This is a genomic window from Okeania sp., from assembly GCF_035285525.1.
Lineage (GTDB): Bacteria > Cyanobacteriota > Cyanobacteriia > Cyanobacteriales > Microcoleaceae > Trichodesmium.
Map to the genome: position 1 here is coordinate 1 of NZ_JAYKGW010000179.1, position 45,425 is coordinate 45,425.

The window sequence follows — 45,425 nt, forward strand, 5'->3', positions numbered from 1 at the left end:
ATGGAACTGAACCTGTTTACGAACCTATTGAATTTGAGAGCAATGTCTTACGGTTAGAAAATGAGGCGGAATATGTATTTACGGCTTGAGCAGGAGCGGATAGTCTATCGGTAGTGGATGCTAGCAACCCTGAAGTTGTGGTTAACAATACTAGCAGCGAAGATTTAGCCTTGGCTAAGATTCCTGTGGGGTTTGATGGAGTAACGGATCGCCCAGAGTCGTTGGCGATAACTAGGGATAATAGTCGAGTTTATGTACCGTTGAAGTTTAGTGGTGGGGTCGCTGTGGTAGACACGATGGTGTTGTCACAGGTGGTACCGGATACCCCCGATGTTACCGACCCCATTCCTTGGCATGGTGGGGCGCGACCAATAGATATTGCTCTGGGGTTGAGGGATGAATATGCTTATAGATGAAAATCAACCCCTAGTTTATGTGTTGGATATCGACTCGTTTTCGAGTACATATCATCAGGTGGTGCAGACTATAGAGTTAGAGAGTTTGAGTGGGTTGAACAGATTAGCTATTAGTAGCGATGGTCGGCATTCCTTAAGGTTTGAAGAGGTAAAATCTCGCGATTTGAGGGAAGATCGAACTTTGCCTGAAGATTTTTATCAGGTGTTAAACGATGATTATATAAGATTTGAGGGCGATGAATATGATCGAAAACAGAAAACAGGGCGAATCATTAAAGAAGTTGTTAATGGAAAAACCAGCAATTCTACCTATATTAGGGGTCATCTAGTTCCTCAAGAAGACCGAAACAGGAATCCTGGAAATTACGATCCTAGTCATAATACTAAGCGCGAAAATTCTCCTTTTAGGTTTGCCCCTTCAAAATGAGCATTTTCCCAATCTGTCTCTGTCAAATCAGCGCCAATTAAGATTGCATTCATTAGGGAAGCAATGTACAGACCAGCTTCATTAAGAGCTGATTTATAAAGGAAATATTAAGTTAGCTAGTCGCCTCACCATAAGGTGGATTAAAGAGCCATAAATCATGGCTTCACTTACATCTGAATACACCTCATAATATGACCTTAAACGTCAAAATCTATTCAAACAACCAAAAGTCCGCTCAACAATCCATCTCTTAGGTAACTGCTTATGCATTTTGGGTAGTTCTCTTGATTACTTCTACCCTCACGCGATACTGCTGACGCAACGCTCCGCAAACGCCACAAACTGCCTGAACTGCACTCGCACTCATTCTTACCAGAATAACCCTGATCTACCCAAAGCACTTCTAATTTCGACAGTTTATCCCTGGCTTCATTGAGTGCTACCACTGCTCCTAATCGTTCTGAGGCATTCGCTTCCGTTACGAAAACACCAATTAATAATCCTTGGGAATTTACGACAATGTGACGCTTACGGTCTTTAACTTTCTTGCCACCATCGCGCGCCGTATACCTCCCCCTTTTTTCTGTTGTCTTCACTGACTGGGAATCAGCAATGGCAACCGTTGAATCTTTATCCCTATCTAATTCTGTTTCTGTTCTTAATTTTTGGCGTATTTCCTATGCGCATCTGCTGCCAAAAACCACTTTTGTGCCATTTTTTGAAATATCTGTATACAGTGCTGTAAGTTGGTAGATCATGAGGCATCATTTCCCACTGACATCCAGTCCGTTAGACATAGAATATGGCGTTGAAAATTTCTCGGAAATCTACCTCTATCCAATGACCAAACCCCTTGGGTAAGGGTACTAGGGGCTTGACTATTTCTCATTCATAAGTCACTCATATCATTTGGGTATGGTTGACGGTGAGGATTAGCGATCGCAGGTAGATGACTCATTAGTTATAGAATGGATTAACTATAGCAAAGAATAACACCATATTCACTTGTTACCCAACTTTCTTTAGATTTTCTTTATAAATCAGCTCTTAACATATTGTTCAATATAAAATTGATATTGGTCAATCAAAATATACTCTTTAAAATCAGGAATTGAGCGATCAAATTTAAACTTTTCACCACGGTCATAATTTGTTGTTGATTTTGATAATACTTCCGCAATTATTGAGGGATTAGTAACTGTATCCTTGCGATTTTGATAATAAGATGGTTCACTTTCAATTATCATTAAATCGGGGTAAGTATATAAATTATGATCGGGTATCCACAAACGTACATCACCGATAAATACACGATAACTTTTGCCTTTTAAAGCTAACTTTAAATAAGCATAAAAATTAGCTCCTATTTCGTTATAATGAGTAGTTGCATCTGTCATTAAAATAATTTATCCATTTCTATATTCATGCTTATATTCAGGAGTTTCCTCTAATAAAAAATATTCTTAAGGAGTATATATTTTATTTTTTGTTTGAACTTGCATATTTTTCTACCTTTTTCCCTATTCTATATTCTCAACTTCCCCTCATCAGAGGGGTTAGGGGTGGGTTGACTCCTGTGCCCTTTGCCAAAAACCTGTATTTCGCCCTATTCCCTGTTCCCTAAAAGCAATAAGATTTTGTAGAGGAATCAAATAGAATTGCTATAGCAATTTATTCATTCAAACTACCATCTGGCATAATTGCACCTTCTAAATTAGCGCCTTCCAAATTAGCTTTTGTCAGTTTTGCTCCCAGTAAATTAGCTCCCTGCAAATTAGCTCCCTGCAAATTAGCTTTTTCAAGATCTACATGCAGTAACCTAGCACCCGCTAAATTTGCTCCTACTAAATCTACTCTCCTAAGACTAGCATCTTTTAAGATTGCCTCCCTAAGATCAGCACCCCGCAGACTAACATTATTCATATTTGCAGCACTTAAATTAGCTTTTCTTAAATCAGCTCCCTTCAACTTAGCTCCAGTAAGTTTAGCATCACGAAAATTAGCATTATAAAAATTAGTGCCAACCAAATTTGCCTGAGACAAATTTGCACCAGATAAATTAGCTTCCTGTAGGTTAGCACTTTCTAAGACAGCTCTAAATAAACTTGCTCCACTCAGAGAAGCTTTTTGCAGTTGAGCATTTGCTAAATTAGAATTAGTCAAATTTGTACCTTGTAATTTAGCGTTGTTTAAATTTGCTTCCTGCAGTTTAGCATTGCTCAAATTTGCTCCTGGTAATTCTGCGTGAGCGAGGTTAGCATTTTGTAATCTTGCTCCTTTCAGTTCAGCACCCCTTAAATTAGCTCTGAATAAATTTGCATCTCGCAAATAAGCATCTTCAAGTTTAATTCCTGCTAAATTTGCCCCACGGAGATGACAACCTTGACATTCTGAAGTTTCTTGCAATTTGGCAATTGAGTTTTTGCTAGAAGTTCTTTGAATAGTTTTTTCTGGGTGAAATCTTGGTGTTCTCTGGAAATTTGTTTGATATCGTTGCTGCCGGACAATTGTTAAACTTGTCGCCAACAGAGCAAGAGCAGCAATACTAGCAACTCCAACTATAGCAGATGCTTTAACAGGTTGCATTGCCATTGCTACATTTTTAAAGTTAGGAGCATCACTAAAAACTGGTATTGGTTTGAGTGCAGCTAAAGCTGCTGCTGCACTTGCAAAGCGATCTTTAGAATTGGGAGATATCATTTTCTCTAACCACATGGTAAATAGGGTACTCAGTTGTGGCATTATTTTTTTGAGGTTCAAGCGGTGGTTGCGGTCAAATAATTTTCTGACATTTGTACTGGGAGTACCTGTAAGTAAGCAAATTATGGTTACACCTAAACTGTATAAATCAGAATTAATAGTGACAGAACCATTCAATTCTTGTTCTGGTGGCATAAATCCAGATGTACCACTGAAACCATCACTTAAATTTTCTTCTATTCCTATACGCGCACAACCAAAATTTATTAAATATGCAGTCGGAAATTTATCAGTGTGGGAGTAAGTATTAACTAATATATTTTCTGGTTTAATATTGCCATGAATAATTGGCGGTTTATTTTTCTGTAAATAAACTAAAATCTCTAAAATTGAAATAGTAATTTGTTTAATTTGTTCTGGGGTAAAATTTCTTTTTTCTGCTAAAGATTTTCCCTCTTTATATTCTGTAATTAAACAAAATCCTTCAGGAGTTTCTAAAGCATCAATATAATTAGGAATACGGGGATGTTGTAGTTGTTTGAGAATTTCTACTTCCCTTTCATAAGCTTCAAACCCTGCCCAATTTGCTTCACCATCTGCAAAACTAAATTCTTTGATGAAAACTTCTTGGTCTTGTTTGAGAGCTAATCCCTGATATGTAACTTCTCCCTGCTGTTGATGAGGTTCCATTTCTCTAATAATTTCATAGCCGTAATTAGAAAGTTCTCGTTTCATATTAATAGTACCGCCGTATTTTTTATACTTGTTAATGGGGTGTTTGTGCCAAAATTATATTGTTGTGATTATATCATATTTTTTATTGAGTAGCAATTACAAATTTTTAGCTTGATTTTTAATAATTATAAAAGTAAGTATTATGGTTTTTCATGGATTCATAATTTGATATTTATGAAGTAAATATATAGCAATCCTAAATCGGTTGTAATAAGCACCTACACAAAATTGATTACACATTATGTTAATTTTCTGTGATACCAATTTCCATGTATTATTGCTATACTTGAGGAATACTTCAGTTATCAAATAATTAGCACAAACAAAATCATTTTTTACCAATTTCAGCTAAGTTAATGTTAATTTTTATTATGTTTACTTCTCCCTCACTCCCTTACTCTTCTACGGACGTTGCATAACAAAAATGCTAACGTCCCTACCCTGCTCAAGCAAATGTAGAAAAGTTTTTGAGAAATGGTATTATTCCTTACCTCTTGCCTGTTTCCTGTTCCCTCTCTCAAATAGGAAATTAATTTTGCACGACTACTTATTCGAGCATAGGGGTTTGGTTTCCAAATCCTTTAGCGCTTGGATTTAGAGACCAAATTTCTACAGTTTTTTTTCTCACCAATAATTTTTTATGGCTATAGACTTCTTTTAATATTAAATTTTTATTTAGAAAATACGCTGTAGGGACTTTATATGCAACTTCCCTACACAGTAGAAAATATGGTAAATAATTAACGATTTATATGGCATAATTTATCTGACTTTTTATTATCGGAAATGTTTAGTATTTTCTGCTATTATAAGAGAATAAAACTTCTCAAAAATGAGGTTAATTATGACTGAGCCAAATGCTCGTGATTTATTTAAAGCTGCCTACGAACATCGCTACACTTGGGACTCTAATTTTCCTGGTTGTAGTGCTAATATCGAACTAAAACAAGGGTCAGAAATCTATAATGGCCAAATTTCCATTAAGCCAGATTTAACTGTGGAAGTTACAGGTATTCCAAACGAAGAAGTACAACAAAGTGTTTATACTCAACTACGAGATGTAGTTACTCACCGCAAGCGTTCATCATTTGAAGCATCCCATGGTAAAAATAGCTTTAGCCTTGGTAATAGCGATGACACAGGTGCAGTTGAAATTCTGGTTGCAGGAGATGCCATGGGTTCAAATTACAAAATTAGAGGCAAAGAAATTTGTCTAGTTAGTCGAGTTATGGGTCGGATGGCTTTCGTGATTAATACCCATAAAACCTTGGAGACACCAGAAGGCTGTATTGCTACTCACTATAATGCTATTTTCCGCAATCCTCAAACTAATGAAGTAATTAGGGAACTGGAATTTGAGGACTCTTATGAAAAAATTGGCAATTACTATATAATGACTAAGCAGGTTGTTAATTCTACAGAAAAAGGTGAAAAAACAACAACTGAATTTAATTTTTCTAATATTAAACTATTAGAACCAGCAGTTGTCTAGAAATCAGAAATTTTGGTTTATTTTTCTGTTTAATTAGTTAGGATAAACCAGATTTCAATTATCTATAATAAATCCGACAAAATCAGGAGAAAAAAATGAGTAAAGCACTAGCACTTACAAGTGAAAATGTTGAAACTGTATTAGATGAATTACGTCCCTATCTGCAAGCAGATGGTGGTAACGTTGAATTAGTAGACATTGACGGTCCAATAGTTAATCTCAGATTACAGGGAGCTTGTAGTTCTTGTCCTAGTTCTACCATGACTCTAAAAATGGGTATTGAGCGCAAACTCCGGGAAGAAATTCCTGAAATTGCTGAAGTTAATGCTGTGTAATGTAAGCATATTTTTTTCGACTCACATTATCAGGACTTACGCAAGTGCAACGTATTTTCGTCCGATACGACAACAGGAAGCAATCTCAAACCCCTGTTTTTCGTCCCTCATTGCTTTAGTCCTAATTATTTTCAAATGTGGGTCGAAAATTCTTATTCGTGTAGATGTTGTAGATGTATAACAATCCTAAATAACTTGTAAGATTTGAGCGTAGGGTTTTGGTTTCCAAACCCTACAGTTTTTTATCACGAATGATTTCATAGATTATCAGAAAATTTGGCCGTATGTAGATACAGCAGTTTCCGAAGCTATTAGGACTTACAGAAAGGCACTATATATATATATATAGCGTATCTGTCCGTGACGATGACGGTAAAGCACCCTACTAATAGCGTTCATGGGTAAGTCCTGGCTAGAAACAAACTATGAAAAAAGTAGCCGAATTTTGATAAAGCAATTATAATCTTTCTAATCTGTACTTAAATGAGCAATCTTCTTTTTTGTCCCCTCTTGATTCTAAGGTCGGTCGATGGGTTTGCTTGTCATTTTAGTTATAAATATCTCTGGACTAAAGCCATGAACGCTATTAGTAGGGTCCGTTACGCTGACACTAACGCACCGATACGCTATATATAGTACCTTTGCGTAAGTCCTGTATCTATTAAAAACCCCTTAAATCAACCCGACAAAAGACCTGTTCAAAAAATAATGTTGTACAAAAAATTATTCTATATCAAAATACACTTTTTCAAATGCCAAGATTAAAATCTCCAAATATTTCTCCCCATTTTGACGTTATCGTAGTAGGTTCCGGAGCAGCAGGACTTTATGCTGCTCTTTGTTTACCTACTCATCTCCAAATTGCCTTAGTTACTAAAAATACCATAAACATGGGTTCAAGTAACTATGCTCAGGGAGGTATTGCTGCTGCCATTGACCCATCAGATAACCCTACATTACACCTAGAAGATACTCTCAAAGCTGGAGTAGGTTTGTGTGACCATGAAGCAGTAAAATTTATGGTGGAGAATGCTCCAGAAGCGATCGCTCACCTAGTAGAAATGGGAGTTGCCTTCGACCGCAAAGGAGAAAAACTAGCAATGACTCTGGAAGCTGCTCACTCTCGTTCCCGCGTACTTCACTCCGCAGATACCACAGGTCGAGCTATTATTGATACACTTGTTAGTAAAGTTTTAGAACGTTCCAATATTCTCATAATTTCTCAAGCAGTAGCATTAAATTTGTGGTTAGCTCCCCAAAAAAATCGAGTTCAAGGAATTAGTCTTCTCCATAGAAATAAAATTGAGTGGTTAAAATGCTCCGCAGTAGTTATGGCAACAGGTGGAGGCGGTCAAATATTTGCCCAAACTACTAACCCAGAAGTTAGCACTGGGGATGGGGTTGCCATTGCTTGGCGTGCAGGAGCTGTTGTCAGAGATTTAGAATTTTTCCAATTTCATCCCACTGCTTTAACCAAACCAGGAGCGCCTCGTTTTCTCATTAGTGAAGCAGTTCGTGGAGAAGGAGCGCACCTAATAGACGAAAAGGGAAACCGTTTTGCCTTTGAGTATCATCCTGCTGGAGAATTAGCTCCCAGAGATGTTGTCAGTCGAGCTATTTTCTATCACTTGCACAAAACTACTAGCGATCCTACTCATGCTCATGTTTATCTGGATTTGCGAATACTGGCTCCAGAACGTATTCGTTACCGCTTTCCTAATATTATCAATGTCTGTCAAAAATGGGGTATTGATGTTTTTCAAGAACCTATTCCGGTTGCTCCTGCTGCTCATTATTGGATGGGGGGAATAGCTTGTGACTTAATGAGTCAAACCTCAATTCGCGGACTTTATGCGATTGGGGAAACTGCAAGTACCGGGGTTCACGGAGCCAACCGTTTAGCTAGTAATTCTTTGTTAGAATGTTTAGTATTTGCGGCTCAACTATCTCAGATTGAAATTGAACCAAATTTGGTTGCTCCTGATTCTGATGTTTTTCAGGTAGACTATGACTGGGATGGAGAGATGGAAGAGATACAGGCAATTAGGAAAATGTTGCCAAGTTTAATGTGGGAAAGTGCAGGCATTTCTCGTCATGGAGATATGTTAAATCAAGCGCTATATCAAGTTAATCGGTGGCGAGATAATTTGGCAAGTTTTGAGATAGTCAAATTTTTAGCTAATGTTTTACCTAACCAGAGGATTGAATTAAATTCTGCTAATGCAGAAGAGCAGTTGCGGATAACAGCGGAAACAATGAATCTTTTAGATTTGGGTTATTTAATTCTCAAAAGTGCTGGATGGCGAACTGAAAGTAGAGGTGGTCATCATCGTAATGATTATCCCAAAACTTCTAATGATTGGGATGTACATACTTTGGTACAAGGCGATCGCTTGTGGAAGTCACCAACCAATATTAAATCTGAAGTCTCAAAAAAGATATTTTGATCGGGACTTACGCAAAGAAACCGGGTTTCTAGGACAAATCCTTGTTTTGAACAATAAACGTCTACCCTCGTACCGGCTTTCTGGGTTCAAGCTTCTGCATTTGTCTGATATCATATCCGTTAGTATCGTTTGTGTAAAAATAAGGAAAATATCTACCGCTATGTAGGGTTTTTCCTTCTTTTGTAGGGGGAAACGGCCGTTGCGCGCTCCGCGACATGAAACGCCCCTACTTCTTCCTTACCTTCTTTTATAATACTGATGCCACCGAACATAATATGAAATATGCTGTAATATCAAATCCGCTGACTACGGTTCCCGATAAATTGGAGAATAAAATCATACCATCACAAAAGAGCTAAAAGCCTAATCTGCACAGGGTTTAGAGACTAAACCCCTACGGCCTTTAATTCTACCGATACTATCGGATTTGATATAACTGATAACTGATAACTAATAGACATCTCCAAAAATAAAAAGTAAAATCAATTATTATCTATAAATTATCAATTCTTCTTCCCAGTTAAGTGTTCCCAGTTAAGCGTTCCCTGTTCCCTCTTTTCTGGAGATGTCTAATAATTGAAATGACTATTTACTTTTACCATCAAACAGAACAACCTTATGGTTGTTTCTCCAACTTTTCTCCCCACGGTTTTGAACTTGATAGACTCTGGTAGTCAACTTCAGAGCATTATTTTCAAGCCCAAAAATTTGTGGGAACTCAGCATCTCGAAGAAATTAGATTGGCAAAAACACCCGCAGATGCTGCTAAAATGGGACGACAGCGTATTCGTCCCCTCCGCCCAGACTGGGAGGAAATTAAAGAGGATGTGATGGAGCGAGGTTTACTTCGTAAATTCCAAACCCATAAAGATATTGGCGAAATTCTTCTAAGTACAGGGGATGAAATGATAGTAGAAAATGCTCTTCAAGATTATTATTGGGGACGTGGTAAAGATGGAAGTGGGAAAAATCGTTTGGGGCAGATTTTAATGAAAGTACGAAATACGTTAAGGAATAATTAATAATTCAGCTTGAAAGCCTCTGGCGCTACTTTTTACCAAAAAAAAAGAGGTATAAAGCCTCCCCTGGTTCGGGGATGAAAAAATTTTAACACGGTTCCCGATAAATCAGTATTTCAAGCCTCCGAATTTAGTCGGAGGTTCACTCTCTACTGATAACTGATAACTGATAACTGATCACTGATCACTGAAATGACTATCTAGCTATCAAGTCAGGTCTCAGATTTTTCGCTCCTCGCAAATAGATATGCGCAATTTTTTGGCTGTGAGTTTCCGGCATATTTACATGAATCAAAAATCTGATACAACGTTCTAAACTACCCTCAACGTGCATTTGCTGCACATCTAATAAAGGTACATGATCCCAGTGAGGACGTTGGCGGGCGATCGCTGCTGGAAAAATCGCATCTAAGTCACGAGTCACAGAGAAAGTTGTACTAATAATTTGCTCTGGTTCGATTTGATTCTTAGCTTCTAGCTCATCTAGCAGTTCCGTGACTGCCTCTCGAATTGCCTCTACTGAATTTTCTGAGACTGTAATTGCTCCACGAATTGCTTGAACTCGCCACGCCACGTCAAAATCCTCCCAATAACAGTTTTGTACTATAAGTTTGACTAACTATCAGCTTTTAACCATCAGCTATCAGGTATTAGTGGTTCTAGATTGAAATCTTTTCCTCAATGTCCCCAAAAAATTCTGTTGATTGCTGATTGCTAACCACTGATCGCTTTATTAAGGTTTATACAGCCACAAAGGTAAACCACTGGTAGAAATTTCAAATTCTACCCAGTTCTGGGCCGCCGATAATTTTGATGATACCTGATTATTACCCAAAACTTTATTTATTAAAGATTTTGGTTTTTCTAAAGTACAACTCTCAGTTTTCTCTGGATCTAAATTTACCAGTTCACAAGCCCATTTTCTTGCATCTTCCTCAGTACCTAAACGGTCTACCACACCTAAGTGTAATGCTTGTTCTCCTGTAAAGATACGACCATCTGCAAAACTTTTGACAGTTTCTACTGCTAAATTTCGGGCATCGGCCACTGTTTGGACAAACTGCTGATAACTAACATCTATTAAACTCTGGAGAATTTCTCTTTCTGGCTCAGTAATTTCTCGGTCAAAGGCCAATATATCCTTGTATGGTCCAGATTTTACTACTTTAAAGGAAACTCCTACTTTTTCCAAAAGACGCTCTATATTGTTGCCTCGCAAAATTACGCCAATACTACCAGTAATCGTCCCTGGGTTGGACACAATATTTTGGGCACCCATACCAATATAAACGCCACCAGAAGCAGAAATATTACCGAAACTAGCGACAATTTTGACTTTCTCTTGCAGTTTTTTCAAGGCACTGTATATTTCTTGAGAGTCAGCTACAGTACCCCCAGGACTATCTATCCTCAGTAATAAAGCTGGAAATTTTCTTTCTTCTACCGTTTTGAGTGCTTCTAATACTCGTTTTCGGGTATCGCTGGCAATGACACCATTAATTTCTATTCGGGCAATTTGTTTACGATATCGGGGCTTAAATGGCCAAATCATGCTGTTTTATTTCAGTTATCAGTTAACAGTTATCAGTTATCAGTATCAAGCGCTGAAACCAGAGGCTGGAAATACTGAATTTTATTTTTTTTCGTACCCCTTACAAAAAGCAGGGTTGAGACCTTCTTTTTTGGTCAAAATACGAAAGACAAAAGTAATAGACTTTTTTAGGGGTTAACATATTCAAGTTAAATTGTCAATCAAAATAATACTAATGAATATTTTTATATTTTACTATATGATTTAGCAAATTAATAATTATAGACATTTTTTTTTAAATTATTATAATTATTAATAATATTTTAACTAATTGACTAAATACCAATCTGTAAATTCATGGAACTAAAACTAACTAATTCAAAACTTCCTTTTGCACCACTTTTACTCATTGCTCCCTTTTTTTTCTGGGGAACTGCAATGGTAGCAATGAAAGGTGTGATTCCTCAGACGACACCATTATTTATGGCAGCAATGCGTATCTTACCCGCAGGAATACTATTGATACTGGTAGGAATAATTTTGGGAAGACCTCAACCGAAAAGTAAATTAGCTTGGTTGTGGATTTTATTATTTGCTTTAGTAGATGGTACTTTGTTTCAAGGTTTTTTGGCTGAAGGGTTAGTCAGAACAGGTGCTGGTTTGGGTTCGGTGATGATTGATTCCCAACCTCTAGCAGTGGCTATTTTATCATTGTGGCTATTTCAAGAGAGAATTAGATTTTGGGGCTGGTTAGGGTTAGGTATTGGTATTATTGGTATTAGTTTAATAGGTTTACCTGACGAATGGCTCGGAAATTTACTGCACCCAGAAACAATAGAAGTATCTTTGGGAATAGATGTACTGTTTCACAATGGAGAATGGTTAATGTTATTAGCAGCTCTATCTATGGCAGTAGGAACAGTATTAGTGCGTTGGGTTTGCAAATATAATGACCCAGTGATGGCAACTGGTTGGCACATGATTTTAGGTGGAGTGCCATTACTTATTATGTCTGCAGAGTTCGAGTCTCAGCAGTGGGTTAATATCGATCAGTATGGTTGGGTAGCTATGGGTTATGCTGCTGTTTTTGGCAGCGCGATCGCTTACGGTTTATTCTTTTATTTTGCTTCTTCGGGTAATCTTACGAGTTTAAGTGCTTTAACTTTTCTAACTCCAATTTTTGCTTTATTGTTTGGCAACTTCTTTTTAGGAGAAGTTTTGAGTTCACTACAGTCAGTGGGAGTAGGTTTAACTTTAGTGAGTATTTATTTGATTAATCAACGAGATGTATTAGCTGAGAAGTTTAAATTTAGTATTTTTAAACAAGAAGAAGAAAACTTAGACAAACCAACCCAAAAACCTAGTTTATTACCCTGATATCAAATCTGGTAGTATTCGCAGAAAAACCCAGAAACCCGGTTTCTTCGAGAAACCGGGTTTCTTTGCGTAAATCCCGATAATACTCCGAAGCAAGGAGATTAGATAGAATCAGGTTCTATTCCTAATTCTTTAAGTTTAGCAGCTAGACGTTCAGCACGTTGCTTTTCTTGTTCAGCTACTTCTCCTGGCAATAATACCAAATTTCCTTCCTCGTCATAAAATCGTAACCATACTGCCGATTCTCGCATAATAGTTCCTTCCCAAGTACCTAACCATAACTCTAAATCCTGGCACCACAACCATCCCTTATCATTCTTCTGCAACTTCTGATATTTCTTATTTTGCAGTTCCCATCCCTGTAATGACTTCGAGTCAAATGGATCGAAAATAAAATAATATGGAGTACGGAAGGTTTGCTCGTAAATATCCTTTTTCTTGCCAATATCTACATTAGCAGTTGAAGGAGATGTGAGTTCAACTATCACATCAGGATAACGACCATTTTCTTCCCAAACTACCCATCCTTGACGAGCTGTATCATCTTGTACATTCAAGACCACAAAGAAATCAGGACCTTTGAAATCGCGATTTTTAGCTTGAATACTACTGTAATAAATAAACATATTACCACCAACAAAAAAGTCCTTGCGAGCTGACCAACGTTGATACAAAGAATCTATCAGAAGATTCATGGCAATACGGTGACGTTTGCTTTCCAAGAGTTCTCCATCATCAAAGATTAAGTCTGTAGGTGGCATCGGTGGTTCCCAGTCGGGAATCACTTTGGTTAGTAACTCGGTTTTGGGAGAAATTTCTGTAGTAATCATTTTTAGCCCCCTCCAATTGTGTTTTCATTATTTATAATAGCATGGATTTAATAATATTAGGTAACATTCATTAATGGATAATTGATAATTAATAATTACCTCTCTCTTTTAGGGAAATGATTGACTAAAATGAAAAATAAAAATTCCCCCTTTATGGGATATTTTGAAACTGAATTATTTAATTATTCATTATTCAGCAAACAGGAAAGAAAAAGAATATTTAGGATAATAGAAAACAGGACTTATTTTTTTCTATTACAATAGAAATTGTTGATTTTATAAATAGTATTTTTTGTAGAGATTATGGATGGCAAAATCTTTTATTCTTGGCAATCAGATTTACCAAATAAGACAAATCGTGGATTTATTGGGGATGCTCTTAAGAAAGCTGTCAAGTCTATTATTAATGATAATTCTATTATAGTGGAACCAGTTATAGACCGGGATACTCAAAATGTACCTGGTTCGCCAGATATTGTTCAGACTATTTTTGATAAAATTGACCAGGCTCAGATTTTCGTGTGTGATGTTTCGATTATTAATTCCAATTTATCAAATGCTGGAAACCGTAGATTTATTCAGAAAATACCGGAGAGTTTTCTTGATTTTTTCTATAAAAATGCAAACTCTCGTCCTATTCCAAATCCTAATGTATTAATTGAGCTTGGATATGCAATGAAAACTTTAGGAGAAGAAAAGATTATTATGGTTATGAATACTGCTTTTGGTAATCCCGAACAATTACCATTTGACCTGCGAATGAGACGAGTTATTTGTTACAATATGCCGGAAGATAATCAAGAACAACCTACAGAACGCAACAAGTTAACAAAATCTCTTGAAAGAGCTATTATTCCTATTTTGCAAGAATTGGAATAAGAAATAATAAAGAAACTTTTGATCAAACAATTAGAAGAAGAAAGAACAAGAAAACTTTGAATTACTGAAAGGGTAATAATAAGTATCAAACAAGGCGATCAGTGGAGTGAATTCCAAGTTGATGAGTTTATGGAATCATTAGATAATCAAATAAAAAAACTTGCACCTGAATTTTCAAAAAAAGTGTAGAAAACGAAGATTTACTAATAAAAGCAATTGATAAAACAGAAGAGTTAGTTATACAATTTTCTAGTCTTGCAGAAGCAATAGCGACTACAATAGAATCTATCAATGCAGCTACTAGCTTATACGGATACTTTCAAGTAATGTTCGTTAATTATGATCATTTTTATAACTCATTTGGCGACCTTATTGATGACATTGATGATACTGTAATTCAAGTTAAAGATTCTAGTAATTTAGATTTTTATAGGTCACGAACTGTTTGTGACATATTTTTCTTTTCTAATTCGAGAAAATCGCTGGAGATTAATCTTAAAAATCCTTGATGAGGATATTTTTGAAGATAATTCAGTTTTACAGCTTAATCAAGCAATAAAATTGAATGACGTATCTCAGCCTATAGAATTATTTGAAAGTTCCTCAAATAATTGTCATTCAGAGATATTAAATCAGCGTCATACAAATGGAAAAATCGCAGAAATTGTACCAATGCAGCAATTTATTGAAGCTGATTTTTTCTTATTTATCTTATCTGAAAGTAACACCAAAGATGACAGTGATTCATATTGGCATGGTTGGAGTTTATTGTACATGGAACAAATTCCAAAATATTTATTAGAAGCAAGAGAAGTAGATTTTGCCAAACAATTATTGCCACCTTTAGGTTTAGAAACAATAGCAGAACTTCGCGATTTAATATCTCATGTTAAAACTAGATTATAAGAAATATGGAACAACTCATCTATACCATATTCCCATCTACCTTTAAAAAACTTTAACCCAGAATATATTGGTTCTATTTAATTAATTATTTATAACTTTAGTAGTGAATTGACATACCTAAAATGTTAATATTAGGGTGAGTTTTAGTTAGGGTTTTCATCCTCAACCTAAAATTTAGATAAACTCGTCCTAATGCACAAAATTAGTTCTGTTAGTCCCCTCAAAATTACTGATAACTGATCACCAATATCTGTTATAAATAAACTAAAGTTGTCTAGGATATAAAAACAATATATGGTCTCAGATATTGACAAATCCACAATTGACTTCATTGAATCAGAAGTAAGCAAATTACTCAAAAATTTGCCCAACTTAAAACAACAAAAATGGATTGGGCGATCGCTATCCACCATAGTTAATATGGCAGGAGAAGAACTTGAACGTCTGGACTGGAAAATATTAGCTGCCTCTTTACAAGACATGGAAAAAGGATTTAAAACATTTTATCCCTATCGTCATGTTCGTAAAATTACCATATTTGGTTCTGCACGAATATCTCCAGATACCCCAGAATATAAAATGGCAGTAGAATTTGCTCATTACATTACTAAACAAGGTTTTATGGTAATGACTGGTGCTGGTCCTGGGATAATGCAAGCTGGCAATGAGGGTGCAGGAAGAAACAAATCTTTCGGTCTCAATGTTCATTTACCTTTTGAACAAAAATCTAATCCTTTTATAGAAGGTGACAGTAAATTAATTAATTTTAAATACTTTTTTACTCGCAAATTATTTTTCCTTAAAGAAAGTGATGCTTTAGTTTTATTTCCTGGTGGTTTTGGTACTTTAGATGAGGCATTTGAAAGTTTAACATTAACCCAAACAGGTAAATATGGTCCTGCTCCTTTGGTTTTAATAGATTATCCAGGAGGAAATTATTGGCATGATTGGAATGATTTTATTCATCAACAATTATTGCGAAGAGGTTTAATTAATCCAGAAGATTGTAATTTTTACACTATTACTGATAATTTAGAATCAGCTTATGAAGCGATCGCCAACTTTTATAAAGTATATCATTCTAGTCGTTATGTAGGAGAGAAGTTTGTCATTCGTCTTAACTCCGAACTTTCACCAAAAGAAGTTGATTTTTTGAATCAAGAATTTAGGGATATTTTGATTGCAGGAAAGATTGAGAAAAGTAAAATTTTACCAGAAGAATCAGATGATGAAACTTCTCATTTACCTCGTTTAATTATGCACTTTAATCAAAAGAAAAGTGGTAGATTATTTCAAATGTTAGCTCAGATAAATCAAATGGGAAAAAATACAACAAAAACTCATCCAAGGCATAAATAATGTAAGCATTCTGCATCGTCAGCTAACAGCTATCAACTTCTGAAAAACATCTATAATTTCCGGCTATAAATTATATTGGTTAAAAGCTCAGATATTTAGATATATAGTTGAAAAGTAGAAGTAGAAGTTGAAAAAGCGCTTGACTTACTTCATTGATTAAAAAACTAAGAGCTGACTGCTGAGGTACTAATAGCTGAATGCTTACTAAATAGGGTTGGCTGATTTATCGGGAACCGTAAAAGTCTGCTAGCGAAGTAAGGGAAAACTTAACTGTTTGGAGTATCTTCTACGGCAAAATTTTCTGATAATCAGGGTCGAAATTTTACCATTTTGAGACGACAATAGCCAAAAAATAGGTACTTTTTCAACACCTAAAAAGGCTAAAACCTTTATCTGTGTTTTATATCAAATTCAGTAATATTTGTATAATTCAAGAACGTAGGGGTTTGGTCTCCAAACTCTCTACAAACTACAGAAACAAGCCTTAACTAATAACTGAAAAAGCTAATAAATGATAACTGAAAAAGTAGGTACATCCACGGGAGCAAGATGCACGGTTCCCGAAAAATCGCACTGATAACATTTTTCCTGATTATAAAAAAGCAAAGAAACTGGGTTTATATGAAATTCCGTAATAAAATCTAACTCCCATAAACCCGGTTTCTTGTAACACTACCAAGATGGAGCTGTATTAAAAAACTGAATGCTAAAAGCTAAATTCTAAAAGCTAAATGCTTACCTATTTATTTGTAAATAAATAAACATCATCCTGTTGATAACTAAGCTGAAATTCAGAATTTAATTTTAATTTATCGACTAATTTTACCGAATATTCCTGACTACTTTTCCAACCAGGATAACGTACATTTACTAATATATAATCATATTCAGCTAAGATTTCATTTCTGGGAAACTCTTCTTCTTCAACAATTAATTTAATAAACTGACGATGAGTTAAATGAGGACTAATTTTTGAAGTAGTTAAAACCCCACCTTTTGTCTGAACTAAACTAATAGCATTTCGTGTTGCTTGCCAAGTATCTAAATCATCTAAATAAATAGACCAAAAATAACCATATTTAGCTAAAGCCAAAAATCCGATACAAGACCAAATGATTATAAATTTTGGTAAGCAGTTACTAACAATTGTAGATATATTTTTATCCTGATTTTCTTGAGAGCGACGTAAATTCCAGAGCCAATACCATAAACCACATTTACCATCAGCAATAGTATAAATTACAGCCATTAATAAAAAAGGCAATATTGGCAAAGAATATTGATGAATTAAATCTCTTTGAGCATCAATATCAGAGAGAATATTCATCGCCAAAACTGGAGAAGCAGCTATTAAAGGAGTTAAATATCTTAGAGCCAGCCACCAAATTATCGGCATATTTAACAATAATAAATATTCTAAAGTTTTGAGAGAAATTAATCTGCCAAACACTAATTCAGGTCTTAAAAAAAGATTCAATAAAATTTCTGGGATAGAGTTACCTAAATATCCATAACGTCCGACTCCTCCTGGTGGTTTACCATCTTTAAAATAAGGTATTAACATTTGAGTAACAATAATAAACCAAGCCACACCAGCAAATAAAGCTATTGCACCATAAACCCGCTTTTTTTCAAAGAAATATAACCAAAAACCCATAGCAGCGACAGTTAAAGATAAAGCATCTTTACAGCCTAAAACCCAGATAATAGCTATACAAAACCAGAGAATTTTATCTAATTTAGCTGCTAAAATTGCTCCTAAAATTGCTGGCAATGCCATTACCTCTGGATGAAAATCAAATAAGTTTAGATTAAACACCACTGGGTATAATAAATAAACTATTACTATGGCAAAAGCTTGTTGTTTATTTAAACCTGAATAACGAGCTAAACTCCAAGTAGGTAAAGTTCCTATTGCTAAAGAAATTGCTTGTATTAGTAATAGCCAATAAACTGAAGGATAAATTTTATAAAGTAATGCTACGGGATACATTGCCCAAGCAGCATGATTTCCCAAATGATGTACTTCTAAAAAGGAAGAAAAGGGAGGTAAACCTTGACTTATTAAATAAGTAACTTGGTCATAAATTCCCATTTCAAAAGCAGTCGATTGAAATAATAAGTGACGCACACTGCTACAGAGAAATAAAATTATGGCAGCAATGATAGTTATTTGAAGTAAAAAATTAGATTTTAATTGTTTGAGAATTATCATTGATACAGGAAGTAGTAGTATTAGAAAATATCTAAAAATATAGACTTGCGCTACGCACAAGTCATAACTTAGAAGCAATTTCTGAATCAAATGTATTGTTTGATGGTTTAAGCGTTTAAACCTTGTATCCTAACTTCTACCTTTTCCGTGTTAGTAGTACAATAACTTGATAAATCAAAAACCAAGTCAGGACCAAAAGCGCTAAAGGTGGCATCAAGAATCCAAGAAATATCATAACACCAAAAAAGATAGGGTATCCATCTTTTAGATTTAGATTATTTCCACCTAGAGCATTTAGATCAGAATTTTCTGATTCATTTCTCTTCATTTCCCTTTCCCTATCTGCTCGTTCTGTTTCATAATATGTCACGATTTATTCCTGTTGTTTTTCTCTTTCTATTTGTTCTTCTTTTCCCTTTCTATTTCCCATTTTCTATCTTCATCTTCATTTGACCACATAATAGCCTCCAAATTAAAATAAAAATTGACTTTAAACAATTTTAGTAGGACAAACTTAACCCTAATTTTACGTTATATTCAATCGGCTAAAAAAATGATTTTGAAAAACCTAGCCCCAAAAAATTAATAACTCTAAATAATGCTAGCATACATATCAAGTTTGAAGTCAAAACTGATGACTAATCACTGAAAAAGCTGATAACTGATAACTGAAATGAACCAACAAAAAATAAGTGATTGAAGAAGCAATTTTAATTCTTAAAAATCATTTATAAACCTTAATTTTTTTTCGCTTGTAATTTAAGAGAAGGAGATTATCTTGACTTCATAGATAACTTATTTAAACATGAAATCCATGAAAGTTTTCATCAAAAAAATCTTGAATTTAGAGAACTCAAATAAGAGTTAATTAAATATTTTCTTTCATAAGAAATATACAGCAATTATAAATTATTTGTGATCAAAAACTTTAGGGGTTTGGTTTAAAAACTCAACGGCATCAAGTATCTGGAAATCAAACCCCTACAATAAAATTTTACCGAATAATTAATAATTAAATAATTAAATAATTCCCGCCTTGAAGCCTCCCCTTTAAAAGGGAAAAAGCGGTCATTTTCAGCGCTTGAGCCGACATGAACGCTGCGCGACATGAAAAGCCGAGCTTCCCGTAGGGTGAGATGGATGAGTTCTCTAACCATATCTAATCTCCCCTTGAGAAATAAATTTTTTCCTTTTATTCAATCCTCTCTTTTTTAGAGAAAGGTAATTATCAATTATCCATTATTAAAACCTATTTAGGATTGCTATAGTACAAACAAATCATAAAAAAATTGGCACAAGCAACGAAGAAGTTAGAAAGTAAGTATTCAGTTATTATCTGTCAGCTATCAGCAATATAAATTTTAACTTTAAGCAAGGAATTTAAACGAATATAGACTTGAAAATTGGTTTTTTTAGTAATATAATATTTCATTCTGAATAGTAAAGCTTTTATCACCAGCTAAAAGCTATAGCTGATAGTTGACGGCTGAATGCTTACATTAGACAAAGATAAAGAGACAAATAAATAAGAGGATCAAAGCAATAGAAGCAAAAATCATACACCCACATCCTGCCTCTGTTGAACCAGAATTTTTGGGTTTATAACTATTTGTTGCTTTTGTTGATGTTTGTCTTGATTTCAATTCTCTTTCTCTTTTTTTTCTTTCTGCTTGTCGTTTTGCTTCATAAGCCGCAGCTTCTTCTTGCTCTTGTTTTTCTCTATCTATTTCTGATTCTGTATCTCCACCCTCATCTGAATACATAATAACCTCCAAATTAAAATAACAACTTACTTCAAACAATCTGAATAGGACAAATTTAAACCTATTTTACATCAGATTTAATGTAAGCTTTTAGCTATCAGCAATAATACTCTGCTCTTGTAGTAAGATTTGACTTTTGAATGCTTACGATTTAATCTACTAAAAAATGATTTTGAAAAATCTAGCCCTAAAAAAAGTAATAATTTTAAATAATGTTAGCATATACAAGAAAAAATTACCTAGAAGTCAGAAGTTTTTATGAAGTTTGAAGTTATAACTAAGGAGATTATCTTGACTTCAGAGATAAGTTATTTAAACATGAAACCCACCAAAGCTTGTATCAAAAAATTCTTGAATTTAGAAAAGTCAAATAAAGTTTAACCCAAGGAAATGATTCAAGTGGGAATAATAAATCAAACTAAAGCATTTTTTTGTCTAAAACGCTCAAATATTTAGGGACTTTGCATACAACTTCCCTACCTTCTTAGTTCTTAGTTCTTAGTTCTTACTTCTTCCTTCCAAATACTATTACATCATTTTCTTGATAATTCAATTTCCATTCTTGATTATTTTGAAGACTTTTAAACAGAATAATACCCTCCTTTTCAGTATCCGGCCAAGGATGACGTAAATTTAAAACTACATAATCAAATTCATCTAAATTATCTGGTTCTGTTTGATTTAATAACTTCACAATTGAACGATGAGTAAAATGAGGAGCCAATCTATTATCTGTTAGTACCCCGCCTTTAGTTTTGACATAACTAATTGCCTTATTTGTAGCTTGCCAAGTATCTAAACTACTCACAGGAGAAAATAAACTTCCGAAATTTCCAACTAAGAGAAATATTAAAGTAGACCACAAAATAATTATGGGGGGATATTGAAAATTTGGTATTGGTAATCTCAGATTAAATTTGGGAATTTCTAACTTACTTATCCAAGTTGATTCTATCTGAATATTTTCATTTTCTTCCTTCTTCCTTCTTTCTTTTGAAGAAGCTGGTGCTAAACAGGAAATTACTACTAATAATAAAAAACTAATCGCAGGCAAAGAATACTGATAATTTAAACTTCTCTGAAATGATATTTCCGAGAGAACATTGATTATAATTGTCGGAATAGTTGGAATTAGGGGGATAAAATTAGGTAAGATAGTTTTATTTGTTTGTCTTAGTGGAAATATCACCCAAATTATAGGTAAAAATAATAGAAAAATATATTTGATATTTTCCCAAGAAAATACTTTGCCTAAAACTATTCCTGGCTGTAGTAAAACATTAATTATAATTTCTACAACCGAATTTCCCAGATAACTATAACGAGCAACTCCAGCTACTTCTTGACCACTGAAAAAAGGAATAATTCCTTGAGTCACAACTATAAACCAAACCATACCTAAAAAAAGAGCAATTAAACCACAAAACTTACGCTTTTCAAAAGTTAGTAACCACAAACCCATAAAAGCTACAGTTAATGATAAAACAGCTTTACAACCTAACACCCAAATAATAGCAACACAAAACCAAAAAATACGTTTTAGTCTAGCTGCTAAAATTGCTCCCAAAATAGCAGGCAAAGCCATGACTTCTGCGTGAAAATCAAATAAATTAACATTAAAAATTACCGGGTATAAAAGATAAGAAATGGCGATCGCTACTGCTTGTCCTTGACTTAATCCCGCTAGTCTAGCTAAACACCAAGTAGGCCAACTTCCCAAAGCTAAACATAAAGCTTGTAGAAAAAGTAGCCAATGAACATCAGGATAAATGATATAGAATAATCCGAGAGGATAGGCAGCCCAGGCTGCATGATCTCCCAAATAGTGATGCCCCAAAAAAGAAGAAATGGGAGATTTTCCTTGACTAATTAAATATATAGCTTGGTCATAAATACCCAAGTCAAATCCAGTAGAATAAAACAAGAAGTGACGTAAACTGCTACATACAAAAAAAGTTAAAGTTGCTACAATTATTAACTTACTCACAATAAGTGGTGGCAAAAGTATCATATTTTTAAGTCCCACATTCCCAAGTCAATGCTGACTAACGCCTATATGATATCATGACTTACGCAGTGACAATAATTGTAGTCACAATATCCAGAATAATTCCGGAATTATACACCATATATAGAAGTCCTCAGTGAGTCCTGATATTTTGTCTGTGCTTATAGGGCGCGAATGCCTTGGTTTGTAATCTCTAATACCCTATTGTCTTGAAATGGTTCAATTAAAAACCCCTTGCGGTTCTTAGACTTAATCAAGTGCAATGAGCCAACTTCCTGTTGGGTGAGGCAATCTGTTAAACAGCCCTTTTCCCAATGATATCGCCAGTTTCGGCTTTGATTCATACCACCGCAATCATTATGAACTAAACTCATCAGATTGCGAATTTTGATTGACTCCTGTTCCACAATTTGTCTAAGGGCCATAATCCCTTTCACCCCGCACTCGTCAAATCTATAATTCTGGGCAGAGCGAAAAATTTCTAAGTGGTTTGGGTTTTTCTTGAATAACAAGTTCATTGTTTCGGTATTTCGATACAAAGTCATATAGCCAGGGTTCCCCTGGGATGAACTCACCATGTCATATCCATCCAAATTTTCAGGAGTCAAAAAGGAGCCTAAATTCCCGATGACCATATCAATATCGCAATACCCCCAAAAGTCATATACTTTTAAGTAATCAGAAAAAACAAATCCATAGGTTGGCTTCAAATCACAGAGTTTATAGGGCTTAAAATTCTCAAATTTCAGACCTAATTTTTGCTCAAATAGTTGCACTAATCTAGACAACTCCATGCCATGAAAGGTGACGTCACAGGTTTGATATTTTGCATACTTGTCCTTGTAAGAGATATTCGTCAGAATTTTGAGGTCAATTAAGGTGTTTTGCCTAAAAGTTCCGATGAAATGTTCAAAGTAGCGAGGAAACTGGCGAGGATTGAAGACTTTTCTCAGCTTTCGATTTCGGATGAGAGACAGTCGGGTTTCTGAAAAGAAGGGAATGATTAAACAGATAGAGGCCATAGGAAATATAATAAAGTCGATATTTTTTGAGCAAAGTTTTTTTCACTAACTTGATTGCTAAATCACGTTTTTTGACAAATTCTTTATCTTCCTTCACCTTTGGTAAAGATGTTGATTTATTACAGCAATCAATCCGATCCCTGGGAGTCAGTTGGATGGTGGTAGATTATTTATTATGAACTAAAGTTTACCACATAAAGCATTAAATCATGGTAATAAAAACCGTTTCGGTTTCTTAGTTGGGATTTTCCACAAAACTACAATATTTAGAAAGTATTGAAACACAATTTTCAAACCCCTTCATGCCTTCTGCGATTGATTTTGGAGTTATTTTTTGTTTTAATTTTCTAGGATTTCTGTCAATAATACCTTTGTTGATTTTCCCTTTAGAATCACCTATTCCGGGTATTCCTGTTTTATTTGTTACTTCGTATTCTTCTGAAAATTCTGATTGTGTTCCCAGAAATTTTTTGAAAGCATCAAAAACAATATCTGTCTGATTGAGCAGTTGATTATGGGTAATTACTAAACTGCGTTCTTTGCTATTGATTAACTTTCCATATCTTTCTAAAGTTGATAAGCGTTCTAAATAGTAATTTAATGCTTTTTCTTCACTCCAGTGTGGCTTTAGGTCGAGAAGACTAGCTATTGTTCTCTCTGGCTCTCTAAGGAGAAATATACTATATAAATTTTCCGAATTTAATAAATTTTCATCTAAAAAAAGATGATTGTGTAAAGTTTTATCGAGAATATATTTATGATTCATTCTCAACTTTTTTAATTCTGGAAAACTGCGAATATTTTGGGTTTTACGATACACTTTAAATACTAATTTATTCAAATCAAATTCATTAGTATATTGAATGTGAGTTTCGCCATATCCTAAAATTTCCTTATGAGAACTTAATATATTAGTTAGTAATGAAGAACCAGAACGCATGTGACTGAGAATAAAGATGAACTTGTATGGTTCCGGTCTAAACATCACTCGGTATGGGTCTTTGACTTGATTAATTCTCAAGTCATAATATTTACGAACTATATCATTTTTAATAATTCGGATAGATTGACGTGTTTCCTTGATGAAATTCTTCATATTTCACAGAAATTCTTTTTTTTTCAATCATAGCTCATTTATGAAATAAAAGCAATATTTACTCATTTCTTAACATTATAAATTACATTATTTTTCCAATCTTATGACTTCAGATGAACTTAAACAAAAGTATAAAAAAATGTAGACCCAGAGACTCAATAAAGTGGCATTTATTGTGGGAAAATAATTATACCTATTCCCATGCTTATGAGGTAAAAATTTCCTGGTTTTAGGGAGCAGGAAATAGGGAATAGGGAATAGGATAAAAATCAAAATAGATGTACCTTATGACTATAGTAAACGCTATATACATCTCGAATAATAAAAAATAAAATCAATTACCCCACTCTTATTCACCAATTCTTTATCCTTGCTTCCGGCTCATTAATACTTCTTTTCTAGAAATGTTTATTATACCTGAACTTTCCCTCTAATAAAAAGCTAGTATGGGACTATCCACAGGTAGTTAAAGGTAATTTTTTAACTACCCGTTACTGAGTAAAATAGCTCTGAGGCTTTACCACTTCATTATTCTGAGCAACTTTATCTATAGTATTATATTAGCTCTGCAATCTAATCCAGAAATTATCAATTATTTCTTCCTGTTCCCTGTCCCCTACCTCAACTAGGAAATTTATTTGGCACGACTACTTATAATCAGTAAATCATTGCATTATATAAGTAAGTTGGTATGAAAAAAACTAAGTATTTCAATAATGGATAATTGATAATTACCTCTCCCTAAAAACGGATAGGATTGAATAAAAGGAAAAAATTTATTTTTTTTCCCTTAAAAAAGGAGGCTTCAAGGCGCTAATTATTTAATTATTAATTCTTTGGGAACAAAAAGTAAAGTAGCTCTGAAACCTATTCCATTCTTACTTCTCCCCTCTGCCTTCTGCCTTCATGTAACGATAAATTTTAACGCCTACCTACTTAGTTTATAGCCAAATTTAGCTAGGTAATCTTCTAGGGGGAAAGGAGTAAGTAAGGCTGACAAGTAGTTACCCCTCCCAAGATATTTGCAATTCCCTTTATCAAAGTGGATTTTCTATAAAAAGACAAAAATATGATTTTACCTCACAAACTTGAAAAGCGCTATACATTTTCTTGTACTTTACGATAACTTCATATTAATCATAATATTCTATTTTCACTCGATATAAATGACTAAGTAACATTTTTGACTTTTTTGTTTTTATCAGTATAATTTTGGTTTCAAACCTATATTAATATAAATATAGTAATCTAATTTTCATCCTATCCAAAATTCCGTTACTTTCAGCGAATAAGGAACAGAGAAAAGGAAATAGATAAAAGTTTCGGGGGTTTTGATTTACTCCTTGATTTGTTACAACCAATTTAGGATGGTTATATAACTTCAGTATATTAAATTTGTTAGGTATAAAATAATCATAGACTTAGATAAAATATTTCTGGATAAACACTATTGAAGTGAGTTATATCATCTCCAGTTGAATAGTCCCACTTTCCAGGAAGGAAGGCACTTATGCCAAAGGCAGAAGCCATAAAGAAAAGAAAGGTTCAAAGGAAAAAGGTTTTTTTCACTGATTATCCGGATATGATATTAAATTCCAGAAAAGTTTTGTAAAGATTCAGTAAATTTATAGACAAATGCTTGTCATTCTTAAGTAAGAATGGCTATAGTGTATTTGTCAGGGAAAAAAAGTTCACTAACTATTCAAAATAGAGAGAAGAACTTCAAAGTTTATATCTACACAAATATTTCAAGAAACTAATCATTATCTTCAATAGTTTCAAAATGTTCATTTACTAGGACGTGTCATCTATCAAAAACCATAATCTTTCTTCTGGTTGTAGTTATAGTGAGTAAGGTGGGAGAAATTCCAATATTATTCCCTATATTTATTCAGAATTTTCAAAGATTCAGTAAATTTCTAGATAAATGGTTGTCATTCTTAAATAAGAATAGCTATAGTGTATTTATCAGGAAAAAAAAGTTCACTAACTATTCAAAATAGAGAGAAGAACTTCAAAGTTTATATCTACAAAAATATTTCAATAAACTAATCATTGGTACTGGTGCTGCTACTTTAAATAGTTCTATAAATATTATCTAAGCATTCAACTATTAGCATTCAGCTCTCAGCAATAAGACTTCAATAAATGTAGTAATATTTAATTGGAGATACTTCAATATCCACTCTTAAAAATGTGGTTCAAAGAAAGCTTTTATCGTGCAACCAAAAGCAATAAATAGCTAATAGCTAATAGTTGAATTGCCCAGTTCGACCAAGGAAGCTAGCTGACGGCTGTTTGTCCAGTATTCCGTAGGAAATTATTACAATATCAGGACTTACCCATGAACCTTATTATTAGGGTGCGTTGTTGCGCTTCGTATAACTCCGTTAACGGCGCTTGAGCCGACATGGAAACGCAGCATTCCCTATACGAAAACGCTGCGCGACATGGAAAGCGGAGCATTCCCTATACGAAAAAGCCTATCTTGTAACGCACCGATACCCTATATATAGTCCCTTTGCGTAAGTCCTAAATATTATACTAAATCCGGTTTAGAAAAGCTGATAAAAATTACTCATAAACTAGCCAATGATAATTAGTTAATTTTTTGACTTCTGAAGTCATTTTTTTTAATACATGACAACAATATACTAAAACTTCTTCTATATCTTCAAAGAGTTTCAAAATCTTCATTGACTAGGGCATGTTATCTATCAAATACCATAATCTTGGTGCTGGTTGTATTTCTAGTGAGTACGGTGGGAGAAATTCCACTATTATTCCTTATATTTATTGATAATTTTCAAAGGATATTGATAGTTTAATCCCACAGCGAAACGCTGTATTTTTAATTATTCATCCTCAAGAAATTTTCCACAATAGATACCATCACGAGTATTTCTACAGGGTCTCTACAAGTTCTATATTTTTCCTTCACCCTCTAAACTCAAATGAGAGGCTAAATAGACTTTTTTTAAGGATTTATAGTTTTAATTTTGTATTCAGTCTGGAGGAAGGTAAAAAGTAAGCTGAAAAACTTTTGGAATAAGCTTTTCAGTCAACCTCTATCTAGCAAAAATTAGACGTCAGGATGGGCTATTTAAGGTACTAACTGACTAGATGCCTGAATACCCTAATTTATCCTTAATATTCCCAATATGAAGGCTAATTGAAGATAGTATCTATCAGAAGAATGTTGTCTAAAACCATTGTTAAGTAAGACTTACAGGCAGTCTCCCCCCAGATATTCAGTTTATTATAACCGGATTTGGTAGAAGTCCAATTTAGGGAAATAATTTTGATGACTAAAAGCCTTTCGCGAATCATACAATTTCTTAAATTAGTGTTAGTTGCCTTCCTCATGGCACTACTTGTAAATATGGGTATTTCAGTGGCTCATCGTCCCCATGATGTTGTCACACATATTGAACTATCACCAAATTATCAACAAGACCAGACAGTATTAATTGTTGTTAGAAATAACCTGTATCGTTCATCTGATGGAGGTATTTCATGGCAGCGCATTACTCAGGGTTTAGATTATTCTAGTTTCTCCATTACAGATTTGGAGTTCAGTCGGCAAAATGATGGTTTAGCATTTCTAGGAACAGAAGGAGACGGTATCTATCGCTCATCAGATAAAGGACTTACCTGGCAAAATACCAGCGAAGGTTTAGATGAACTTGTTATAGACTACATAAGTGTTTCACCAACTTCATCAAAAATTGTTCTAGCAAGTATATCCGATAGACTCTACTTAACTCAAAATTCTGGGGATAGTTGGCAACAGGTCTTCCAAAGTAAAAATCCTATTCAAGCTTTAGGTTTTTCTAATGATGGCAAATTAGTTATTGCTGCCAATACAAACGAACTCTTGGTTTCTCGCGACAGTGGAAAAACTTGGCAAGAACGCGAGCGCACTGCATCTGGTCTCCCACTAGATACTCCAATTGTTGCTATTGAGTCTATGGTCGGTCAAACAGTCGGTTCAATGTGGTTGGCGACTGAAACCCAAGGTATTTTTCAAACCACTGACCAAGGCAAAACCTGGACAAAACAGGCAAATCCGATCGCCAATGAAATTGTTCAAGATCTCAAAATTATTCCAAGCTCCCAAAATGAACCACAACTGTTTGTTTCCACAGCAAATACTGGATTATTTTACTTGGATGGTCAAGAATGGCAGCCAAGAACTCAGGGACTCAAAACTGATGTCCAAGCCCAACAAATGAAGCAACCTAATTTTACCCAGCTAGAGTTTTCTCCAGATGGCAGCGTGACTTTCCTCGCAGGTTTTGATGGTCTGTTCAAATCTGAAGATCGGGGGCAAAAATGGCAAGACTTAGAAACCATACTTAGGAGTACGGTTGTGGCAATGGCAGTTTCTAATGATTCAACCTTAGCAACTGTGGACTACGTTGGCAACATTAATCTCAGCAAGGATGGTGGTAAAACTTGGAAAATTGCTCAAAAAGGTCTCCAACTACCTTGGTTTACTGGGAACTTTGAATCAGTAGAACCAAACTACGATCCTCGTCGCTACTTTGATGTTGCTTTTTCTCCAAACTACGACCAAGATCAAACACTATGGGCATCACTACTCTGGACAAAAGTCGCAACCAGTCAGGATGGGGGTATTTCCTGGTTAGTTAGTTCCATGCCCAAAGAAGAACGTGGACTCACCATAGGTGTTTCTCCAGACTTCTCAAACGACAAGAATGTTTACACCCTAGCTCAAAGTGGTAATATCTATCAGTCTCAAAATGGAGGTCAAGACTTTAAAAAAGTTGGAGAAGTTCCTTCTCTTCGAGGCAACTATGGTCCATCTATTGTCCTATCCCCTAATTTTGCCAGTGATCGCACTATCTATGTAACTGGAAACAAGGGGATTTATCAAAGTACCGATGGTGGCAAAAACTGGGAAGCTATCACCGAAAATATAGCCTTAGCGCAAGCAGGAAAGATGCAGATAGTAATTTCTCCAGGCTTTGCACAGGATAAAACATTATTTGTTAGTACCAGGGATCAAGGTCTTTTTAAATCACAGGATGGAGGAAAAACTTGGAACCAGCAATTCACTATACCTGGAATAGATACGAACTCACCTGCTTTGGAAGCTATTGCTATTTCACCAAATTATGATAACGATCAAACACTTGTTGTCAGTGTGCAAGGTTTTGGGTTATACAAAAGTGAAAATGGAGGGCAGTCATTCAAACAAATTACAGATGCTTCATTACCAGCATCCAGAATCAGCACCGTTCCTTCATCAGGAAAGCCCATTGTTTTTTCACCAAACTACATTAACGACAGGACTATCTACAGCTTTGGTTCAGCAATTTCGGAAATATTTGAATTAACAAACGATGGCAAGAGCCACGAAAACTTAGCCATTCAGAATTATGAATCAATGGGAGAAGCAGATTTTCTCAGCAATTTTCGGGTAGTTTTATATGTCTATCAAAGTTTATTGAAAAAAGTTGTAGTTCTGTTAGTGGCGATCGTGGGAGGGATAGTTATCTACCGAAAGTTAATCAGAACAAACATTCTATCTTTCCATCAACCTCAAGTTCATCAGTATCAGCAACGTGAACCCTCTATCCAGATGAGTTGGAAAGTTTTGATCGTTGCGATCCTGGTATTGCGCATCTTGTTTTCTTTCGCCAACTTAGATCAAAAGCCTTACAATGCTGATGAAGTTAGAGGCTTTTATCGAATCGCAGGTTATAACCGAGATCAAATTGTTGAAGAAGTTTTTAATGGAAAGATTATTAGTGCAGAAAAAATTCTCACCTATCAAGTTCCAACATCTGCTAAAGGTTTACCAGACACTATGTCCGCACTAGCAGGTAACTCAGAACACACACCTCTCTACTACCTCCTATCTCGTTTTGTAATATCAACCTTCAAAACTCCTTTTGCTGCCAGAGTTTTATCTGTAATCCTTGGATTTGCTTGTTTGCCTGCTGTTTATTGGCTTTGCTATGAGCTTTTCGGTTCGCGATCAGTAGGGTGGATGGCAGTTGGACTAATTAGTGTTTCACCTTATCAAATTCTACTATCTCAAGCTTCCCGTCAGTATAGTCTTTTTGGACTTGCTACTTTAATCTGTACTATAGCACTTCTGCGTGCTATGAGGAAAAATGATAAACTAAGTTGGGTAATTTGCACACTGACTTTCATCGTCGGTCTCTATTCACACCTGTTTTTTGTATTTGTTGCTTTTGGTTACTGCTTGTATCTACTTTCCCTTGGCCTCAAGGAAATTCGAGCCTACTTAGTTCCCTTTATTGTCAGTCTGTCAGTTGCTTTTGCTGCATTTCTCCCTTGGATAATTGTGATTTTGACAAGTATTGATGAAATTCAAGAAAAGACACAATGGGTAAGTAGTCGAAACTCTAATATTTCTATTCTGATCAAAGGTTTGCTCAATAGCTTAGGTGATTCCTTTTTAAATTGGAATAATTCTGTTCCTAAAATAGAGTCTTATTTCGGTTATTTAATCTTTGGTCTGGTTGTTATCTCTTTATACTTTCTGATTCGATTTACACCCAGAAAAGTTTGGTCATTAGTAGTGATATCAATTGCACTGACACCTCTAGTTCTAGTAACTGCCGATCTAATTTTTGGTGGTGGGCGCTCTCTGCAATCTAGATATCTACTTCCTTCTATATTATTTATGCAAATTTCTGTAGCCTATTTCTTGGCTAAGTGTATGATATTTACATTCCCCGCTTGGGAAAAATTCTTGTGGAGATCTGCATATCTAGCAATGGTTTTCGTTGGAATTATCTCTGCCATTGCGATCACCAAAACACCAGGTTGGGATTACCTAGAACAAGGCAAAACAGCAAATGCTTTAAATATAGAGATGGCTCCACTGATTAATGTCGCCAATCATCCAATTGTTATTAGTCAAGCTAGCCACAGTTTCGTCCTAGGTCTGAGTCATTTGGTAAATAAAGACGTTGAGTTCCAACTCGTAAATGATCTTGAGGCAACTGAATTTTCCACTTATTTTAATATACCGGAACTAGCGGAAAAATATGAAGAAGTATTCATCTACTTTCCAGATCAGCAGTTCAAATCCTTTGTAGAAAATCAACGAGGAGTTGAGCTAGAGCCAGTATTTGATACTAAGTTATATCGCCTTTGAACAATCAGCAATCAGCAGTCAGCATTTACTCATATCATGTCTGGTAGCATCGGAGCGTGTATAGAAACCTAACCGTATCTTTGCACGCGGTTCTATAAAATTAAAGTGACAATAGGAGAAAACCTTCTGCCTTCTGCCTTCGTGCCACCAAAATCTAATTATTCAACCGGATATGATACAGCATATTTCCGGTAAATGAGGTACAAGATAAATTTTGGAAACATTGTAGTGCGGGCATCTTGCCCGTATGGGAGTGTTCCTCATGCCTGGTGAAATCCGCTTTATTACCTAAAGAAACCTGGTTTCTAGGATAAATCTTTGTTTTGAGCAATAGACGTCCACGAGAAACCAGGTTTCTGGGTTCACATGGCTTTAGTTCTGATTTATCTGACACGAGCCGGATGCACGGTTCCCAAAAAATCGGACTGAATAAAAAAAATCAAAAAACCATAGGGATTTTAGCCCAATACCCAGAAACCCGGTTTCTTGAAGAAACCGGGTTTCTGAATCTCGATGTTCAAATTAATGAAAACTTCTATAACTGTTGATAATCCCCATTTCTCCTAACTCCTGACTCCTTCCCTCTACTAAAAGACTTTTACGGTTCCCGATAAATCAGCAAGCCCTAAATATATGTAATTAATCAGGACTTACGCAAAGGCACTATCTATCTATAGAGTTTTGGTGCGTTACGCGAGCGCTTTCACACCCTACCAATAGCGGTCATGTGTAAGTCCTATAATATTCTACAACTACTTAAGACAAAATGACCAATGGATCGTATAGTATAATTATGGACAACCTCCTAAAAAAAATATGAAAGAAATTACAATCTTAGGATCTACAGGGTCCATTGGTACTCAAACCTTAGACATTGTAACTCACAACCCAGACAAATTTAGAGTTGTGGGGTTAGCAGCCGGAAGTAACGTAGAAATATTAGCCCGACAGGTCAGAGAATTTCACCCTCAAATTGTTGCTATTAACAATGAGTCCAAATTTACCGAACTCCAAGAGGCCATTGCCGACCTAGAACCTCAACCTATATTGCTTGCTGGCCAGGATGGTGTGACAGAAGTAGCCAGATATGGTAAATCAGAAGCAGTCGTCACAGGTATTGTTGGTTGTGCTGGTTTATTACCAACTATTGCTGCTATTGAAGCAGGTAAAGATATTGCTTTAGCAAATAAAGAAACACTTATTGCCGCAGGTCCAGTTGTTAATCCTTTAATTAAAAAACATGGAGTCAAATTATTACCAGCAGACTCAGAACATTCAGCAATTTTTCAATGTCTTCAAGGGATACCTAAAGGGGGTCTACGCAGAATAATTTTAACTGCCTCTGGTGGTGCTTTTAGAGATTGGCCGATTGAGACATTATCAAAAGTCAAAGTGGCAGATGCTATTAAACATCCTAACTGGTCAATGGGTAGAAAAATTACTGTTGATTCTGCCACAATGATGAATAAAGGTTTGGAAGTTATTGAAGCTCATTATTTGTTTGGGTTGGATTATGACAATATTGATATTGTGGTTCATCCTCAGAGTATAATTCACTCCTTAATTGAGTTACAAGATACTTCTGTTTTAGCTCAGTTGGGTTGGCCGGATATGCGTTTACCTCTACTTTACGCTTTATCTTGGCCGGAAAGAATCTATACTGATTGGGCACAGTTAGATTTAGTTAAAGCTGGAAGTCTGACTTTCAAGGAACCTGATAATTTGAAATATCCTTGCATTCAGTTGGCTTATTCTATGGGTCGTATAGGTGGTTCTATGACTGCAGTTTTGAATGCAACCAATGAACAGGCTGTAGAATTATTTTTGTCAGAAAAAATTCCGTTTTTAGGTATTCCTAAATTAATTGAATATGTATGTGCAAAGCATAATTCAAGTTATCAAAAAAAACCTAGCTTAGATGATATTTTAGCTGCAGACCAATGGGCAAGAAAAGAGGCTTTGGCAGCAATAAGTATTGGAAATAATTCTCTAACAAGTGTCAACTATTCTAGTAAAAATAAATTAAATGGGAAAAAAAATAATTTAGACAGAAGTATTCTAAAATTAACAGAAAATGATCGGATACAATTTAACAATTGTTATCAAAGGGGATTAACTAAATATGAAGCACAAGACTATCAATCAGCTTTAAGAGAGTTTGATCGGGCAATAGAGATAAACCCTGCTCATATAGATGCTTATATTTGCAGAGGTAATGTTAAGGATAAATTAGAAGATTATCAAGGAGCAATTGTTGATTATAATCAGGCAATTCAAATAGATTCAACCAATTCAAAAGCTTATCATAGTCGGGGAAATACACTGCGAAAAATTGGCGACAATTGGGGGGCAATAACTGATTATAATAAAGCAATTAGACTCAACTCTAATTATAAATTTTCCCAGGATTGAAGTAATTATGAAGACCCAGAAACTGTAAAAAATTTACTACAGGAGTAAGCTGATCTGATCTTTAATAAAGAAATAGGAAATAGGGAAAAGGTGGGCGTATTTAGTGAGGTACAAAAATTTAGGTTTAAGAGAATATGAAAAACGCAAGGAAAAGAAAAAAATAAGTAATTGTGCAAAATTATTTGTATATATTTTCGTCTCTAAGTCTGAGGGATTGAGAAGTTAATACACAATTAATTAATTTTGCTTAAGCACTTAAGTGTACCTCACAAAAGAAGTTTGAGAAAAACTATAAGCAAAATATTCCCTTTGTTAATTACACAATATTTTTCGATTTCTTATAGAAAATTTATTACCGAATAATTAATAATTAAATAATTCAGGTTGAAAAACTCCCTTTTCAAGGAAGAAAGCGGTCGTTACGCAGCTTCCCGAAGGGTGAGATGGTGAGGTCTCTCTAAAAATAATTATCAATTATCCATTATCAATTATCCATTAATAAACTATGTATACCACATCCGAAAATACCACCATAGTTATAGTAGCTTTCATTGCTCTTGTAATTTTGGGCTGGGGATACTACAGAGCCAAACCTTATGGTAAAATGGGCGTCTTATCTTGGTTACAATCAGTAGTTTTGATGTTACCTTGGCTACTATTTTTCGCTCTGTTTGCTGCAGGAATTTATCTGAATTTAGTATTGATTTTATTTCTGCTAATACTTTGTACAGGATTGTACATTTATTTAGGAAAGCAATTACGAATAATAGCAGCTCAAGAAGCAAAAAATAAACCGGAAATTGATCCTATTAATAACTATTCAACATCTGATTTAAGTGAAGAAAAAACTCCACTATCAAATCTAGAGGAAACAGAAAACATTGAAGAAATTCCCGAATTTCTTCCTATTCCTACTCAAGACTTACAAAAAATAAAAGACATTTTTGGTATTGATACCTTTTTTGCCACAGAAACTATCCCTTATCAAGAAGGAGCTATTTTCAAAGGAAATTTACGAGGAGCTTCAGAACAAGTTCATACTAAATTATCAGCAAAATTGGCAGAAAAACTAGGCGATCGCTACCGACTATTTTTATTAGAAAGTCCAGAAGCTAAACCAGTAGTAATTATTTTACCAAGTAAAAATGACCCTCAACCTGCTACCACATCACAAAAAATTCTGGCAGTTCTTCTCTTACTAGGAACTATTGCTACCAGTTTTGAAGCAGGAGGATTATTATTAGGGTTCGACTTTTTTAATCAACCCATAAAATATCAGGAAGCATTACCTATTGTTATTGGTTTGTGGATAGTTTTGATAGGTCACGAAATAGCTCACCAAGTTTTGGCAAAACGTCATAATGTTAGCTTTAGTTGGCCGTTTTTTCTTCCTGCTTGGCAAATTGGCAGTTTTGGTTCTGTTAACCGTTTTGAGTCAATCATTCCTAACCGAAAAGTTCTGTTTGATGTCGCTTTTGCCGGACCTGCTGTGGGAGGTATAATTTCTTTGGCAATGTTATTAGGGGGTTTATTGCTTTCCCATGAAGGCAGTTTGTTTCAAATGCCATCAGAATTTTTTAGAGCTTCTGTTTTAGTGGGAACTTTAGCACGGGTGATTTTAGGTCCAGCAGTACATCAAAATATAGTAGATGTTCACCCACTAGCAATAATGGGTTGGTTGGGTTTGCTCATTACAGCAATTAATCTAATGCCAGCGGGTCAGTTAGATGGTGGTAGAATTATACAAGCAATTTATGGTCGGAAAGTTGCAGGTAGAGCAACATTATTGACTTTTGTAGTCTTGGCGATCGCTTCTTTTGTTAATCCTTTAGCGTTTTATTGGGGAATTATTATTCTGGTATTACAACGAAATTTAGAACGCCCTTGTTTAAATGAATTAACTGAACCTGATGATGCTCGTGCTGCTTTATGTTTGTTAGCTTTGTTTTTAGCGATCGCTACTTTGTTTCCTCTAACTCCAGGTTTAGCTGGTAGGTTGGGTATTGGTGGTTAGCGGGAAAAAATCACTTAATTGAGAACTTACGCAACGACCCTAGATATAGTGCTTAAAACTGTTGCGCAATAGTTTTTAAATCTATATATAGGGTTTGCTGATTTATCGGGAACCGTAAAAATCTTTTAGTAGTGGGGAGGAGCTAGAATCCAGAATCCAGAATCTAGGAGGAATGGGAATCATAGAAGAAGTAGCCAGAAGAATTTTCTCTTTATTTTCTACCCCCTTTCTTGCCCAAAATCCTAGATTTTTGATTGATCAGGAACCGTACTGGAATCACCCAAAAGCTGGTACTTTATTAGTATCTGCAAAGGCTGAAATCTTTACCAGCAAACACTTTTATATTTCCATACGCCAGCCCTATATAGTACCTTAGTACCTTTGCACGAGTCTTGTTAATTGACATTACGTCACAAAGCGTTATTATATGATAGTTACTTCAATTAATGACGTGGTGAAATTTGTCAAACCAAGAGAAGCTGCTGAAATATGAGGAGTGGATGTACGTACTTTGGTTAGATGGGAACAAAATGGAGAAATAAATGCCATTAAAACACCATCAGGACAAAGGCGCTATGATATTGACTCCTATATCAAAAAAACACCGATAACTAACAGAAAAACCGTTCTATACTGTCGTGTGTCAAGCAATGCTCAAAAATCAGACTTAAATAAGCAAGTAGCAGAACTTCAAAGTTTATACCCTAATGCTGAAACTATTAAAGAAATAGGAGGTGGTTTAAATTTTAAGCGCCAAAAACTGTTGAACCTGTTGTCTCAAATCTTAAAAGGAGAAGTGCAGCGAGTTATAGTTGCCCATAAGGATAGATTAGCTAGATTTGGGTTTGACTTATTCAATTGGATTTGTGAACAAAATAACTGTGATTTAATAGTTTTGAACACGAAAGGTTTATCTCCAGAATCCGAAATTATTGAGGATATTTTGGCTATATTGCATTACTTTTCTAGCAGAGTTTCTGCCTTGAGAAAATACAAAACTCAAATTAAAAATGACCCAGAAATATCCACAAATTACTCAGAACTAAACTAAGAACTTATAATTGCTAGAAGTCTCGATTGTTAAATGGCTATATTTGTGTATGGAGGCTTCTTGCCTGTTCCTGATATTTTTGGACGGGCAGGATGCCCATCCCACTTATATTTATTCCTTAATACATAAGTTTATTCGGTTTCATTTTCTGATTCAATTTCTGAGTTGATTTCCCAATCAGAATCATCTAAATTTTTATCTACATCAGGAATATTTTCTGATTCAATTTCTGAGTTGATTTCCCAATCAGAATCATCTAAATTTTTATCTACATCAGGGATATTTTCTGATTCAATCTCTGAGTTGATTTCCCAATCAGAATCATCTAAATTTTTATCTACATCAGGGATATTTTCTGATTCAATTTCTAGATTAATTACCGTTTCAGAATCATCATTTTCGTCAGTTATAAATTCAGTTACAGTAACTGACTCTACTTCAGAAGTTACTTCAGGTTGCGGTTCCTCGTAGATATATTCCGGGTCAACAATACTAAATGCTTCCTGGAGTGAAATTTCTCCTCGAATTATTTTACTGAAATTATCTTCCTTACCTGGTTCGTAAGTAATCAAATGAGTAGTATTATTATAAACATTATTAAATGGATTACCAAATTCATCAATATACTCCAACTTTATCCAATTTTTTCCTGGATCAAATCCTTGTAAATATATTGATTCCCATCGATCAGTAATGAAACTGCTTCCATTAACAGTAATACGAATCCGCCAATCATCTATCTCATCTTCTATATCTGCTTGTGCTATCAAATGTGAAGGTATATTATTAAGATAGTAGTCAACCATAATAGGTTCCGCACCATAGCTACCTACCGGACTATTATAAGTTAACAATGGTAAGTCAGGAGTAGGATTATTATTTGGGGTCTTAGTAAAAACGTGAAATGTAGTTTGAGCGTAAGCACCTTGATTCTTAAAACTTTCATCCCACGGACTACAGGCAAAAACCCTGAGAGTATGAGTACCTGCTTCTAAATCTGATAGTACAATAGATTCACTTAGGTTATAGATTTTTGTGTAATGTTGATCGTCTAAGATTACTTCTAAATAAGGTCCTAAGTCTAGATCAGACTTAAATATAGGTAAATCTTGAACCTCAAGTTCCAGAGGAATATCATTGTCTTCAAATATTTGATCTGGTTGCGGGTTTTGTATTTTGATTTGAGGTTGGTATTTGTCTATTGCTTGACGTAATAATTGAATTATTTCTGGTGGGGAAACTTCAGATATTTTAGGTGGAGAAATGGCTTCAGATTTCTGAAGACCAATTTTCGGTAATTCTCGGAGGCGATCGCTACAACCGACTAAACCAGATATTAAAACTACTGTAATTAGGAATGCGATAATTTTTCTCAGATATATTCTTTGCAAATTTATGCCAAACACTTTCGGTACTCCTATAAATTGAGAGTTAACATTGATTTTTTTCTATAGTCAATGATAATTTTATCTGTAAAGTTTTGACACTAACTCTTAATCTTTCTGCAAATTCCTGATTGTTTCATATCTTAGACAGTTTGTATATATTTTTCTAGGATAGTCTATATTTTTGACCTTTAGCTAACAACAGTCAATTAACTAACGCCAACATTGTTATTATGAATATAGGTTTGTAACTTTACCAGGAAATATAGTCTCACAAATAATATCATGTCCGGATCATCAGTGAGCAAGAAACCTTTTCCCTCTTCATTTTCCCCTTAAAGCTTTGTTTTTCCTTTGTCTTCTGCTTTCTGACCTCTGCTTTTTACCTTCTGCCCTCTGCAACTTTGAGTTTTGTAAAATTTTAGGGGATATATCTTGACTTTTTTTCCTTGCTGTGAGCTATAAACAATAATTTATTAATTATTTATCAAGAAATTTTAATAATTGTAAACATAGAACTTAAACTTCTGAACCAAGTCTATAATCACCTAAAGAACGTCGCATTTACAGTGAATTGGTAAAACCAATGTCTATGTACCTGTGATATTTATGCCAAAATACTATATAGTATTGGCAGAAACAAAGAGTGTGGTGTTGCACTCTAGCAAAAAGCAGTTAAAAGCTGCAAATATGCAAAAGATATTGATAATTCTTTACAACTTTTATCAGTGTCTACAACATCAATAATTTAGTTAGTTGTCTTTGGGAGAGGAGAGTCTTCATGACCATAAGTCCTCCAGAGCGCGAGGCAAAGGTAAGAGTAACCGTTGATACTGACCCCGTACCTACTTCCTTTGAAAAGTTTGGTAAGCCTGGTCACTTCAGTCGTACTCTTTCCAGAGGTCCAAAAACCACCACCTGGATTTGGAACCTCCATTCTAGCGCTCACGACTTTGATAGTCACACTTCTGATTTAGAAGATGTATCGCGCAAAATCTTCAGCGCACACTTCGGCCACCTGGCCGTAATCTTTATCTGGTTGAGTGGCGCATATTTTCATGGCGCTAAATTTTCCAACTATGAAGCTTGGTTAACAGACCCTACAGGAATTAAACCAAGTGCGCAAGTTGTTTGGCCAATTGTTGGCCAAGGAATTTTAAATGGTGATGTGGGTGGTGGTTTCCATGGTATCCAAATCACCTCTGGATTATTCCAATTATGGCGTGCTTCTGGGATCACCAATGAGTACCAACTATACTGCACAGCGATCGGTGCCTTAGTAATGGCTGCCTTAATGATGTTTGCAGGTTGGTTCCATTACCACAAGAAAGCACCTAAGTTGGAATGGTTCCAGAACGTAGAATCAATGATGAACCACCACTTAGCAGGCTTACTAGGTTTAGGTTGCTTATCTTGGGCGGGTCACCAGATTCACGTTTCTCTGCCTATTAACAAGTTGTTAGATTCTGGGGTAGCACCAGCGGATATTCCTCTACCCCATGAATTTCTCTTTGATAAGAGCTTTATGGCAGAGTTATACCCTAGTTTTGCTAAAGGTTTAACTCCATTCTTTACATTAAATTGGGGAGAATACGCTGACTTCCTAACCTTTAAAGGTGGTTTAAATCCTGTAACAGGTGGCCTATGGTTATCTGATACAGCTCACCATCACTTAGCATTAGCGGTATTATTCATCGTTGCTGGCCACATGTACCGGACAAACTGGGGCATTGGTCACAGCATGAAAGAGATCTTAGAAGCTCATAAAGATCCACTCCTCATCGGTGGTGAAGGTCATAAAGGTCTATATGAAGCTTTAACAACTTCCTGGCACGCTCAGTTAGCAATTAACTTGGCTATGTTAGGTTCTCTAAGCATCATTGTGGCGCATCACATGTATGCAATGCCACCATATCCCTATATTGCTACTGACTACCCAACTCAATTATCCCTATTCACACACCATGTATGGATTGGAGGATTCTTGATTGTGGGAGCAGGATCCCATGGAGCTATTTTCATGGTGCGGGATTACGATCCAGCCAAGAATGTTAACAACGTTCTGGATAGAGTCATTCGTCACCGGGATGCAATTATCTCTCACTTGAACTGGGTTTGTATTTTCCTAGGTTTCCATAGCTTTGGTTTATACGTCCACAACGATACAATGAGAGCTTTTGGTCGTCCCCAAGATATGTTCTCTGATAGTGCTATTCAGTTACAGCCAATATTTGCTCAGTGGGTACAAAATATTCATGCTTTGGCTCCTGGCAATACTGCTCCTAATGCGTTAGCATCAGTGAGTCCAGCTTTTGGTGGGGATTTAGTAGCAGTAGGTGGGAAAGTGGCAATGATGCCAATCACATTGGGTACAGCGGACTTCATGGTTCACCATATCCATGCTTTTACTATCCACGTTACAGTTCTAATCTTACTCAAAGGTGTACTGTTTGCTCGTAACTCTCGTCTGATTCCAGATAAGAGTCAGTTGGGCTTTGCTTTCCCTTGCGACGGTCCTGGTCGTGGTGGTACTTGTCAAGTTTCCGGTTGGGACCATGTGTTCTTAGGTCTTTTCTGGATGTACAATTCTCTGTCAATTGTAATTTTCCACTTTAGCTGGAAAATGCAGTCAGATGTTTGGGGAACAGTAGACCCAGATGGTACAGTAAGTCATATTACCTACGGTAACTTCGCTGAAAGTGCAATAACAATCAATGGTTGGTTGCGTGATTTCTTGTGGGCACAAGCATCAAACGTAATTACATCCTACGGTTCAGAATTGTCTGCTTATGGTTTATTGTTCTTAGGCGCACACTTTGTCTGGGCATTTAGCTTAATGTTCTTGTTTAGTGGTCGTGGCTACTGGCAAGAGTTGATCGAGTCTATTGTTTGGGCTCATAATAAGTTAAAGGTTGCTCCAGCAATTCAGCCTCGTGCTTTAAGCATCACCCAAGGTCGGGCAGTAGGAGTAGCTCACTATCTCCTAGGCGGAATAGCTACAACCTGGGCATTCTTCCTGGCTAGAATAATTTCAGTAGGATAGAATGCAATAGCATTTTTAAGATTCTTCCTTGGGGATTGACTTATCCTCAATCCCCAATTTAATCTAAATTCTCAAAGGCTCGCAAGGCTTAGATATTAAAGATTTATGGCCACAAAATTCCCAAAATTCAGCCAAGACCTGGCACAAGATCCAACCACTCGTCGGATATGGTACGGGATTGCTACAGCCCATGACTTTGAAACCCATGATGGTATGACAGAAGAAAATCTTTACCAAAAGATTTTTGCTTCTCACTTCGGCCATCTAGCAATCATTTTCCTCTGGACTTCTGGTAGCCTGTTCCACGTTGCTTGGCAAGGAAACTTTGAACAGTGGATTAAAGATCCTCTGAATGTACGTCCCATCGCCCATGCGATTTGGGATCCTCAATTTGGTCAAGGTGCAGTAGATGCCTTTACCCAAGCTGGAGCTTCTAATCCAGTAGATATAGCATATTCTGGTGTGTACCATTGGTGGTACACCATCGGCATGAGAACAAACGGAGACTTGTATCAGGGTTCCATCTTCCTCCTGATCTTGGCATCCATCATGCTGTTCGCTGGTTGGTTACACCTCCAGCCCAGTTTCCGTCCGAGCCTAGCCTGGTTCAAAAACGCTGAATCCCGCTTAAATCACCATTTAGCAGGTTTATTCGGTGTTAGTTCCTTAGCTTGGACTGGTCACTTAGTTCACGTTGCAATTCCTGAATCTCGCGGACAGCACGTTGGTTGGGATAACTTCCTCACAACTATGCCTCATCCCGCAGGTTTAGGCCCGTTCTTCTCAGGAAATTGGGGCGTTTATGCTCAAAATCCTGACACTGTTAATCATGTGTTTGGTACTTCCGAAGGTGCGGGGACTGCAATTTTAACTTTCTTGGGTGGTTTCCATCCTCAAACTGAGTCCTTGTGGTTGACTGATATGGCTCATCACCACTTGGCGATCGCAGTTATATTCATTATTGCTGGTCACATGTACCGCACTAACTTTGGTATTGGTCACAGTATCAAAGAAATGCTTGATTCTAAAGCTGGTTTAGTTGGTGGTAAGAGTGAAGGTCAGTTCAACTTGCCTCACCAAGGTTTGTATGAAACTCTCAACAACTCTCTACACTTCCAGTTAGCTTTAGCTCTAGCTTGTTTAGGTGTAATTACTTCCTTGGTAGCACAGCATATGTATGCTTTGCCTCCTTATGCTTTCATGTCAAGGGATTACACGACAATGGCTGCGCTTTACACCCACCACCAGTATATTGCTGGTTTCATCATGGTAGGTGCTTTTGCTCACGGTGCAATTTTCCTAGTAAGGGATTATGATCCAGAGCAAAACAAAGGTAACGTATTGGATCGTGTATTAAATCATAAAGAAGCTATCATCTCTCACTTGAGCTGGGTTTCTTTATTCTTAGGCTTCCACACTCTAGGTCTTTATGTACACAACGATGTAGTGGTTGCTTTTGGCACTCCTGAAAAGCAAATCTTGATTGAGCCAGTATTTGCTCAGTTCATTCAAGCTGCTTCCGGGAAGGCTTTATACGGAATGGATGTTTTATTATCTAACTCTGATAGTATTGCTTCCACTGCTGGTGCTGTATGGTTACCAAATTGGTTAGAAGCTATCAATAGTGGTACTAATTCTCTGTTCTTAAGCATTGGACCTGGAGATTTCTTGGTTCACCATGCGATCGCTCTAGGTTTGCATACAACTACTTTAATTTTGGTTAAAGGTGCGTTGGATGCTCGTGGTTCTAAGTTAATGCCAGACAAGAAAGACTTCGGTTACGCATTCCCTTGCGATGGCCCTGGTCGTGGCGGTACTTGCGATATCTCTGCTTGGGACTCTTTCTACCTATCTATGTTCTGGATGTTAAACACCATTGGTTGGGTAACATTCTACTGGCACTGGAAGAATTTGTCTGTATGGCAAGATAATTTAGCTCAGTTCAATCAATCTTCTACTTATTTGATGGGTTGGTTGCGTGATTATCTGTGGTTGAACTCTTCCCAGTTAATTAACGGTTATAATCCTTATGGAACTAATAACTTGTCTGTTTGGGCATGGATGTTCTTACTTGGACACCTTGTTTGGGCAACTGGTTTCATGTTCCTCATCTCTTGGCGTGGTTATTGGCAAGAGTTGATTGAAACTATTGTTTGGGCACATGAGCGTACTCCTCTAGCTAACTTGGTTCGCTGGAAGGATAAGCCTGTTGCTCTTTCTATTGTTCAAGCTCGTGTTGTTGGTTTAGCTCACTTCACTGCGGGTTATGTTATAACTTACGCTGCATTCTTGATAGCTTCTACTGCTGGTAAGTTCGGTTAGTTTTTAGAGATTAGCTGAACTCTGGTTTAGTAGATTAATTAAGTTAAACCTCCTACCTTTTTTGGTGGAGGTTTTTTTGCGTTATGACTGGGAGCATCGGGCAGACAGAGATTTGCCCACGGATCTACAGATTAACTGATGGGATGAGTTGACAGTCTTTGGTTTTACAGTTTATAGCGGTTTTCACAAAGGTAGACTACAGACAAAATATAAATATTTTTGAAGTTTAATAATTACAGATATGATAGCTGTATTCTATGTTAATGAAAACCGCTATAAGCTTTGGATAACTATAAATATTGCGATCGCCTTTTTTTAGTTATAAAGTTAGTAATGTTGTACAAAATATAGAAAAAGATGAGTTATTTCAGAAATTAATCTGATCATTGGTTGGACACAGAAAAAACAAGATTAGAAAGAGAAAGATGGAACTCAGAAAGTGAAAACATATACGATCTGGAGGATCGATTGAGTGATATCAAAGAAGAGATTAACAGACGTGCAAGAGAACAAGAAACAAGGGAAAAAAGGGTTGATAGAGGAAAAAGCACCAAGACTGAAAATAAAGGGGGATATTCGGGATGTTTATGGTTAATAATATTTATTCTAGTTTGGTTTGTTTACTCTCTTTTCCATCAAGAAAAACCACGAACTTTAGTAAGCAAAGATGGAGACCTGAAGATTAAACATTTACTTTCCTATCAAGAAGCTTGCGAAACAGGACAAGCAAGAAGTTCTTATAAAACTAAAAAAGGACTCGAAGGCGAATTATATCCTACTAAGTGTAATCAAGAACTGGGTAACGTTGAAGAATATTCATTTCTTGATAATAGGGACGATAATAGATGTCAAGGAATCGCAAAAATTAGCACTGTTGAAGGAAAGATTTTTACATACTGGAGAGTTGATAAAAAAGTTCCAGGTTATATTTATGAAACTGTTGGAGAAACATATAATGTAGAAATGAATTAGTTTAAAAAAAGCTATTTCATATTAGAACTTGCTTTTGGACTACGAATATAAAACTTTATGTTGAAAACTTCTACAATACTTTTTAGATAGATGACTTTAAAACCTTGTAGGGACGTTCTATGGAACGTCTTTATTTATTCTTTGTTTCTTTTTCTTTCTATGAGAAAATAACCTTCTTTTTTATAAGCAAAGAATCTTCTGCCGATGAAAATTTATTATCATTGTTTCATGGGCGTTGGTAGTTGGATGATTTTTTACTAAGGATGATACTTATTATTTGCTCTAGTTAAGTATTTTATAAGTATTAGAAACAAATTACTCAAGTTTATCTCTTGATTTAGCAACGCCCTTTCATGTGCAGCTCCACTAAATCTATATTTATAAATTATCATGTCAACTTCTACCGAAAATCTCTACAATTTTGTCATTTTCTGTCAACAACACATCACTGGAGATGAAAAAGGGGAGGCACAAATATTTTTAGACCGTTTTTTTCAAGCTTTCGGACAT

The 45,425-nt window shown here is 35.6% G+C and carries 29 protein-coding genes and 5 pseudogenes; 19 read left to right on the plus strand and 15 right to left on the minus strand.

What is annotated here, in order from left to right; translation table 11 throughout:
• Positions 1-113 precede the first annotated feature (113 nt).
• Both VKJ25_RS17370 and VKJ25_RS17375 read left to right on the plus strand, forming a co-directional pair.
• A complete protein-coding gene (locus tag VKJ25_RS17370; protein ID WP_324237896.1) occupies positions 114-416 on the plus strand; it encodes a hypothetical protein in 303 nt (100 codons plus the stop codon).
• Positions 397-843 (plus strand): hypothetical protein, encoded by a 447-nt coding sequence (locus VKJ25_RS17375; RefSeq protein WP_324237897.1) that lies wholly within the window; start codon positions 397-399, stop codon positions 841-843. Before VKJ25_RS17370 ends, VKJ25_RS17375 begins: the two co-directional genes overlap by 20 nt.
• 8 nt (positions 844-851) lie before the next feature.
• Here the strand turns inward: VKJ25_RS17375 and VKJ25_RS24890 are convergent.
• The 5 genes and pseudogenes from VKJ25_RS24890 to VKJ25_RS17385 form a co-directional block, all read right to left on the minus strand.
• A pseudogene (locus tag VKJ25_RS24890) lies at positions 852-896 on the minus strand (hypothetical protein); the annotation flags it as partial.
• Positions 897-1,223: 327 nt separating this feature from the next.
• Positions 1,224-1,517: pseudogene (locus VKJ25_RS24685) on the minus strand (transposase); the annotation flags it as partial.
• Positions 1,480-1,620: pseudogene (locus tag VKJ25_RS24690) on the minus strand (transposase); the annotation flags it as partial. The pseudogenes VKJ25_RS24685 and VKJ25_RS24690, both read right to left, overlap by 38 nt.
• Positions 1,621-1,883: 263 nt before the next feature.
• On the minus strand, positions 1,884-2,240 hold the full coding sequence (locus VKJ25_RS17380) for a Uma2 family endonuclease (protein ID WP_324237898.1): 357 nt from the start codon (positions 2,238-2,240) through the stop codon (positions 1,884-1,886).
• A gap of 274 nt (positions 2,241-2,514) precedes the next feature.
• Positions 2,515-4,278 (minus strand): pentapeptide repeat-containing protein, encoded by a 1,764-nt coding sequence (locus VKJ25_RS17385; RefSeq protein ID WP_324237899.1) that lies wholly within the window; start codon positions 4,276-4,278, stop codon positions 2,515-2,517.
• 844 nt (positions 4,279-5,122) lie between these two features.
• On the opposite strand from VKJ25_RS17385, the gene VKJ25_RS17390 reads away from it, so the two are divergent.
• The 4 genes and pseudogenes from VKJ25_RS17390 (at position 5,123) to VKJ25_RS17405 (ending at position 9,574) form a co-directional block, all read left to right on the plus strand.
• Entirely contained in the window at positions 5,123-5,770 is a 648-nt protein-coding gene (locus VKJ25_RS17390; protein WP_324237900.1) for a DUF3386 domain-containing protein, read from the plus strand.
• 95 nt (positions 5,771-5,865) lie between these two features.
• Complete coding sequence (locus VKJ25_RS17395; RefSeq protein ID WP_324237901.1) at positions 5,866-6,105, plus strand: NifU family protein; 240 nt, start codon at positions 5,866-5,868, stop codon at positions 6,103-6,105.
• A gap of 752 nt (positions 6,106-6,857) precedes the next feature.
• Positions 6,858-8,552, plus strand: coding sequence for an L-aspartate oxidase (nadB, locus tag VKJ25_RS17400; RefSeq protein ID WP_324237902.1), 1,695 nt, complete (start codon positions 6,858-6,860; stop codon positions 8,550-8,552).
• Between the two features lie 581 nt (positions 8,553-9,133).
• Positions 9,134-9,574, plus strand: a pseudogene (locus tag VKJ25_RS17405) (NADAR family protein).
• Between the two features lie 193 nt (positions 9,575-9,767).
• Here the strand turns inward: VKJ25_RS17405 and aroH are convergent.
• Both aroH and sppA read right to left on the minus strand, forming a co-directional pair.
• Entirely contained in the window at positions 9,768-10,145 is a 378-nt protein-coding gene (gene aroH / locus VKJ25_RS17410; protein ID WP_324237903.1) for a chorismate mutase, read from the minus strand.
• A gap of 159 nt (positions 10,146-10,304) precedes the next feature.
• Entirely contained in the window at positions 10,305-11,123 is an 819-nt protein-coding gene (gene sppA / locus VKJ25_RS17415; protein WP_324237904.1) for a signal peptide peptidase SppA, read from the minus strand.
• 336 nt (positions 11,124-11,459) lie between these two features.
• Here sppA and VKJ25_RS17420 point away from each other — a divergent pair, with 336 nt between their 5' ends.
• A complete protein-coding gene (locus VKJ25_RS17420; RefSeq protein WP_324237905.1) occupies positions 11,460-12,479 on the plus strand; it encodes a DMT family transporter in 1,020 nt (339 codons plus the stop codon).
• Between the two features lie 101 nt (positions 12,480-12,580).
• On the opposite strand, the gene VKJ25_RS17425 is transcribed toward VKJ25_RS17420, so the two are convergent.
• Positions 12,581-13,309 (minus strand): Uma2 family endonuclease, encoded by a 729-nt coding sequence (locus tag VKJ25_RS17425; protein WP_324237906.1) that lies wholly within the window; start codon positions 13,307-13,309, stop codon positions 12,581-12,583.
• Between the two features lie 303 nt (positions 13,310-13,612).
• On the opposite strand from VKJ25_RS17425, the gene VKJ25_RS17430 reads away from it, so the two are divergent.
• From VKJ25_RS17430 to VKJ25_RS17440, 3 genes are all read left to right on the plus strand, one after another.
• Positions 13,613-14,188, plus strand: a complete 576-nt coding sequence (locus VKJ25_RS17430) for a hypothetical protein (RefSeq protein WP_324237907.1) — start codon at positions 13,613-13,615, stop codon at positions 14,186-14,188.
• A gap of 447 nt (positions 14,189-14,635) precedes the next feature.
• Positions 14,636-15,094: a hypothetical protein gene (locus VKJ25_RS17435; protein WP_324237908.1), complete on the plus strand. Its 459-nt coding sequence runs from the start codon at positions 14,636-14,638 to the stop codon at positions 15,092-15,094.
• Positions 15,095-15,388: 294 nt separating this feature from the next.
• Entirely contained in the window at positions 15,389-16,453 is a 1,065-nt protein-coding gene (locus VKJ25_RS17440) for an LOG family protein (RefSeq protein WP_324237909.1), read from the plus strand.
• A 739-nt stretch (positions 16,454-17,192) separates the two neighbouring features.
• Here the strand turns inward: VKJ25_RS17440 and VKJ25_RS17445 are convergent.
• The 6 genes from VKJ25_RS17445 to VKJ25_RS17470 all read right to left on the minus strand — a co-directional run bounded on the left by VKJ25_RS17445 (position 17,193) and on the right by VKJ25_RS17470 (position 27,254).
• A complete protein-coding gene (locus VKJ25_RS17445) occupies positions 17,193-18,668 on the minus strand; it encodes a DUF2079 domain-containing protein (protein WP_324237910.1) in 1,476 nt (491 codons plus the stop codon).
• 1,499 nt (positions 18,669-20,167) lie between these two features.
• Positions 20,168-20,431, minus strand: a complete 264-nt coding sequence (locus VKJ25_RS17450) for a hypothetical protein (RefSeq protein WP_324237911.1) — start codon at positions 20,429-20,431, stop codon at positions 20,168-20,170.
• 505 nt (positions 20,432-20,936) lie between these two features.
• A complete protein-coding gene (locus VKJ25_RS17455) occupies positions 20,937-22,442 on the minus strand; it encodes a DUF2079 domain-containing protein (RefSeq protein ID WP_324237912.1) in 1,506 nt (501 codons plus the stop codon).
• Between the two features lie 158 nt (positions 22,443-22,600).
• The gene (locus tag VKJ25_RS17460) at positions 22,601-23,461 is read right to left on the minus strand and encodes a DUF6625 family protein (protein ID WP_324237913.1); all 861 of its coding nucleotides are present in this window, start codon (positions 23,459-23,461) and stop codon (positions 22,601-22,603) included.
• A 235-nt stretch (positions 23,462-23,696) separates the two neighbouring features.
• The gene (locus VKJ25_RS17465; RefSeq protein ID WP_324237914.1) at positions 23,697-24,557 is read right to left on the minus strand and encodes a sulfotransferase; all 861 of its coding nucleotides are present in this window, start codon (positions 24,555-24,557) and stop codon (positions 23,697-23,699) included.
• A 2,574-nt stretch (positions 24,558-27,131) separates the two neighbouring features.
• Entirely contained in the window at positions 27,132-27,254 is a 123-nt protein-coding gene (locus VKJ25_RS17470; RefSeq protein ID WP_324237915.1) for a hypothetical protein, read from the minus strand.
• Between the two features lie 607 nt (positions 27,255-27,861).
• Here VKJ25_RS17470 and VKJ25_RS17475 point away from each other — a divergent pair.
• The 6 genes and pseudogenes from VKJ25_RS17475 (at position 27,862) to VKJ25_RS17500 (ending at position 37,193) form a co-directional block, all read left to right on the plus strand.
• Complete coding sequence (locus tag VKJ25_RS17475) at positions 27,862-31,716, plus strand: VPS10 domain-containing protein (protein WP_324237916.1); 3,855 nt, start codon at positions 27,862-27,864, stop codon at positions 31,714-31,716.
• Between the two features lie 816 nt (positions 31,717-32,532).
• Positions 32,533-33,684 (plus strand): annotated as a pseudogene (gene dxr / locus VKJ25_RS17480) (1-deoxy-D-xylulose-5-phosphate reductoisomerase); the annotation flags it as partial.
• A complete protein-coding gene (locus tag VKJ25_RS17485; protein ID WP_324237924.1) occupies positions 33,676-34,128 on the plus strand; it encodes a tetratricopeptide repeat protein in 453 nt (150 codons plus the stop codon). The pseudogene dxr and the gene VKJ25_RS17485, both read left to right, overlap by 9 nt.
• 505 nt (positions 34,129-34,633) lie before the next feature.
• A complete protein-coding gene (locus VKJ25_RS17490; RefSeq protein WP_324237917.1) occupies positions 34,634-36,142 on the plus strand; it encodes a site-2 protease family protein in 1,509 nt (502 codons plus the stop codon).
• Positions 36,143-36,314: 172 nt separating this feature from the next.
• On the plus strand, positions 36,315-36,518 hold the full coding sequence (locus VKJ25_RS17495) for a hypothetical protein (RefSeq protein WP_324237918.1): 204 nt from the start codon (positions 36,315-36,317) through the stop codon (positions 36,516-36,518).
• 120 nt (positions 36,519-36,638) lie between these two features.
• Positions 36,639-37,193: an IS607 family transposase gene (locus VKJ25_RS17500; protein ID WP_324237919.1), complete on the plus strand. Its 555-nt coding sequence runs from the start codon at positions 36,639-36,641 to the stop codon at positions 37,191-37,193.
• Between the two features lie 131 nt (positions 37,194-37,324).
• On the opposite strand, the gene VKJ25_RS17505 is transcribed toward VKJ25_RS17500, so the two are convergent.
• Positions 37,325-38,599, minus strand: coding sequence for a hypothetical protein (locus VKJ25_RS17505; RefSeq protein WP_324237920.1), 1,275 nt, complete (start codon positions 38,597-38,599; stop codon positions 37,325-37,327).
• 760 nt (positions 38,600-39,359) lie between these two features.
• On the opposite strand from VKJ25_RS17505, the gene psaA reads away from it, so the two are divergent.
• From psaA to VKJ25_RS17520, 3 genes are all read left to right on the plus strand, one after another.
• The gene (gene psaA, locus VKJ25_RS17510) at positions 39,360-41,621 is read left to right on the plus strand and encodes a photosystem I core protein PsaA (RefSeq protein ID WP_324237921.1); all 2,262 of its coding nucleotides are present in this window, start codon (positions 39,360-39,362) and stop codon (positions 41,619-41,621) included.
• Between the two features lie 105 nt (positions 41,622-41,726).
• Entirely contained in the window at positions 41,727-43,943 is a 2,217-nt protein-coding gene (gene psaB / locus VKJ25_RS17515; RefSeq protein WP_324237922.1) for a photosystem I core protein PsaB, read from the plus strand.
• A 390-nt stretch (positions 43,944-44,333) separates the two neighbouring features.
• Positions 44,334-44,915: a hypothetical protein gene (locus VKJ25_RS17520; protein WP_324237923.1), complete on the plus strand. Its 582-nt coding sequence runs from the start codon at positions 44,334-44,336 to the stop codon at positions 44,913-44,915.
• Positions 44,916-45,425: the final 510 nt, after the last annotated feature.

What these genes read in the sequence shown, in the direction of transcription:
- psaB (WP_324237922.1), top strand. Translation starts at nt 41,727, where the DNA reads ATGGCCACAAAATTCCCAAAATTCAGCCAAGACCTGGCACAAGATCCA.
- VKJ25_RS17430 (WP_324237907.1), top strand. Translation starts at nt 13,613, where the DNA reads ATGGATGGCAAAATCTTTTATTCTTGGCAATCAGATTTACCAAATAAG.
- VKJ25_RS17465 (WP_324237914.1), bottom strand. Translation starts at nt 24,557, where the DNA reads ATGAAGAATTTCATCAAGGAAACACGTCAATCTATCCGAATTATTAAA.
- VKJ25_RS17375 (WP_324237897.1), top strand. Translation starts at nt 397, where the DNA reads ATGAATATGCTTATAGATGAAAATCAACCCCTAGTTTATGTGTTGGAT.
- VKJ25_RS17455 (WP_324237912.1), bottom strand. Translation starts at nt 22,442, where the DNA reads ATGATACTTTTGCCACCACTTATTGTGAGTAAGTTAATAATTGTAGCA.
- VKJ25_RS17445 (WP_324237910.1), bottom strand. Translation starts at nt 18,668, where the DNA reads ATGATAATTCTCAAACAATTAAAATCTAATTTTTTACTTCAAATAACT.
- VKJ25_RS17425 (WP_324237906.1), bottom strand. Translation starts at nt 13,309, where the DNA reads ATGATTACTACAGAAATTTCTCCCAAAACCGAGTTACTAACCAAAGTG.
- VKJ25_RS17495 (WP_324237918.1), top strand. Translation starts at nt 36,315, where the DNA reads ATGGGAATCATAGAAGAAGTAGCCAGAAGAATTTTCTCTTTATTTTCT.
- VKJ25_RS17450 (WP_324237911.1), bottom strand. Translation starts at nt 20,431, where the DNA reads ATGTATTCAGATGAGGGTGGAGATACAGAATCAGAAATAGATAGAGAA.
- VKJ25_RS17440 (WP_324237909.1), top strand. Translation starts at nt 15,389, where the DNA reads ATGGTCTCAGATATTGACAAATCCACAATTGACTTCATTGAATCAGAA.
- VKJ25_RS17380 (WP_324237898.1), bottom strand. Translation starts at nt 2,240, where the DNA reads ATGACAGATGCAACTACTCATTATAACGAAATAGGAGCTAATTTTTAT.
- VKJ25_RS17490 (WP_324237917.1), top strand. Translation starts at nt 34,634, where the DNA reads ATGTATACCACATCCGAAAATACCACCATAGTTATAGTAGCTTTCATT.
- sppA (WP_324237904.1), bottom strand. Translation starts at nt 11,123, where the DNA reads ATGATTTGGCCATTTAAGCCCCGATATCGTAAACAAATTGCCCGAATA.
- VKJ25_RS17420 (WP_324237905.1), top strand. Translation starts at nt 11,460, where the DNA reads ATGGAACTAAAACTAACTAATTCAAAACTTCCTTTTGCACCACTTTTA.
- nadB (WP_324237902.1), top strand. Translation starts at nt 6,858, where the DNA reads ATGCCAAGATTAAAATCTCCAAATATTTCTCCCCATTTTGACGTTATC.
- psaA (WP_324237921.1), top strand. Translation starts at nt 39,360, where the DNA reads ATGACCATAAGTCCTCCAGAGCGCGAGGCAAAGGTAAGAGTAACCGTT.
- VKJ25_RS17470 (WP_324237915.1), bottom strand. Translation starts at nt 27,254, where the DNA reads ATGAAGATTTTGAAACTCTTTGAAGATATAGAAGAAGTTTTAGTATAT.
- VKJ25_RS17395 (WP_324237901.1), top strand. Translation starts at nt 5,866, where the DNA reads ATGAGTAAAGCACTAGCACTTACAAGTGAAAATGTTGAAACTGTATTA.
- VKJ25_RS17385 (WP_324237899.1), bottom strand. Translation starts at nt 4,278, where the DNA reads ATGAAACGAGAACTTTCTAATTACGGCTATGAAATTATTAGAGAAATG.
- VKJ25_RS17460 (WP_324237913.1), bottom strand. Translation starts at nt 23,461, where the DNA reads ATGGCCTCTATCTGTTTAATCATTCCCTTCTTTTCAGAAACCCGACTG.
- VKJ25_RS17390 (WP_324237900.1), top strand. Translation starts at nt 5,123, where the DNA reads ATGACTGAGCCAAATGCTCGTGATTTATTTAAAGCTGCCTACGAACAT.
- VKJ25_RS17475 (WP_324237916.1), top strand. Translation starts at nt 27,862, where the DNA reads ATGACTAAAAGCCTTTCGCGAATCATACAATTTCTTAAATTAGTGTTA.